The 50,546-nt window shown below is 55.3% G+C and carries 41 protein-coding genes, 2 tRNA genes and 1 pseudogene; 27 read left to right on the top strand and 17 right to left on the bottom strand.

The features are described 5' to 3' along the window. The 6 genes and pseudogenes from AC2FLZ_RS12365 to AC2FLZ_RS12390 form a co-directional block, all read right to left on the bottom strand. Positions 1-165: pseudogene (locus AC2FLZ_RS12365) on the bottom strand (S41 family peptidase); the annotation flags it as partial. 6 nt (positions 166-171) lie between these two features. Then, the gene (locus tag AC2FLZ_RS12370) at positions 172-1,302 is read right to left on the bottom strand and encodes a murein hydrolase activator EnvC family protein (RefSeq protein ID WP_480554919.1); all 1,131 of its coding nucleotides are present in this window, start codon (positions 1,300-1,302) and stop codon (positions 172-174) included. Continuing rightward, on the bottom strand, positions 1,299-2,816 hold the full coding sequence (gpmI, locus tag AC2FLZ_RS12375; RefSeq protein WP_480554918.1) for a 2,3-bisphosphoglycerate-independent phosphoglycerate mutase: 1,518 nt from the start codon (positions 2,814-2,816) through the stop codon (positions 1,299-1,301). Before gpmI ends, AC2FLZ_RS12370 begins: the two co-directional genes overlap by 4 nt. Before the next feature lie 103 nt (positions 2,817-2,919). Beyond that, complete coding sequence (locus AC2FLZ_RS12380; protein ID WP_496809403.1) at positions 2,920-4,590, bottom strand: sulfatase-like hydrolase/transferase; 1,671 nt, start codon at positions 4,588-4,590, stop codon at positions 2,920-2,922. A 73-nt stretch (positions 4,591-4,663) separates the two neighbouring features. After that, positions 4,664-4,900 carry a (Na+)-NQR maturation NqrM gene (nqrM, locus tag AC2FLZ_RS12385; protein ID WP_267366293.1) on the bottom strand — a complete coding sequence of 79 codons (237 nt, stop codon included), beginning with the start codon at positions 4,898-4,900 and terminating at the stop codon, positions 4,664-4,666. A 14-nt stretch (positions 4,901-4,914) separates the two neighbouring features. Then, positions 4,915-5,940, bottom strand: coding sequence for an FAD:protein FMN transferase (locus AC2FLZ_RS12390; protein ID WP_480554915.1), 1,026 nt, complete (start codon positions 5,938-5,940; stop codon positions 4,915-4,917). A gap of 374 nt (positions 5,941-6,314) precedes the next feature. Between AC2FLZ_RS12390 and AC2FLZ_RS12395 the strand changes: the two genes are divergently transcribed. After that, the gene (locus AC2FLZ_RS12395; RefSeq protein WP_480477180.1) at positions 6,315-6,839 is read left to right on the top strand and encodes a CBS domain-containing protein; all 525 of its coding nucleotides are present in this window, start codon (positions 6,315-6,317) and stop codon (positions 6,837-6,839) included. Between the two features lie 2 nt (positions 6,840-6,841). Here AC2FLZ_RS12395 and AC2FLZ_RS12400 read toward each other — a convergent pair whose 3' ends face one another. Next, entirely contained in the window at positions 6,842-7,606 is a 765-nt protein-coding gene (locus tag AC2FLZ_RS12400) for a metallophosphoesterase family protein (RefSeq protein ID WP_480519888.1), read from the bottom strand. A 181-nt stretch (positions 7,607-7,787) separates the two neighbouring features. Here AC2FLZ_RS12400 and AC2FLZ_RS12405 point away from each other — a divergent pair, with 181 nt between their 5' ends. Then, positions 7,788-8,801, top strand: a complete 1,014-nt coding sequence (locus AC2FLZ_RS12405) for an NAD-dependent epimerase/dehydratase family protein (RefSeq protein WP_480519886.1) — start codon at positions 7,788-7,790, stop codon at positions 8,799-8,801. Positions 8,802-8,855: 54 nt separating this feature from the next. Here the strand turns inward: AC2FLZ_RS12405 and nqrF are convergent, their stop codons facing one another. From nqrF to AC2FLZ_RS12435, 6 genes are read right to left on the bottom strand one after another with little or no spacing between them, the layout of a single operon-like run. Next, positions 8,856-10,079 (bottom strand): NADH:ubiquinone reductase (Na(+)-transporting) subunit F, encoded by a 1,224-nt coding sequence (gene nqrF, locus AC2FLZ_RS12410; RefSeq protein ID WP_480477174.1) that lies wholly within the window; start codon positions 10,077-10,079, stop codon positions 8,856-8,858. 13 nt (positions 10,080-10,092) lie between these two features. Beyond that, entirely contained in the window at positions 10,093-10,701 is a 609-nt protein-coding gene (gene nqrE, locus AC2FLZ_RS12415; protein WP_209507136.1) for an NADH:ubiquinone reductase (Na(+)-transporting) subunit E, read from the bottom strand. Then, the gene (locus AC2FLZ_RS12420) at positions 10,701-11,354 is read right to left on the bottom strand and encodes an NADH:ubiquinone reductase (Na(+)-transporting) subunit D (RefSeq protein ID WP_480477172.1); all 654 of its coding nucleotides are present in this window, start codon (positions 11,352-11,354) and stop codon (positions 10,701-10,703) included. The genes nqrE and AC2FLZ_RS12420 overlap by 1 nt, the downstream gene beginning before the upstream one ends. Beyond that, entirely contained in the window at positions 11,354-12,169 is an 816-nt protein-coding gene (locus tag AC2FLZ_RS12425) for a Na(+)-translocating NADH-quinone reductase subunit C (RefSeq protein ID WP_480519882.1), read from the bottom strand. The genes AC2FLZ_RS12420 and AC2FLZ_RS12425 overlap by 1 nt, the downstream gene beginning before the upstream one ends. After that, a complete protein-coding gene (locus AC2FLZ_RS12430) occupies positions 12,162-13,370 on the bottom strand; it encodes an NADH:ubiquinone reductase (Na(+)-transporting) subunit B (protein WP_480477168.1) in 1,209 nt (402 codons plus the stop codon). The genes AC2FLZ_RS12425 and AC2FLZ_RS12430 overlap by 8 nt, the downstream gene beginning before the upstream one ends. A gap of 5 nt (positions 13,371-13,375) precedes the next feature. Next, a complete protein-coding gene (locus AC2FLZ_RS12435; protein WP_480605687.1) occupies positions 13,376-14,719 on the bottom strand; it encodes a Na(+)-translocating NADH-quinone reductase subunit A in 1,344 nt (447 codons plus the stop codon). Between the two features lie 297 nt (positions 14,720-15,016). Between AC2FLZ_RS12435 and AC2FLZ_RS12440 the strand changes: the two genes are divergently transcribed. Both AC2FLZ_RS12440 and AC2FLZ_RS12445 read left to right on the top strand, forming a co-directional pair. Next, on the top strand, positions 15,017-16,132 hold the full coding sequence (locus AC2FLZ_RS12440) for a THUMP domain-containing class I SAM-dependent RNA methyltransferase (protein ID WP_480554908.1): 1,116 nt from the start codon (positions 15,017-15,019) through the stop codon (positions 16,130-16,132). A gap of 118 nt (positions 16,133-16,250) precedes the next feature. Beyond that, positions 16,251-16,327 (top strand) — tRNA-Pro (locus AC2FLZ_RS12445). Positions 16,328-16,686: 359 nt separating this feature from the next. Here AC2FLZ_RS12445 and AC2FLZ_RS12450 read toward each other — a convergent pair. Further along, a tRNA-Leu gene (locus AC2FLZ_RS12450) sits at positions 16,687-16,771 on the bottom strand. Between the two features lie 837 nt (positions 16,772-17,608). On the opposite strand from AC2FLZ_RS12450, the gene AC2FLZ_RS12455 reads away from it, so the two are divergent. From AC2FLZ_RS12455 to AC2FLZ_RS12515, 13 genes are all read left to right on the top strand, one after another. Further along, entirely contained in the window at positions 17,609-18,031 is a 423-nt protein-coding gene (locus tag AC2FLZ_RS12455; RefSeq protein ID WP_480477142.1) for a hypothetical protein, read from the top strand. A gap of 2 nt (positions 18,032-18,033) precedes the next feature. Next, the gene (locus AC2FLZ_RS12460; RefSeq protein WP_480519860.1) at positions 18,034-20,046 is read left to right on the top strand and encodes a dynamin family protein; all 2,013 of its coding nucleotides are present in this window, start codon (positions 18,034-18,036) and stop codon (positions 20,044-20,046) included. A gap of 8 nt (positions 20,047-20,054) precedes the next feature. Then, positions 20,055-21,797 carry a dynamin family protein gene (locus tag AC2FLZ_RS12465; protein ID WP_480554907.1) on the top strand — a complete coding sequence of 581 codons (1,743 nt, stop codon included), beginning with the start codon at positions 20,055-20,057 and terminating at the stop codon, positions 21,795-21,797. A 46-nt stretch (positions 21,798-21,843) separates the two neighbouring features. Next, positions 21,844-22,245, top strand: coding sequence for a hypothetical protein (locus AC2FLZ_RS12470; protein ID WP_496716070.1), 402 nt, complete (start codon positions 21,844-21,846; stop codon positions 22,243-22,245). Between the two features lie 23 nt (positions 22,246-22,268). After that, positions 22,269-23,135, top strand: coding sequence for a hypothetical protein (locus tag AC2FLZ_RS12475; protein ID WP_480554905.1), 867 nt, complete (start codon positions 22,269-22,271; stop codon positions 23,133-23,135). Positions 23,136-23,204: 69 nt separating this feature from the next. Continuing rightward, positions 23,205-25,247, top strand: coding sequence for a dynamin family protein (locus tag AC2FLZ_RS12480; RefSeq protein WP_480554904.1), 2,043 nt, complete (start codon positions 23,205-23,207; stop codon positions 25,245-25,247). Then, entirely contained in the window at positions 25,244-26,530 is a 1,287-nt protein-coding gene (locus AC2FLZ_RS12485) for a dynamin family protein (RefSeq protein ID WP_496716066.1), read from the top strand. The genes AC2FLZ_RS12480 and AC2FLZ_RS12485 overlap by 4 nt, the downstream gene beginning before the upstream one ends. Before the next feature lie 331 nt (positions 26,531-26,861). Next, a complete protein-coding gene (locus AC2FLZ_RS12490) occupies positions 26,862-29,033 on the top strand; it encodes a serine/threonine-protein kinase (protein ID WP_480554901.1) in 2,172 nt (723 codons plus the stop codon). A 201-nt stretch (positions 29,034-29,234) separates the two neighbouring features. After that, positions 29,235-30,251, top strand: coding sequence for an FHA domain-containing protein (locus AC2FLZ_RS12495; RefSeq protein WP_480554900.1), 1,017 nt, complete (start codon positions 29,235-29,237; stop codon positions 30,249-30,251). A 3-nt stretch (positions 30,252-30,254) separates the two neighbouring features. Further along, entirely contained in the window at positions 30,255-31,037 is a 783-nt protein-coding gene (locus tag AC2FLZ_RS12500; RefSeq protein WP_480477124.1) for a PP2C family protein-serine/threonine phosphatase, read from the top strand. A 21-nt stretch (positions 31,038-31,058) separates the two neighbouring features. After that, positions 31,059-32,321, top strand: a complete 1,263-nt coding sequence (locus AC2FLZ_RS12505) for a type 2 periplasmic-binding domain-containing protein (protein WP_480477122.1) — start codon at positions 31,059-31,061, stop codon at positions 32,319-32,321. A gap of 43 nt (positions 32,322-32,364) precedes the next feature. After that, a complete protein-coding gene (locus AC2FLZ_RS12510; protein ID WP_480494212.1) occupies positions 32,365-33,471 on the top strand; it encodes a peptidoglycan-binding protein LysM in 1,107 nt (368 codons plus the stop codon). 161 nt (positions 33,472-33,632) lie between these two features. Continuing rightward, positions 33,633-34,697 (top strand): glycosyltransferase family 2 protein, encoded by a 1,065-nt coding sequence (locus tag AC2FLZ_RS12515; protein ID WP_480896688.1) that lies wholly within the window; start codon positions 33,633-33,635, stop codon positions 34,695-34,697. Positions 34,698-35,087: 390 nt separating this feature from the next. Here AC2FLZ_RS12515 and AC2FLZ_RS12520 read toward each other — a convergent pair whose 3' ends face one another. From AC2FLZ_RS12520 to AC2FLZ_RS12530, 3 genes are all read right to left on the bottom strand, one after another. Further along, positions 35,088-37,301, bottom strand: a complete 2,214-nt coding sequence (locus AC2FLZ_RS12520; RefSeq protein ID WP_496716248.1) for an NADP-dependent isocitrate dehydrogenase — start codon at positions 37,299-37,301, stop codon at positions 35,088-35,090. 243 nt (positions 37,302-37,544) lie between these two features. Continuing rightward, positions 37,545-38,603, bottom strand: coding sequence for an ABC transporter ATP-binding protein (locus AC2FLZ_RS12525; RefSeq protein ID WP_480519838.1), 1,059 nt, complete (start codon positions 38,601-38,603; stop codon positions 37,545-37,547). Next, positions 38,600-39,406: an IclR family transcriptional regulator gene (locus AC2FLZ_RS12530; protein ID WP_496809400.1), complete on the bottom strand. Its 807-nt coding sequence runs from the start codon at positions 39,404-39,406 to the stop codon at positions 38,600-38,602. The genes AC2FLZ_RS12525 and AC2FLZ_RS12530 overlap by 4 nt, the downstream gene beginning before the upstream one ends. Before the next feature lie 140 nt (positions 39,407-39,546). On the opposite strand from AC2FLZ_RS12530, the gene AC2FLZ_RS12535 reads away from it, so the two are divergent. The 10 genes from AC2FLZ_RS12535 to AC2FLZ_RS12580 form a co-directional block, all read left to right on the top strand. Then, on the top strand, positions 39,547-40,806 hold the full coding sequence (locus tag AC2FLZ_RS12535; RefSeq protein ID WP_480554892.1) for an ABC transporter substrate-binding protein: 1,260 nt from the start codon (positions 39,547-39,549) through the stop codon (positions 40,804-40,806). A gap of 91 nt (positions 40,807-40,897) precedes the next feature. After that, positions 40,898-41,824, top strand: coding sequence for a carbohydrate ABC transporter permease (locus AC2FLZ_RS12540; RefSeq protein ID WP_480477110.1), 927 nt, complete (start codon positions 40,898-40,900; stop codon positions 41,822-41,824). A 1-nt stretch (position 41,825) separates the two neighbouring features. After that, positions 41,826-42,674, top strand: a complete 849-nt coding sequence (locus AC2FLZ_RS12545) for a carbohydrate ABC transporter permease (protein WP_480477108.1) — start codon at positions 41,826-41,828, stop codon at positions 42,672-42,674. Next, positions 42,671-44,011 (top strand): alpha-glucosidase/alpha-galactosidase, encoded by a 1,341-nt coding sequence (locus tag AC2FLZ_RS12550; protein ID WP_496882227.1) that lies wholly within the window; start codon positions 42,671-42,673, stop codon positions 44,009-44,011. The genes AC2FLZ_RS12545 and AC2FLZ_RS12550 overlap by 4 nt, the downstream gene beginning before the upstream one ends. A gap of 58 nt (positions 44,012-44,069) precedes the next feature. Continuing rightward, positions 44,070-45,776 (top strand): IlvD/Edd family dehydratase, encoded by a 1,707-nt coding sequence (locus AC2FLZ_RS12555; RefSeq protein ID WP_480519826.1) that lies wholly within the window; start codon positions 44,070-44,072, stop codon positions 45,774-45,776. Further along, positions 45,776-46,540, top strand: coding sequence for an SDR family NAD(P)-dependent oxidoreductase (locus AC2FLZ_RS12560; protein ID WP_480519824.1), 765 nt, complete (start codon positions 45,776-45,778; stop codon positions 46,538-46,540). The genes AC2FLZ_RS12555 and AC2FLZ_RS12560 overlap by 1 nt, the downstream gene beginning before the upstream one ends. 4 nt (positions 46,541-46,544) lie before the next feature. Further along, entirely contained in the window at positions 46,545-47,438 is an 894-nt protein-coding gene (locus tag AC2FLZ_RS12565) for a 2-dehydro-3-deoxygalactonokinase (RefSeq protein ID WP_496716413.1), read from the top strand. After that, a complete protein-coding gene (locus tag AC2FLZ_RS12570; RefSeq protein WP_480477098.1) occupies positions 47,435-48,040 on the top strand; it encodes a 2-dehydro-3-deoxy-6-phosphogalactonate aldolase in 606 nt (201 codons plus the stop codon). The genes AC2FLZ_RS12565 and AC2FLZ_RS12570 overlap by 4 nt, the downstream gene beginning before the upstream one ends. After that, positions 48,037-48,897, top strand: coding sequence for an SMP-30/gluconolactonase/LRE family protein (locus AC2FLZ_RS12575; RefSeq protein WP_496882228.1), 861 nt, complete (start codon positions 48,037-48,039; stop codon positions 48,895-48,897). The genes AC2FLZ_RS12570 and AC2FLZ_RS12575 overlap by 4 nt, the downstream gene beginning before the upstream one ends. Continuing rightward, positions 48,894-50,546 (top strand): beta-galactosidase (locus AC2FLZ_RS12580; protein WP_496882229.1); only part of this gene is annotated, 1,653 nt, incomplete at its 3' end. The genes AC2FLZ_RS12575 and AC2FLZ_RS12580, both read left to right, overlap by 4 nt.

Consider the following 50,546-nt stretch of genomic DNA (forward strand, 5'->3'; position numbering starts at 1 on the left):
ATACTGTGCACGGATACGTTCAAAAATGTCGCCGAACAAATCCAGCTGTTCATAGACGCTTGCCTTGTTCTCGGCCTCCTGCGCCAGCAGGGGTCCTGCGATCTGAGTTGTTGCAAGAATACCTGCCACAGTTCCAGCCAGACCGGCCACCACAAATTTCTTCATACGCGTTTATCCATCCTTGTCGGTCCGAAACCACGATTCCGGGTCCACGGGGCGATTATCTTCTCTTACCTCTATATAGAGCGTTTCTGAGCGGTCAGTTCCAGTGCCATCACTGCTTGTTGACAAAATTGCGCCGATTTCCGGCATTTCACCGGGCATCAGGCCAACCGGTGTGCCCTCCGGGATCACCTGACCTGGCTGGCCATAGACCTCCTGCAAACCGGAAAATACGAACAAAAGACCCGATTGAGGCTCAAGGATGATTAGGTTCCCCAGGTCCAGCAGCGGCCCGCGATAGCGAATTGTCGCCGCGGTGGGCGAGGTGACCAAGGCGCGCGGGCGTGTACCCACAATCAGGCCGGGGCGCGTGACACCGGCGGCGTCCGTTTCACCGGCCTTGTGCAGCAAGATTCCCTGTACCGGCATTGATATCCGGCCTTTCCTGTCCAAGACACTGGCATTGCTGTCGAGGATCTCTCCCTCCGAGATCTCGGACAGACCACTTGCAAAGCCATCCAGTGTTTCGGTCGACGAGATCAAAATGGCCGTACGCACCGGGTCTTCCACGAAACGGCGGGGCAAATCCGTGCGGTCGGCGATTGCCTCGCTCAGACGGGTACGGGCCTCCTGAACGCCCGTTAGACCCTCTGTCAAAGTTTCCGAGGCCTTTTTCTGCAAGACACGCAATGTCTGCACTTCATTCAGGTCCTGCGCCAGTTCCTGCGCGCTGGCGTTCAGGCCAGGGGTGACCTCGGACAGTATAATACCTGCACGGGCCGCCCCCAACGGGCCGGACGGATGTAACATCAAGACGGGTGGTTCGGTCGTTTCAATGGTTTGCAGAACACCAAGCAATCGCCGGATTTCCTTTTCGCGCGCCCTCAATTCGGCACTCAATTGCGCCTCGCGGGTTGCCGCTTGGCGCAATCCCACCCGCATCGCGCCCAACCCGGCCTCATAGGCATGGATCGTCTCCGTAAGAGCATGGACCCGGTCCCGGGCGCTTTCGGCCTCGGATAACGCGATGGACGCCTGTTCGAGCATCTGCGCTGCGTCCAAAGCGGCCTTGGAGGCGTCTGGCTGGGCCAGTGCCGGCAAGGCTAAAAACAGACACACTGCCAGAGCAGCCATTTTCATGACAGCAGGCTTTCCCCGGTCATTTCCGGCGGTTTCGGCAATCCCATCAGCTCAAGCAGGGTCGGGGCAAGATCGGACAAACGTCCTTGGCGCAATTTCGCACCTTCAGGCCCGCCAAACAGCGCCACGGGAACAGGATTGAGCGTATGGGCCGTGTGCGGGCCGCCGGTCACAGGATCGACCATGACTTCGCAATTACCGTGATCGGCCGTGATAATCATCGCTCCCTTGACCTTTTCAAGAGCCGCAATGACTTGCGCCAACCCCTGATCGACGGCTTCACACGCTTTGATCGCAGCATTCAAATCACCTGTATGACCAACCATATCGGGATTGGCATAATTTGTAACAATCAAGTCATACCCTCCTTCGATGGCTTCGATAAATTTCGCCGTAACCTCTGCGGCCGACATTTCGGGCTGTAGATCGTAGGTCGCCACTTTCGGCGAGCTCGGCATAAAGCGATCCTCGCCTAGTTCGGGCGTCTCCTTACCGCCATTCAGAAAGAACGTAACATGCGGGTACTTCTCGGTTTCAGCTAGTCTAAACTGCCGAAGCCCTTGCTTGGCGACCCATTCGCCCAGCGTATTCACAATCGAGCGCTTTGGAAAAACCGTGGTCATGTAAGCATTATGTCCATCGGAGTACTCGACCATGCCCAGCAGTGCTGAAAGCTTCGGGCGCGGTCCTGTCGCAAACTCGGAAAATCCTGGCTCTCCGATGGCGCGCAGAATTTCACGGGCACGGTCGGCGCGAAAGTTCAGGCAAAAGAAACCATCGCCATCGTTAATACCGTCATACCCCGTCAATACGGTTGGTGTGACGAACTCGTCAGATTCGGACTGGTTATAGGCGTGATCAACCGCGCCATGGGCACTGCTTGCTGTTCGGCCCTGCCCGTTGACCATTGCAGCATACGCTTCACTGACACGCTCCCAGCGATTGTCGCGATCCATGGCAAAGTACCGCCCGCTTACGGTGACGATGCGTGCGTTTTCGGGCAAGCGTTCTTCCAACTCAGCGATGTAAGTCAGAGCTGACCTTGGCGCGACATCACGCCCGTCCGTCACTGCATGTAGTGCAACCGGGACACCGGCATCCGTTATGGCAGTGGTTGCGGCAACGATATGGTTCAGATGACCATGCACCCCACCATCCGAGATCAACCCCATCAGATGCGCAGTGCCGCCAGCGGATTTGACGCTGGCGATGAAAGCTTGCAGCGCTTCGTTTTCGAAGAAAGTCCGGTCTTCAATGGAAAGATCAATCTGGCCCAGATCCATGGCGACCACACGCCCTGCACCGATATTGGTGTGCCCGACCTCTGAATTTCCCATCTGTCCGCTTGGCAGACCCACATCGGGGCCGTGGGTGATCAGGGTTGAATGCGGACACTCAGACAGGATCGCGTCAAACGTCGGCGTGTTTGCCAGATAGGGTGCGTTGGCTTTTGTGTCCTCGGACAGGCCCCAACCATCAAGAATGCACAGGACAACAGGTTTGGGGGTGGCCATTGATGTACTCCGTTTTCTGCTCTTGGGTCACCTTCTATCCTTTGGACTTCAACGGGTGAACCACCTTTGCAATGATGAACAATTTTAACCGACACAGAGTGTGTTAGTCTTTTAGATAGCACCGGAATGGGCGCGCCTTGCGATTGCGGTATTTGACGGTCAGGTCCAACGGCGCATCGTTTTCATCATAAACGCCCAGAACAACACCCCTGCCCCGACTTTTGGTTCGCATTTCAATCAATTGCTGCTCGGACCGGGTTGTGCGCTGTGACGCCCGCCGCGTCCAGGCGAACAGGTGCTCGTACATTTCAGCGATTACACCGGCATGTTCCGCGCTGTCACCCAGATCGTTCAACTCATCAGGGTCGTTTTCCAGATCGAACAGGATTGGCCGGTACCCACCTTCACAATGGATCAGTTTCCATTTCTTGCTTGCGGCCATGAACATCACCGCATCGCGGACCGACACGTCCAAAACATTTGCGATTGGTGAAGCCGAGTAGTCATATTCGCAGATCACCACATCGCGTGGCAATGCGTCCCTCTCCCCATAGAGAATAGGCAACAGGGAGTGACCTTCCAGAATATGCGTCGCCACTTCCCCGCCAGCCGCATCGACAAAGGTCGGTGCAAGGTCGATGGATTCCACAAGCGCATCGCTGACGGTACCGCGTGTCGCGTCCGCCTCGGGCGACGGGTCATAGATGATCAACGGCACCCTGGTGGAGGCGTTGTGGAAGAAGGTCTTTTCCCCCATCCAGTGATCGCCCAGAAAATCACCATGGTCTGATGTCAACACGATCATCGTGTTTTCCATCCGCCCGGTTCTCTCCATCCAGTCCAACAGGCGGCCCATCTGGTCATCTGCTTGCTTGATCAGCCCCATATAGGCTGGGATAACCGCCTCACGTACGTCCTGCCGCGAAAAGGTCTGGCCGATCTTTGTGTCCATGAAGGCTTTAAGCACGGGATGCGCATTCTGACGTTCCGCCTCGGATCGCACCACAGGCAGCACATGTTCCGGTCCATACATCGAGGCGTATGGGTCCGGTACGATGTACGGCCAATGCGGCTTGATAAAACTCAGATGACAGCACCACGGGCCATCATGCGTTTCCATGAACTCTATCCCGCGACCGGTCAGATAGGGCGTTTCGCTGTCTTCCTCGGCAATATTAGCGGCTTCGGGTGAATTCTTCAGAAACCAGCCTGACAGAACGTTGCCATTCGCATCCAGCCCGGAATTGGCAAAGTCATGCCAGGGATTGTCGCTCTCATACCCTTTGGCCTTTAGGAATTTGTTGTATTCCTTTGCCCCTTCCGGGTCATAATACCCATCCGGACCTTCGGGCAGCATACCGTCATCCCGTTCGTACACGTCGAACCCACATTCGGCGACGCGGGCCCCGATCAGGCTGTCAGGCTCCAAGCCCAACCTCGCCATCCCTTCGGCATCTGCACGCATATGAGTTTTGCCAACCAGCCAGCAATCCATCCCCGCCTTACGCAGGTGATCGCCCATTGTAATCTCACCGACTTTCAACGGAATTCCGTTCCACGACGCCCCGTGAGAATGCACATAGCGCCCGGTATAAGTGGACATGCGGGAGCTGCCGCAGATCGGTGATTGGATATAGGCGCGGTTGAAGCGCACGCCTTTGGCTGCCAGACGATCGATATTTGGGGTATGCAGATGCGGATGGCCGTAACAGCTCAGATAATCCCATCGCAGCTGGTCGAACATGATGAACAGGATGTTTCTTGCCTTGGCCAAGTTGACGCCCTTCCCCACAAGTCACGAGGACCTAGTTAGCCATTTCTATCCGCAGAGCGAAGCAAAACCTGCGTCAGGCCTGGCGGTCCATTTGCTCCAGCATCTTCTTGGCACGTTTGCATTGCAGCTTGTCGCGCAGTGGGCTGTCGGGGTCGATGTCTTTTTGGCAAACAACGCATTTATCCGCGCCCGAGATCGCGTTTAGACCACCGCAGCTGCCTTTGATGGTCTTGCCCATCAGCATGACACCCAATGACATGCCCACCATGACGAGAGCGAGAAGAATGAAGGCCAGAATAAAGGTACTCATCTCAGCTCCAACAGTCAGTTCGATCCCAGCGCGTCTTTGAACGCTGTGCTATGGGCAGTGATATAGGCATCTTCGCCGCCTGTCACATCCCGCGAGATGAAATACACTGCAAGTTTATGCTCCTCTGCCAGAGCTAGCCCTTTTTCCTGCCCCAAGGCCAGCATGGCTGTTGCCCAGGCATCGGCCATCATCGCGTTTTCGGCCAGCACGGTGACCGAAGTGGTGCGGTGCGTGATCGGACGGCCTGTTGTCGGATCGATGATATGCGAATATCGCACACCATCTTTTTCAAAGAAATTCCTGTAATCGCCCGAACTGGCCATGCCCCTGTCATCCAAAGAAATGATCAACTGGATGGTTTGCGAACCCGTTTCAGGTTTCTCGATACCAATGAGCCACGCTTCGCCCTTGTCATTCTTACCTTTGGCCACAAGATCGCCGCCAATTTCAACCAGATAGTTTTCGATGCCAGCGGCCTGCAAGGTTTCCGCAACAGCGTCAATTCCATAGCCTTTTGCAATCGCGGACAGGTTAATGCCTACACTGGCGTTTGACTTGGCAAGCGTACCAGCATCCGTATCGAGCGCTAGCAGGCGTTCTTGACCTACACCATTCAGCGCGGCGTTGATATCCGCATCTGATGGCACCGGGTCTTCGGGCTTGCGTGGGCCAAAACCCCAAAGTTCGATCAGAGGGCCGAGGGTTACGTCGAAAATGCCACCGGATTTCGAGTGCACTTCGTTCGCTGCCGAAAGAACCAGCGCGAGTTCGTTGGACACAGGCATCGGATCTGTGCTGGTCGATGCGGAAAAAACAGAAACTTCCGAGTTCGGATCCCAGTTGGACATCTTGGCATTCACTGCTGCCAACTTATCACTGACGGCCGCGGCCAGTGCGTCTTTGTCAAGGTCCTCGCCAATTGCGGTGATATTGTAGGTCGTGCCCATTGTCTCGCCGGACAGACGAACTTCTTCGGGTTCCTTGTCAAAAAGACAGCCTGAAAGAAGGGTGAAAAAGGCCAGTACGGGCAAAAGACGCATTGGGCGTTCTCCGGGACATTCTTTGCCCGGCATATGACAGCGGTCCCCGCCAGAGTCAAATTGGCATTACAGTTTCAATGGAAGGAAACCCAACAGCAGAAGACCAGTTCCAGCCGGAATTCCGAACAACCACGCGCGTTTCCGCCACCCGGGCTTCTGTTGCTTCCACGCCATACGAAAGTTGTGACCGCACACAACAGCCGCAAAGAAGATCAGCGCGGCAACCGGGGGCGTAAGATAGAGTTCATTCAAAGGCTTAAGCTCCCTCTGCTGACCTGCGTTTGGCCAACTCGTGCAATTGCACCCTATACAGGTCGTTTAGCTGCGCTAAAGTGAAAGGGAAAGACTTTGCAAGAACCATAAGGAGATTGCTCATGGCCCCAACTTCTTATCAGTCGCCGTCGCGCGGTGACAAGGCTGACAAGACAACCTACAGCCAATCAGCGGAATCAAACCTGTCGCATTCGCAGACGACCGTGGCCAAACTGCTTGAGGGTAAAGGGGATGCGGTGTTCTCGGTGCGACCTAATGATACCATCCATTCGGTGGTGAACACGCTCAAGGACAAGCGAATTGGTGCTGTTCTGGTGACCGATCAGAACGGGGCATTGAAAGGAATTTTGTCGGAACGCGACATCGTGAGGCGCATGGCCGATACGCCGGGACAGACCCTGCCACAGTCGGTCGAAGACCTGATGACCAGGGATGTAAAAGCCTGCATGCCCGAGGATACGCTGAATGACGTGCTGAAGACTATGACCGAGGGACGTTTCCGCCATATGCCGGTTCTGCGTGATGGCAATTTGTGCGGTGTCATCACTATCGGTGACGTAGTGCATTTCCGCCTGAGGGAATTGGAGTATGAAGCGCTTCGCATGAAGCAGATGATCGTAGGCTAGTTTCAACCGGTTGAAAGAAACCCGATGCTACCGCCGTCTATTTCAACGGCAGTTAATCTGCCCGAGGCAAAGGCACCGGTATCAATCGACACAACCCGGTTTTTAACCCGGGGTTGGTTTACAATTGTATGACCGTGTACAACCCATTGCGCGTCGCTGCGTGCAAGCCGTGGAAACATCGGATGACCCCATAGACAGATTTGGCGATCCTGGGATTGAATGGATTGCCGCGGATCAAGCGCCGCGTGGACAAAGGTGACGTTGCCGCTGGTCCAGGTCAGCGGCAGATTTGCAAGCCAGTCCAGCAAGCTGTCGCCCATCTTATGCCGCAGACGCTCTGCCAGTTCAGGCAGATGCTTGCCACCGTCCAACTCGTCGGGACATTCGAGACCGAAAGATGCCAAAGTTTCCGCTCCTCCGTTATGAAACCAAAGCCTGGCGTATCGTTCCGGGTCGTTTGCAAATTGCAGCAGCATCTCTTCGTGATTGCCAAGCAGGCATTGCACCCGCCCGTCTGACGCTTCACTCAGGTGATGCAAATGCCGCAGTACCTGCGCGCTGTATGCCCCCCGGTCGATGTAATCGCCCAGAAAAACCAGCGGGCTTTGATCGTCGAGTCGTGGCAAAACCGCCTGAAGCAGATCAAGACGACCGTGAATATCGCCGACAGCTGTCACTTTTTCTGCTGGTGCCACGTCGCATGGCATCGCATTGGAGCTTTCCCTCGCCGCGGATTGGAACCGCCGTCTGATCCAGTCTTTCATCATGGCATTTGATCCCTACCCGCCCCGCTCGGTGGTCGCAATCAACAACTGTTTGAATAGGCAAAGTGTTGACCACGAGCCTTAGATTGTCCGATATGCCCGCAGGATGTTCGCAAGCAGTTGATCTGATGATAGGATCAGCCTTCCAGCCAGCGATGAATTTGCAGTGAGTTCTGAGGGTTTTATGAAACGAGTATTGATTACAGGTTCTGCCGGGTTCATCGGATTCCATCTGGCCAAGTTGCTTTTGGCAGAAGGGTTTCAGGTACACGGCTACGACGGGATGACCGACTATTATGATGTGACCCTGAAACAGCGTCGACATCAGATACTGCTTCAAACCTCAGGATTTACGGCAACTGAAGACCGTTTGGAAAACTTTGATCGGCTTGTGCAGGTCGCTGAGGAGTTTCAGCCCGATGTCATCGTACATCTGGCCGCGCAGGCTGGCGTGCGGCACAGCCTTGAATATCCCCGCAGCTATATCGAGTCGAACGTTGTGGGCACGTTCAATGTGATGGAAATTGCGCGTCAGCATAAGGTGGAACATCTTTTGATGGCGTCGACCTCATCGATCTACGGTGCAAACGAAGACATGCCGTTCATCGAAACAGAAAAAGCCGACACCCAACTGACGATCTATTCCGCCACCAAAAAGGCGAATGAGGCGATGGGGCATTCCTATGCCCATCTGTGGGATTTGCCGACCACGATGTTTCGGTTTTTCACCGTTTACGGCACTTGGGGGCGCCCCGATCTGGCCTATTTCAAGTTCGTCGCTGCGATACTGGATGGCAGACCAATAGACATCTACAATCATGGCGATATGTATCGCGACTTCACGCATGTAGAAGACCTTGTGCGCGGGATCAGGTTGCTGATCGATGTTCCACCGGTTCGCCCGATCAGCCGCGCGGATATCGAAGACGGTGACAGCTTGTCGCCAGTTGCACCGTACCGCATCGTCAACATTGGCAACGGAGACAAGGTGCGTCTGATGGATTTCATAGAAGCCATCGAAGAGGCTGTTGGCCAGAAAGCGGTCAAAAACTTCATGCCAATGCAGATGGGCGATGTTCATGCCACCTGGGCTGACAATCGGCTGTTGCAGCAGCTGACGAATTATCGCCCGCAGACCGACTTGAAGGACGGCATTGCCCAATTCGTCGCCTGGTATCGGGACTATTACGGAAAATAGGTCGACCTGGTGCCGGAATGAAAAAACCGGCGCACTCAGCGCCGGTTTCATTATTTACCCGCCAAAATCGTCGAGCATGATATCTTCTCGATCCACGCCCAGATCCAGCAGCATGTTGATAACCGACTGGTTCATGATTGGCGGTCCACACATGTAGTATTCGCAATCCTCAGGTGCCGGGTGGTTCTTGAGGTATTCTTCGAACAGAACGTTGTGGATGAAGCCGGTATAGCCTTTCCATTCATCCTCGGGCTGGGCGTCTGACAGAGCGACGTGCCATTCGAAATTGTCGAACTCTTCCGCCAGCTGATCGAAGTCCTCGACAAAGAACATCTCTTTCTTGGATCGTGCGCCGTACCAAAAACTGATCTTGCGGTCACGGTTCTCAAGGCGTTTGAGCTGGTCAAAGATGTGGCTGCGCATCGGTGCCATGCCGGCGCCACCACCGATGAAGACCATTTCCTTCTTGGTTTCACGCGCGAAAAACTCGCCAAATGGACCCGAAATAGTAACTTTATCGCCCGGCTTCAGGTTGAAGATGTAGGACGACATCTGGCCCGGCGGAATTCCTTCTGAGCCCGGAGGCGGTGAAGCTACCCGGACGTTAAGCATGATCATGCCCTTTTCATCCGGATAGTTGGCCATCGAATAGGCGCGTTCGATCGGTTGTGTCACAACCGACTCATATTGCCACAGATTGAAGCGATCCCAATCCTCGCGGTATTCTTCCTGCACGTCGAAATCGGTGTATTTCAACTGATGAGCGGGCGCTTCGATCTGGATGTAGCCCCCGGCACGGAATTTCACGTCCTCTCCTTCGGGCAGGTCCAGAGTAAGGGCCTTGATAAAGGTCGCAACGTTGTCGTTCGAGCGAACGGTGCATTCCCATTTCTTGACGCCGAAGACCTCTTCTGGAACTTCGATTTCCATGTCCTGCTTGACCGCCACCTGACAGGACAGACGGTCGCCACAGGAGGCTTCGCGCTTTGTAATGTGACTTTCTTCGGTCGGCAGGATCGAACCGCCACCCGAATGCACTTTCACGCGGCACTGGGCACAGGTACCACCACCACCGCAGGCTGACGGAACAAACAGTTTTTCGGCCGCCAATGTTTGCAGCAGTTTGCCACCCGCCGGAACTGAGATAGTCTTTTCACCGTTGATGGTGATGTTGACGTTGCCGGTTGACACCAACTTTGACCGAGCAGCCATAATGATGGCCACCAGCGCCAGAACAATCAGGGTGAACAGGACAACGCCGAGCGAAAAGGTTTCCATTCTCTCGCCCCCCTTACAGTTTCACGCCTGAGAAGGACATAAAGGCCATCGCCATCAGCCCGGCGGTGATAAAGGTGATGCCCAGCCCCTGAAGCCCGTCCGGCACATCCGAGTATTTGAGCTTTTCGCGCACGCCCGCCATCGCGGTGATCGCCAACGCCCAACCGAAGCCGGATGAGATGCCATAGGTGGTCGCCTCGGCAAAGTTATAATCCCGTTCGACCATGAACAGCGAACCACCTAGAATGGCACAGTTCACAGTGATCAAAGGCAGGAAGATCCCCAGCGCGTTGTAGAGCGGCGGGAAATACTTATCGAGAATCATTTCGAGGATCTGAACCATCGCTGCGATCACGCCGATATAGGAAATCAGCCCGAGAAAGGTCAGATCCACATCCGGGAACCCGGCCCATGCCAATGCGCCCGGTTTCAGCAGGAAGGACAGCAACAGGTTGTTGGCGGGCACGGTGATGGCCTGCACCACCATGACCGATATTCCCAGGCCGATGGCAGTCGAAATCTTTTTCGACACGGCGATGAAGGTACACATGCCAAGGAAAAAGCTGAGCGCAAGGTTTTCGATAAAGACGGCCTTCACGGCCAGAGAGATAAGCCCTTCCATCAGTGCGCCTCTACCTGCTGGATTTTGTATTCACGTTCTTCGACCTGGTTCGGCTTCCACGTGCGGAAAGCCCAGATCAGCAGGCCGATCACGAAAAACGCCGAAGGTGGCAGCAGCAACAGGCCGTTGGGTACGTACCAACCGCCATTATTGACCGTTTGCAGGATTGTCACGCCAAACAGGCTGCCCGATCCAAACAACTCCCGGATAATGCCCACCAGCATCAGGATCAGGCCATAGCCCATGCCGTTGCCAAAACCGTCGATGAACGACGCTACCGGCGGGTTTTTCATGGCGAATGCCTCGGCTCGGCCCATAACGATACAGTTGGTGATAATCAGGCCGACAAACACCGACAGGGTCTTGGAAATCTGAAAGGCATAAGCCTTGAGGATCTGATCCACCAAAATCACTAGCGAGGCGATGATCACCATCTGCACGATGATTCGGATCGAACCGGGAATCTGATTGCGCAAAATCGAAATGAACATCGACGAAAACGCAGTCACAAAGGTCACCGCCAGCGCCATGACAAAGGCCACCTGCAACGACGAAGTCACCGCCAAAGCTGAACAGATGCCCAGCACCTGCAGGGTGATCGGGTTGTTGTCGACAAGGGGGTCGACCAACAGCTCTTTCTTGGTCTGCGACATCAGATCTCTCCTGCTTGCAGTTTGGCCAGGAACGGCGCGTAACCCGCATCGCCCATCCAGAATCTCACCAGGTTGTCGACACCGACAGTGGTCAGGGTCGCACCTGCCAGGGCGTCGATGTAATAGTCGGGCCCGGCCGCAGGCTGCGACTTGGCGACGGTGATCTGCAACACTCCCGCGTCGTCGCGCAGCTTCTTGCCGTTCCACAACGTCTTCCAGCGCGGGTTGTCCACCTCAGCACCCAAACCCGGTGTCTCACCATGCTGATAGAATTGCAGGCCGAAAATGTCGTTGCCGTTCTTTTCCAGCGCGATGAAGCCGTAGAGCGTAGACCACAACCCATAGCCATGCAGCGGCAGGATCACCTTGTCCAACGCTCCGCTGTCGTCGCGCAGCAGATAGATGACCCGATACTTTGCCTTGCGACCAATGCCTGCGGGATCGTCGTCAAGCGCGACGCTCAGGTCCGGATCGCCGGCAGCGGCCAAATCGTCAAAGGTGGCCGGCTCGAACTGATCGTCCACAAAATCGCCCGTTGCCAGGTCCAGCACATGCGGCTCGAATGCGGCAAATGCTTCGGTGACATTGACGCCGGGTTCATACACCCCCGCCACCTGCAGGATATTGACCTGCTTGTCCTTCAGCTTGTTGGCCTCCTGCACCGGGCGCAGGCTGACCGCGGCGGCCGACACGATCATCGAGGCAACGAGACAGACCGCAACAGCAATAAAGATCGTTTTGCCAACTGAATCTGGTGAGGCCGCCAGAAACCGGGCAATCGCGCCCTTGCGTTCAGGGGATTGCGTATCAGACATGGCGACGCGCCCTCCGTTTGATGTTGGCCTGAACGACAAAATAATCGATCAGCGGTGCAAAGACGTTGCCGAACAGTATGGCCAGCATCATACCTTCGGGAAAGGCTGGGTTGATCACACGTATTAACACAACCATGACACCAATCAGGGCGCCATAGACATAGCGACCGGCATTGGTGTGGCTGGCCGAGACCGGCTCGGTCACCATGAAAGCCAGACCAAAGGCGTAACCACCCAATACGACATGCCAGTACCAGGGCATAGCGAACATCGGGTTCGTCTCGGACCCGATCAGGTTCAGCAGCCAGGTGAACGCAATTGTGCCTGCCAGACATCCCACAATCAGCCGATAGTTGGCGATCTTGGTGATCAGCAGGAAGGCTAGACCGATGATGCAGGCCAGCGTCGAGGTTTCCCCTATACTGCCTTGGATGGTGCCATAAAACGCGCTCCACCAGGTGATACCGTCAGCGGCCAGCGCCTGATAGCCTTCGGCAGCCGACACAGCCAGAGCCGTCGCACCGGAAAACCCGTCGACCGGGGTCCACACGGCATCGCCCGACATCTGCGCGGGATAGGCAAAATACAAAAACGCCCGCCCCACCAAGGCAGGGTTGAGGAAGTTCTTACCAGTGCCGCCGAAAACCTCTTTGCCGATCACGACACCAAAAATAATTCCCAGGGCAACCTGCCACAGAGGCGTAGTTGCTGGCATGATCAGGGCGTAAAGCATCGAAGTGACAAGAAAGCCTTCATTCACCTCATGCCCGCGGACCGTTGCGAAAATGACCTCGAAAATACCGCCTGCCACCAACGTGACGACATAGATCGGCAGGAAGTACATGAGCCCGTGCATGACATTGGCAAAGATGCTGTCCGGACTAAGCGAAATGCCAAAAACCTGAAGAATTGCAATTCGCCAGCCGGTTGCCGACTCTGGGCCAAGCGCGGCAATGGCCGAATTTGCCTGATAACCGGTGTTCCACATTCCCCACAGGATGCAAGGAATAGTGGCAATCACGACATATGTCATGATCCGCTTCATATCTACATAAGACCGCGCATGAGGAGCAACGGTGGTTACGGTTTTCGGAGTGTAGATGAAGCTTTCCACCATCTCGTAGATCGGAAAAAGCTTCTCGTACTTGCCGCCCTTGGTAAAGTTCGGCTCGATCCGGTCAAAGAAGTTACGCAATCCCATTCGGATCAGCCCTCCTTTTCAATCTTGTTCAGGCAGTCGCGCAGTGCCAGCCCGTATTCGTATTTCGCCGGACAGGCAAAGCCCACAAGGCCCAGATCCTCTTCGTCCAGTTCAAGCGCACCCAGTGCCTGAGCCGTATCCGTATCCATCACCAGCAAGGCCCGAAGCAATTGTGTGGGCAGGTAATCCTGCGGCATCAACTCTTCGAACACGCCTGTTGGCACCATTGCACGGCGGCCACCGTTCAGGTTGGACGTAAAAGCATAGAGTTTCCTGGAAAAGGACGAGCCCAATACAGGCTGGACGGAATACTTGGAAGGCATTGGTCGGATCCAGCCCATCGGAATCTGATCGTGATCCTCTCGGATGATACAGATTTGACGGGCAAACCTCCCCAGATATGCGGTTGGTCCGTCGGCATGTTTACCCGACAGGATCGAACCCGAGATAATGCGGGGCGTTCCGTCCACATTTACCTCATCCCGTGTCAAGTCGTCCGTGGAGGCGCCCATCACGGTGCGGATCAAGCGCGGCTGACGCGCACCGGGTCCGGTCAAGGCGATCACAACACTCGGGTCCAGATGCCCGGTCTGCATTAAGCGACCAATCGCGATGACGTCTTGATAACCGATGGTCCAGACCTGCTTTTCCCCTGCAATCGGTTCGAGGAAGTGAATATGGGTTCCTGCCAGGCCCGATGGATGTGGACCGGAAAACGCTGCGGCCTCGACACCAGCAACATCCGCGCCGGGGATCGTGTCGCCTTGTTTCTGGCAAAGATAGGTCTTGCCTTCGGCCAGCTTGCTGACCGCTGCCATTCCAGCGGCAAAGGCTTCGGGTGCCTCGGCAATGATCGTGGCGGCATCAGCCGCCAAAGGGTCACTGTCCATAGCTGTCACGAAAATCGCGTTCGGTTTGGCACCGGGTTCCGGCATTTTCGAATAAGGTCGCGTGCGGAATGAGGTCCACAGTCCAGCGGCGCACAGTTTTGCAGTCACGCCTTCGGCGCTATGCGCATCGCCCACGCTCGAAAAAACCAAGCCCGTGTCATTGGCGTCGGACACTTCGATGACGACGCTCTGCAACACCCTGCGGGCACCCCGGTTGATGGCAACAATCTTGCCAGTCACCGGTGCGACCATCATCGCGTCAGGCGCATCTTTGTGACAAAAGAGCGGTGTACCCCGCTCGACACTATCACCTTCCTGCACCAGCATCTTAGGTTTCAGGCCAATGTAATCCCCACCCAGAACGCCAACGGTCGAGTATTCCGGACCCGGATGAATGGTTTGGTCGGGAGCGCCTTCTACCGGCAGGTCCAACCCTTTTTTCAGTTTGAAAGTTTGCATGCCGCTACGTTCTTCCAAGCCTCTTTCCTGCGCCAGCCTTGCTGACACCCTTACGGGGTCATGCAATAACGCGGTTTTTTCAGGTGCCCATCGCAAAAGCGTCAGATTGGGTCCAAATTCCGCAGGCGTAATTCTGATCACGGACCCTTTACGCGCGGATGCCCGTAAACGCAAACCTGTTACCGCCAAAAGTTAAGTTCAAACCGCAAAATCTTGGAGTTTTTCCATTAAGCTGGCTAAAAAAACTGCCCAAAATTGCGTGTCGCGCTCGCTGAGCTTCCAGTGTAAGCAACCGGAATGGAAAAAGACACAGACTTCGAAATCTTTCTTGTAGCCACTCCGGGTCTTGAAGCCCCCCTCGGTGCCGAGGCGCAATCCAACGGATTCGCTCAGGTCAAAACGATGCCTGGGGGTGTCACCTGCCGTGGCTCATGGACCGAGGTCTGGCGCGCCAACCTGACCTTGCGCGGCGCAAATAAGGTCCTGGTGCGTCTGGGCAGTTTTCCAGCCGTGCATCTGGCCCAATTGGACAAACGCGCGCGCAAATTTCCGTGGGGCGAGTTCCTGCGGCCCAATGTTCCGGTCAAAGTCGAGGCCACCAGCCGCAAATCCAGAATTTATCACGCCGGTGCTGCGCGGCAGAGAATTGAGCATGCGATATCAGAAACTCTGGGTGTTCCGATATCTTCCGACGCCGAAATCAGGATCTTGCTGAGAATCGAAAAAGACATCTGCACCATATCGGTCGACAGTTCGGGAGAGCTTTTGCACAAGCGCGGCCACAAAGAGGCAATTGCCAAAGCGCCAATGCGCGAAACGATGGCAGCCATGTTTCTACGAGACTGCGGGTTTAGCGGCACTGAACCGGTGTTGGACCCGATGTGCGGCTCGGGTACTTTCGTGATCGAAGCCGCCGAGATTGCCCTAGGGCTGCACCCCGGTCGGACCCGCAGCTTTGCGTTCGAAAATCTGGCGGGCTTCGACCCTGACCGCTGGCAAGACAAGCGCAGCGAGTCAAACGTCGCTGAATGTTCTCTTACATTCTGCGGCTCAGACCGCAACGCCGGAGCAATCGAAGCCGCGACAGCCAATGCAGAGAGAGCGCAGGTAAACGCCAATACTCGATTTCAACAGCTTTCCGTCAGTGACATCAAACCCCCTGCGGGACCCGCCGGGCTGGTCATTGTGAACCCTCCCTACGGGGCGCGAATTGGAGATGAAAAGCGTCTGCGCTCTGTCTACGGCGTCTTGGGTAAGTCTCTGATGACCCGGTTTCGCGGATGGCGTGTCGGGGTGGTCACCAGCGCCCCGGCCCTGGCTCGGGCGACCCGTCTGCCTTTTCTGGCACCCGGTCCGGTGGTAGACCACGGAGGCACCAAGATCCGTCTGTACAAAACGAATCCGCTGCCATGAGAGTCGCGTGGCCTGCCTAGCCCATCCGATACCGGTAAAAAGACGGAAGATTCAGAAGACCGCTTCTCAAAATCCTCTTGCGCATCGGAAAAGCCCCGTATAGATCACCCGCCACGGTCGGAGTGTAGCTCAGCCTGGTAGAGCACTGTCTTCGGGAGGCAGGGGCCGGAGGTTCGAATCCTCTCACTCCGACCAGTAAAACAAGGCGCCCGAGGGCGCCTTTTTTAGCAGATCGACCGCAACAATATCCGCAACGCTTCGTCTGCTGGATGTGCTTAGCTCTGTCGCAATCTACATCCAAAATATGCGGCAGCAGCAACTCGTATCTTCCAGTCTTGATCTCTGCGATATTCTTAACCTCTTCTGGACATATTGACCGATAAGGAAAGCCCGATTCACCAGTGGAAAAGATGCACACCTTTGAGGGCGCCAGAGGTGCGCGATTGGATCGAAGACAGGGAACCCAGCAGCGATTAAACATGGGGGCCAACTGGAGGTTAAAGCCTAATAGAGTTTATAAATACTTATATTTTCAGAACTTTAGTTGATCAAAATGGTGCGGGTGGAGGGACTTGAACCCCCACGCCTTGCGGCGCCAGAACCTAAATCTGGTGCGTCTACCAATTTCGCCACACCCGCAACTCAGCGCCGCAGCGCTGGAATGAAGCGGTCAATAACAAAGCTTGCTTCCGAGCGCGAGAGGTAAAATACACGTATCGCCAAGTTTGTAGATCCTCTGATGAGATATTGAGCAACCACAGTACCTCATGAAAATGTATAGCCCTAAGAGACTTGTCAGTGGAAAACTGATGGGAACATCAGTGGCCGTGAAACCCGATATCCTGAGGGACAAAGACCACGCAATTTTGGAAGAGCTGTTCATTCCTGCCGAAGTTTAGATTTCGGCCAAGTTAGCCTGCGAAATATCTCGTTTACGTTGACCAAAGGCCAAAAAGACAAGCTGACAGCCTGTTGCCAGATCACCAATAGCGAATATAGAAATCATCCTTCACTGCCCTCACATGCTCATAGTTGAATCCTTGGGACGAAGCGCGGGATTACCCACCCCAACACCCCAGGAAACGCATCTGCGACCCTTTCCAACTCAGAGAGAGACTTCAGGTTTCTGAAATAACAAGAATGGCTTACTCGGCTGTGGTGCCCTTCACGGCCACACAGATTATCGAATGACCTGTACCGTCAAGTGCAAGCAATTGTGTTCCGCCGGTCCCCGCTCGGTTTCACACTGTAGGTGCCGAGTGGCGCTTGCGTCATAGGCATTCCCGCGCAGGTTGAGGCATTCTCAAGAGCGCTCCACCACAAAGCTGCCACATTTCAAACGCCAAAAAATCTTATTCACGTCAAAATAAGACCGCCTTGAAGGGTCTTGTTGTTTAGCAGGAGTTAATGAGTCTTTTTTGCCACTTTGGCGCCGGTACGAGTTTCCTGCTCAACTCCAGTACAAGGTTAACTGCTGTGACCGATCTGAATTCCTCCGCTACTGCCGAGCAAGAGGCTGTCTTCTTTGCTCGTGAAAGCTTTCTTGGCGAACTCAAGATCCTGAACCGGGACCATCCGAACACGGGCTTTGGGATTTCGCTCCGAACCCATTCCGGAGACCACTACCTGCTGGCCAATGCGCGTATGCCATTGCCCGCGGTCAAATCCGAGGGTTTCCCGACCGGACGCCGCGTTGCGTGCCTTGAAAACGGCGATCGCTTCAGCTCGATCGAGGTGCTGGCTGACGCCAAGGCTTACGAAACCATCAGCCCGCGCGCCGAGGCTGACATTTTGGGCAACGCTTTGGACCTGATCGCACGTATCGACACCCTGACAGGAATTCCAACGGGCCGTCCTTCGCTTGAACCCCGCATCGCTGCTACGGGAACCGGAGGTTAAGCATGGCGCGCAATGATCACCTGTTGTCTGTAGGCAACGAAGCTCTGGCGCCGATGACTTCGGCAATGTCATCACTGACGGCGCAGATTGATCAATTGACTGAGGTGGCTGATGCGCGCTCCTCGGCACGTCTGGCAACACTCAAGACCCGGATGGAAAACTTCACCGCCAGCATCACCATGGTCGGTCAGGTAAAAGCGGGCAAATCATCGATTGTAAACATTCTCGCAGGGCGCCCATCTTTGCTTCCGTCGGATGTGAACCCGTGGACGTCGGTCGTCACAACCCTGAACATCAACACGCGCCCGCCGGGCGATACCAAGGCCAAGTTCACCTTCTTTGAGCAGGAAGAATGGGACAACCTGATGGTCGGGGGTGGCCGGTTGGGCGAGTTGGCCAACCGTGCCGGTGCAGATGACGAGATGGAGGACATTCGCCGTCAGATTGGCGAGATGAAAGCAAAGTCCGAAGAGCGTCTTGGAAAGCACTTTGACCTGATACTTGGCCAAAGCCACCAATACGACCACTTCGATGAAGAACTGATCCAAAGATATGTGTGCCTGGGCGATGAGGACGACCCGGATATCAATCCAAAAACCGGCCGGTTTGCAGATGTGACCAAGTCGGCCGAGTTGTACATGGATATCCCTCAGTACCCGATTGCGCTGAAACTCTGTGATACGCCGGGTGTCAACGATACCTTCATGGTGCGTGAACAGATTACCCTGCGCAGCCTGCGCGGGTCCGAGGTCTGTGTTGTGGTGCTTGCCGCAAGCCAAGCCCTGACCACCATGGACATGGCCTTGATGCGGATCATCGCCCAATTTGAGAACCGTCAGATCGTCTTGTTTGTGAACCGGATTGACGAGTTGTCAGACCCGGTTAACCAGGTCCCCGAAATCCGCGACCGGATTCTGGACACTCTGAAACAGAACAACATCGACGCAAAGACTAGTGTCGTGTTCGGCAGTGCCTTGTGGGCTGAGGCAGCGCTGACCGGGAACCCCGAGATTCTGAACGAGGAATCCCGCGAAGCACTCAATACTTTTTATCTCGCTGCTGGATTCGGTGATCAGGCACCCTCGCTTGACAAAATCTGGGCATTGTCCGGATTGCCTGACCTGCTGCTGGCGATAAACGAGCGTATTGCAGAAGGTGCCGGAGCGCGACTGATAGACCGGGTTCGCCATCGCGCCCGCAACATTGCCAGCCAGATTCGTGCCACCGCCGTGGCAAAGACTCTGTCAGAGGGTGAAGGCGTCGCGCGTGATCTTGATGGTGTTTCGCCGGAAGATGCGATTGCGAAGGTTTCTGCGGAATATGAAAAGAAAGCGGCCGAACTGACCAACGCATTACGCGACAAAGTACTGGAGCGCCTGAACTCGGCCGAGGCAAGTTTTGTGAAGCGCGCAACAGATTCCCTGATCGCGCATCTTGAGATGAATGGCGAGCAAGGCACCTGGCAATACGACCCGGCTGGCTTGAGGACGCTGCAAAAAGCTGCCTATTTCAGTTTTGCCCGCGCAATGCGTAAGGATGCCGGGGCGCTCTACTCAACTGCGGCTGCAGATGTCGAAGCGCTGTATCACAAAATTCTTGGCAACCATCTGGGCGAGTTCAGCATCGAAGCACCTATCGTGCCGCGTGTTCCACCACCATTGGGGATTGGCCGGACGATTGCCCTGGACTTGCAAAGTACCTGGTGGCGACGCTGGTGGCAAAAGCGCAAAGGCTTTGAGGCATACGCTGCCGATTACACACGCCTGATCGCGTCCGAGGCAAATTCGATCACCAAGGATATCGAGGAAAACCAGATAGCGGCAGTGTTGGAAAACGTCCGCGCTATTCTGGCGGACTTCATGCGGGAACAGAAGGAAACGCTGCTGAGCATCTCATCATCAGCGGACAAAAACTCCGGCCAGGCCTCGGCAGCGATGGCGGGCCTGCAACCTCAGAAATCGCGAGACGAAATTCTGGGTGACATCCTGAAAGACCTAAGCAACGAAGCGGCATAAGTAGAAAAATGGCAAAAGATTCACAAACACGCTTTGTTTCACCGAAAGCATGGGAACGTATTGAGCAGTGGTCCCGTCGCAAACCGGTTTTCGCTTTGATGGGTGAATTCAGCGCTGGCAAGTCCACACTGATGAACTTTTTACTGCGAACGCAAACCTTGCCGACGCAGGTTACCGCGACCCAGTTACCACCGGTCTGGTTTAGCTGGGGCAGTGAAACACCATACATCAAGCGGCATGACGGAAGCATCGAACCCATCGAACTGGATCAGCTTGAGACTGTTGGCGTCAACGACGCGCAGTTCGTTCGTATCTTCCTTGAGGCAGATATTCTGGAAGCCGTCGATCTGATTGACACCCCCGGAATTTCGGACCCCAAGATCTCGACAGATGTCTGGCAGCGGGCAGTCGGACAGGCAAACGGGGTCATTTGGTGCACCCACGCGACCCAAGCCTGGCGCGAAACCGAACGCGCGACATGGGTTTCGCTGCCGGACCGCTTGCAACACAACTCGCTGCTGTTGGTGACGCGGGCCGACGCACTAAACCTTAAGGATCGTCAAAAGGTTCTGCGCCGCGTCAATCGCGAAGCCGGACACCTCTTCAACCGGTCCATTCTGTTTTCCGCCCGCGATGCGATCAATGCCCGTGACAAGACGGGCGACGCCGAAATGTGGTCGCGCAGCGGTGGCGGCAAGATGATCGACAGTTTTCTGGAAATCACAGAACAGATCATGGACAATCGCGCCGATCAGCTGGCGCGGTATCAGATCGACAAAAGCCAGTCCGGCGCATTCAGGGTTCAACCGCTGCGCCCTGCCAGCAAACCAGACGACCGAGAGGCGCTGGCGGACGTCACCGAAGCTACTCCTCTGCGGCTGGTCAATCCTTTGGAAAACGAACAGCGACCAGGAGCCGACGATCATAATGTCGTAACAAGTTTCCCCATCCGGCCAGCCCGTGTAGAGCGACGCCTTGACGAAGGCGAACGGGTTCGGATCAACCCGGAAGACGCTGAACGGCTGCGGGCTGAAATGGTATCAGACCCCGAGCAGATGCTCGATGAAACCGATACCAGCGACGAGTTGCGTGCCTTCTTCAAGGATACTGCGAACGATCCGCTTGAATTGAAGAATGTCGCCGGTCTGGAAGAAGACGTGGATGAGTTCGACCTGTCCGGTGAATTCGACGATGCTGATGATGCGGACGATCTGCTGGATGAAGCTCCAGATGCTGAAACGGGCGACAAGTCCGTTGATGACGTGCTGACCTCCTTAAACACGACGTTGCGGGAAGCCTCGGTCGAAGCGGATGAAATTGAAGTTTTTACGCCGGAAGTTGAATCGCGTGATGATCGGGGTATCGAAGTCTCGGTATCCTCCATTGCGGCGCTGATGGCGGCTCAGCCAGAGAACAACGCCGAGGATTACGAACCTGAGCCTGAGACAAACGGTTTGATAGAAGTCGTGGCCTCAGTCGAGGAAGAAGCCCGCAATATCAGTCACGAACCGCGCATCAATCTTCCGGAATCCGCAATCGAGTCGCCCCTTAGCGCGTCGGATATGTGGCGGGAAATCACAAACAACGAAGAGCTGCCAAAGGACGCAGACGGGCTTCAGAACGTATTCAAGGCCTTTCTTGCCGAATTTGACCAGATCGCAGTTGAATATAGTGCGAAACATTCCAAACACGCCCTGCAAGCCATTCCAAAGTCAAAAGAAAACAGCAGTGCAGAGTGGCATGTTTTGTAAGGATGCCTTAATCAAGGCGCTGAGAAAAAGGACGATAAAGAGTTAAATGTCCATTCAGGATGCATTGAACACCGCGATTGAAACAATACCCGACTGCATCGCAGCCGGGTATATCGACATGGAGACCGGCATGCTTTTGGGCAGCAGTGTCTCTGATTCCGATTGCGCTGAATCGCTGGACACTTTGGCAATCGCAGTGGCCAATCTGTTTCAGGGGCGTGGTGTCGCTGCATTTGAAGCGCTCTTGCACGAGGCCGGAAACACTGATGAGGAAAACGCCGGGTTCGGGGAAATCGCGGTGTTTTCAAAAGACCGATTGAACATCTTTTTGCGGACCCAGGAATATCCTGATCATGTGGTCTGCTATATCTGCCGCAACAGCGCGAATGTGGGACTGGCACTCACGAAATCGCATCTCAGCCTCAAGCCGGTTGCGGCCGCAGTCTGAACGGGACCAGAGGGGGTCACGGTATGATGGACACAGACATTCTCGACATGCTCGAAGATATCGGGCGGTCTTCGGTTGCGCGCCTGTCTCCGACGGTGATTGTCCCCGGTGAAACTGCAACAGCCCGTCGCGCGGCTGTACTGCGTTTCATTCGCGGAACAATATTACCCCGGCGACTGGAGCTGACCGCGGCAAACGGAAGCTGCCTGAAGATCGAAGTGAACAGCTCCCGGATCACGGATGTGTTTCAAGTACCGTCCGGGCAGATTCCTGATTTCGAATCAGAAACACGTACCGCGCTGGTCGATAAACTGGCCCAACTGGTTTCTGACATTTCAGCCGCCCCTGCCCCACTGGAACTGATGTCTGGAAAGCCAGCCTCGACGCTGGAGGCTGATGATGTTGGTATCACCTTGAGTGAGATCGAGAATGCCTGCGCCGGAATTGAGCTTTCCTCTGAGCCCATCGTGTCTGTCGTTCCCGATGTTGAAAAATCTTCAGACAACAGCCCTGCCCCGGTAGCAGAGTCGGGCAACTCCTTGGCACAACAGTTTTTTGACGGGGCTGCACGCTTTGCCACAGGTCGTGTCCTTGTGGATAGTATGGAAAACACTGCGCTGGCTTTCGAAGGAACCTGCAAACCTTCCGAGGGAATGCACCTCAATCAAGAGATTTTGACACGTTTTGTTTCGGATCTTGCTGGTTGGAACAACGACACCCGGGACGAATTCGAAGGCCCACATCTGATCGTCATACGGCCATCGGGTGGTAAGGGTGCGGGCATGGCAGTTCTGAGCGATAACGAGCAGATTGCGGTGGCCATCCACGATGCCCGCAAACTTGGTGCGGTCATTAATCTGTGGACATCTTTGGGGGAGGTTGAGGAATGACTACCCCTAAAGCATTCAAATCTTCGACTAATTCAATGCGTTGTTTTTTTGTAGTCAGGGTAAAGAGTAATGAGTGAAACACATCGTCGCGAGCTTATTCGCATCGCAGAAGACATGAACGGGACGAGCAATGACGAAACACGTCAGTTCATATCGCGCATAATTGGTGATCTGGGGAAACTGAAACCGTCAGTTGCCTTTGTAGGACAAATCAAAGCAGGAAAGTCGCGCTTGATCAACGGCTTCACCGGTCAGGCAGAATACCTGCCGTCGGACGTGAACCCCTGGACGACCGTGATCACCGACATGCATTTCGGGCACCCGAACGGTCGAACCGAAGGAGCCGAGTTCCATTTCTTCGACAACTATCAGTGGCAATCACTGATCGCCGAAGGCGAAGAGTTGCGCAACATGTTCCCGGATGACGAGGACAGCTACAAGCGCGAGATGATCGAAGAGCAGGTCGAAGCCATGAAGACCCGGGCGCGTCGGCGACTGGGGGACAGTTATGAACAGCTGTTGGGTCAACATCACGATCTGGATCAACTGACATCCGATGATCTGGCGCGTTACGTGTGCGCTGGGGACGACCCCGCAGAAGATGGGACAGTTGACCCCGGCAGTGATCGCGGACTTTACAGCGACATCACGCGCAAGGCCGAGGTCTATTTTGACATCGGACATTTCCCATTCCCTCTGACAGTCACCGATACGCCCGGAGTAAATGACCCCCTGCTTATCCGTGAGGAGATTTCCCGCCAGTATCTCAAAGAATCCGATTTCTTTGTGGTGGTTCTTTCAGCGCATCAGGCGTTGTCGCGTGCGGACCTGAAACTGTTCCGGCTGATGCAGGCACTGGAACTTGGACAGATCGTTGTCTTCATCAACCGTGTCGATGAATTGGGCGGCGGGGCCGAAGATGCGGCAAAGGTGCGTCTGGATGTTGTAGACGGGCTGGAAAAAGCTTTGGGTACTTCGAATATCGATGTCCTGATGGGCAGCGCACAATGGGCGCATTATGCGCTGACCGGCGATGAAACCGGTGTGAATCACGATCATATTCTGGCGTGGTTGCGGGCGCACCCGGAACAGATGCAACAATACCTGAACGGTGTGGCAGAGATCAAACAAGGACCGGGGCCCATCAGCCGTGAGGCTGTCTTGCGGTTTGCCGCTATGATCGCGTCAGGCTTGCCCGACTTACGACGCCATGTCACTCAGGCGTTGACGGAGGGGCCGATAAACGAACAGTTGCGGATGGCGTGGCAGCATCTCGACAGCTTCGCGCGTGGCGAACTGGAGCGATCCCAGGTACATCTTCGTGCTCTGCAAGATGAAGGCAGCGCGGGTGCGCACAGCGCTGAGGACAGCGACAAGACGCTGGGCGATCTGCGCAAACTGATTGCGGACAAAACGCAGGACATTGTCAGGGACATGGACGACGTTCTGTCAAACCTGCGTGGAGTCATGGATGACACGGTGTCCGAGTCTGTCTTTGTTGTGGTGCGCGGGCCTGAAGGACAATCCCCATTGCTTGCCAAGGGCGGCGCGACCGAGTTGAATTTCTCACCACTGCGCGAACACATGCGCGAGCTGGTGCAAGGCGCGTCGCAAGTGGTTCGCCAACGCATGCTAAGCGAACTTTACGCGATCGACATGCAATGCAACGCCGCTTTGCGGGCACTGCCGGGGTGGCAGGAGCCGGTAGACAATCGCATGAACACAAGTGCGGTACGTTGGTTCCGCCCGGACACCACTGCGCTAACCCGTGGCATTACGGTTGAGCTGCGTGTAAACTGGTTGTCGCGTCTGATATCACGCAACAGCGTTGTGACGCGGGCCGAGCGCATGATCGTGCAGGAATTCGAGTTGATTGGCGATGACCTGATCGACACAACACGCGAAAATCTGCTGGACCGGTTGAAAACCGTCCTGGATCATTACTTGGCTCTTTTGGCAGGCCATCTTGAGCACCGTTCCGGGGCGGGTGAGTTGAATGCTCAGGCGAAAGCACAAGCTGCGTTCGAACGGGCGCGCCGTATTACCGACGAGTTGGAAAGTGTCTTTGGAACAAACAACGTGGACGAACGACAGGCAGAGGCTGCGGAATGATTGAGTTTCCCGGAACCGAACAGGAAGTGCGGCAGCTGGAGCGCTTTCTGACAGCGACAGAAAAATTGTCGTCGGACCCGAAATTGGAGGATATGCGCACGCGGGCCCTCGCCCACGCCGAGCGCCTGTCCAACGCGGTCAACATCGGTTTCGCCGGGGAGTTCGGAGCAGGCAAGTCAAGCCTTGCGAACATGCTGGCAGGGGCGGATATCCTTCCAACCGGGCCGCAGCATCTGAAGCTGCCACTTGTCATCGTTGCCTACGCGGATACGCCCGAGACGACTGTCGGCTGGTGGAACAGGGAACCCAAGACATACTCTGGCATCGCGCTGGAAAAGGCCGCTGCGGATGAGCCGGATTTTATTTCGGTTGGATTGAACACACCTGCTCTCAAAGAGATATCGCTGTTCGATCTTCCCGGCTCTGGCGCATTGGATGATACATACAAACAGACACTGGACCTGCTGAAATTCGTCGACTGTGCCATCTGGTGCACCAATGGCACAAGCGCATGGCGCGAAACCGAACGGCATTTGTGGGCGCAGGTGCCGCCCGAGCTAAGAGCCAACAGCCTGCTGGCGGTCACACATGCTGATCTGCCCCCGGTGCAGGCCGCTCTGGATCGGGTACTGGCCCGATTGAACAAAGAGAAAGAGGGACTGTTTCGCGCTGTGGTCCCAATTGGCACGCCCGTCGCGGTGCGCGCCATGGCTCAAGAGCCGGAACCAGATTTCGATCTTTGGGAAAACTGTGGTGGCCAGGAACTCGCGGAAAAGGTCCTTGATGCGGCGTCTGACCGGCGGCGCAGTGACCTTGGCGCTGCCCGGAAGGATCTGAAGCACGAGTTTCTGCCATTCCTGGAAACATTGAAAGGGCCAGAGCCGGAACCGACCGTCAACGATGCTGCGTCAATGCAGTCAACGCTGGGGTCTGCCCTTCCGCCACTGAACAACCCCATTCTTGAAGACTGGCTGGCAGCTATTGCCAGCATTTATGAAGATCTGCGTGACACCGCTGCCATCGAACCCGCGGCCTTTTTGCAAAGCTGCCAGGAAATCGTCGAAGATTTCGCGGAACGGTTGGACCAAGGTGGCGAAATCGATCCGGATGCTGACTGGGTTCCGGCCGAGTTTGAAAAAGCGACTGACTTGTTATTGTTGCTTCAGTTTGAAAGCGGCGATGCGCCTTTGAAAGACGCAATCAACATACTTGTGCAGCTTGGTGATAACCTTGCCTGGGCTGGCAGTACCGTTGCCGCAGCACAATCCAAAACCGGGACCTAGCACTTTCCATCAGGATTGAAGCGATTCGAAGGGCCGAAGAATCGGCCCTTTATTGTTTCGAATTCGTAGACCAACAGACCTGTTTGGGGTCATCAGTTTTCGTTTTCCCCACCCCTTTAGCCAATATGTAGTATTTGCATGTAGTAGACATACTATATATGCCATATTCAAAAAAACGATCCTTAGTGAAGCCATCAGGCGGCCCCATTAAAGTCAAATTTGAAACGTCTAACCGTTCTTAAGTGTCCTGCGGTTGTTTTTTGGTTGTGAGTTCGTGGGCTGCCGGCCCTGTTAAATAAAGCCGCAAAATGAGTAGAACGGGCGGATTGAAATGAGCCACAACCAGGCTGTCGGTGCAACGCACGACGAACCAAAGATTGAAGGACTGCAACCGGGCGCAAAGCTGTTGCGCGGTCAGTACGAGATTATCCGGTATCTCAGCAATGGCGGATTTGGGATCACCTATCTTGCGCGCGACAGCCTTGAGCGCGATGTCGTGATCAAGGAATGCTTCCCCGGTGCATTGTGCCGTCGCAACGGGGACCAGGTTGAGCCGAACGACCCGTCTTACAAAGACGATCTGCGCGCCATTATCGACCTGTTTATTCAGGAAGCCCGCAATCATGCACGTCTGGTGCACCCGAATATTGTCGACGTGCATCAAGTGTTCGAAGACAACGATACCGCCTATATCGCGATGGATCTGATCCGCGGTTGCGACCTGCTGGACTATGTTGAAAATCCGGAAAACGTCGGCGGCCCTGACTTTATAGTACAGGTAACGGAAAAGATGCTGTCCGCGGTGTCGTTCATCCACCAAAGCGGGATGCTGCACCGTGACATTTCTCCCGACAACATCCTGATTGACGAGAACGGAAACCCGGTTCTGATCGATTTCGGTGCCGCGCGTGAGCAAGCCGCAAACAAGTCGGCCGCATTGTTGACCCTACGCGTCATAAAAGACGGGTATTCGCCGCATGAGTTTTACGTCCGTGGTGCTGAACAAGGGCCCAGCAGTGACCTCTATGTTTTGGCTGCAACCCTTTACCATGCGATCAGTGGCGAACGCCCGGTCGACGGTCAAAGCCGCCTGAATGCGTTCAACAACGGGCAGGACGACCCTTATGCACCCTTGGCGGGCCGCTTTGACGGATACCCCGATGGATTCCTCGAAGCAATCGACAAGGCAATGGAAGTGCACGCAACGGACCGTTTGCAGACAGCCTTGGATTGGCTGCGCATGTTCCGCGGACCTGGCGTGATGTTCGATACATTCGCCTATCGCCCGGTTTCTGTGATTGTCGGCATGGATCGCATGGACAAGGAAGAAGAAAAGGCGCGGATCAAGGCCGAAAGCGAAAATGCCGAAGCGGTTGTGACGGCTCTGCTCGCCGGGAACTCGGACATTGTTCGCGAAAACGAAAAAAAGAATGAACCCGAGATGGCAAAGATTTCTGCAAAAGCGGAAACACCGGTCGCAGTTGATACCGTGGTTCAGAGCGGATCCGGTGGCAGCGGCAAGATGATCGCTGGTGCAGCAGTGCTTGTGGCAGCGTTGGCTGCAGGCGGTTTCTTTGTGATGTCCGGCGACAAAGGTGAAGAACAAGCTGAGGTTACGGCGACGCTACCTGAAGCAACCACACAAACTGCCGAAGCAGAACCGCCCGCGGTGGAAGAACCCGTGGCGGAAACACCTGAACCCGAAGTCGCGGTCGCTTCAGAGCAACAACCTGAACCAGAAGAGCCTGTCGAGCAGGCGCAAGTTGAACCTGCGGAACCAACCGCCACAGAAATAGCGTCCGAATCTACCGAGACGGCCGGTGTTCAGGAGCAGCCTGCAGAACAAGAGATTGCGGTGGCTGTTGCCGAACCAGATGCTGACGTTGCTTCCGGCACTCCAGCCGAACAACAGGTATCTTTTCACCATTGGGATGTTGAAATCCCCTTCCAGACGTCCCGCCGCCGCACCGCAACAGGTGCAACTATTGCGGTTACCGGTGTGGACGCCAATCAGGACATGAGCGTTATCGGCGAATGGGTGGAAACCGGAGTTGTGATCTTTACTCTGAACGGCAACCCGGTTCGTCAGGACATCTCTTTCGCAGCGCAAGTCCTGGACAAGCTGAGCGTCGACCCAGATGGCTTTACACGGGTTGCAGCCCGCTACCGGCCGCTTGGAAAGACCCGCGCGCAGAATGGCCTGCTGGCATTGCCTGTGCTGCGCTCGGTAGGATTGGAGAACGGTTACTCGTTCACAGTCAGCAACTCGGGAAGTGAAGGGTGGCAAACAAAAGTGAGCTCGGTTCCGGCCGAGGCGACGGGTAGCCTGCGAAAAGGCGATGTTCTGTTGAGCGAAAGCCAGACCGGCATGACATTGGATGAGTCCGAAAGCATTGATGGCATGCTGGCTGCGCTGGTTTCCGACAGTCAGCCAGAGGCAAAGCTGACCGTGTTGCGCAACGGTGCTGAAGTAGCTGCGACCATGCAGCTAGCGCAGGAGTGATCTGACCGGTTCATTTTTGATCTGCCAGTGTGTGTTTACTGAGGGCGGCGTTCAGTTTGCCGCCCGGCGGGAACCGGCCCGCCGCAGAGAGTACCAGTTTCCATGTTTTCAATTGAGTGTCTCTGCGTTGTTCCACGCAGGGTTAGGTAGCAGCCCCATGGCACAAAAGGTCCGTGCCAACAATTCGAAGGTGTCGACACCATGTTCAAATACAAAAGCCCTCTGAGCCGGCTTCTCGAAGGTGCCGGCAAATCCAAAGAAGATGATGTAGCTGAAAATGCTCATGCAGCAGACAGCGCTGTGCCTGAAACGGTAAAGCAGGAGCCTATCGCGGACTTCAACGCGCTGCGCGCCGCACTGGCCGGTGGAAACATGACGTCTGACTCTTACGAAGAAACAGACGAGCTTATCCCTGAAGAGAAGATGCCGGAATTCGACGAAGTTGCGGCTGAAAACGCGGAAGAACCGGTTGAAGTGTCCATCTTCGTTGAAGATGCAATTGACGAGGACGACCAAGATACCAAGAACTTGATGGCCGACCCCGACGATGACGAAATCTCGGACGATCATATCATCACTTTGCATGTAGCCGACGAACCTGCCGAAACACCGGATGAAGATACGCTGCCTCTGGATGTAGTGGAAATGAGCGCGCCGGAAGCGGTGGAAGCTGAGGTTGCAGCCCCATCCGTGCAAGAACCGGCTTTGGAAGAAGAGGTTGCCGTACAGACTCAACCCACGCCTGCCGCCCCGGCCGAAGACCGTCGCTCGCGGGTCAAAACAACGTTCCTTGGGTTTGAGCGTGCGGACACGCATGTTCAGGAATTGATTGAAACATCAGAACCCGTCTCAAAAACCGAAGCCGCTCAGGAAACATTCCCGGTTGGTTGGCTGGTGGTGACGGCAGGTCCCGGACGGGGCGCCAGCATCACCCTGACCGAAGGCTTGATGCAAATCGGTCGAAACGATGACCAGGCGATCCAACTGGATTTCGGCGACACGGGTATTTCACGTTCGAACCACGCCGTTATTGCTTATGACCCCGAAGATCGAAAATGCTATCTGGGGCATGGCGGAAAAGCCAACCTTGTTCGCCTGAATGGTAAACCCGTTCTAAGCACAATCGCGCTCTCCAGCGGTGATCTGATCCGCATCAGTGAAACCTCAATCCGATTTATGGCCTTCTGCGATGAAGGTTTTGATTGGCGGGATTCCTGATAGATGCTGGCGACTCCGGCATATGATGTTGCACTGATCCTGAACCAGGGTCAGCGGGAAACGCAGGAAGACGCGATTGCTGCGCGCATGTTCGATGCATCGGACGCGGGCTATATTGCGATCGCTGACGGTATGGGTGGCCACGAGGCGGGCGAAGTGGCTTCAGAAATGGTGATTACCGCCTGGCGGAACGCGCTGGATAGCGAGCTAGAAGCCGATACCTTAAACGAAGGAGCCGCAATTGACGCGCTGCCGTTGGCAGCCATGCAAGCCAATGCAGCGATATCCGACCATAACGAGGCACAGGGCCAGGGTTTCAACATGGGCTCCACCTTGTTGGGTGTCCTCTTTCTGGGTCAGCGTGTGTTCAGGATATCGATCGGAGACAGCCCCCTTTACCTGTTCCGCGAAGGCAGGTTGACACAGGTGAACGAAGACCACTCGATGGCCCCCGTGATCGACGCAAAACTGGCCGCGGGTGAGCTTTCGGAAGCTGAAGCACGGGGATTGGACAGAAACCAACTGACGTCGGTGATCATGGGGGGTGCCATTCCAAAAGTGGATTGCCCAGAAGACCCGCTGATCGTGTCACCCGCTGATATTCTGATCCTTGGCAGTGACGGGCTTCAGTATCTCAGCGACGCTGAGATTCAGGAAATTCTGCGTGAACACCAGCAAGATCTGGCACAGGAAATCGCCGAAGCCTTGCAACTGGCTGTCCAGGCCAAGGACGATCCCGATCAAGACAATCTGTCGATCGCAGTCGCGAAACTTACCAGAAAATAACCAGGCAAAGCAACAGGACCCATGAGAAAACACCTTATCATATCAAGCCTTGCCCTTGCCGCCGCCACCGGCGCGGCGTCAGCGCAAGAGGCATGTTCAAGCTACGAGATTCAGCGCGGCGACAGCCTGCGGGAATTGGCAATCCGAGTTTACGCGACCGAAGATTTTCGGCCAATCTACGATGCGAACCGGGATGTTATCGGCACAAACCCCAATATCATTCGTATTGGTGACGTTTTAAATCTGCCATGTCTGGAAGATGTCGGGCGCGCACCTGAGCTGCCAGACACGGAAGCCGGACGCCTGGCAGCGGAAATGGCCTCGGAACTGGTAAAAGCTGCCGAAGAACGCGCGGAAAAAGCCGTGGCCGAAGCGGAAGCGCGCGTTGCAGCGGCAGAAGCTGAGGCAAAGAAGGCGAGTGAAGATGCGGTCGTGGCTGCACGTGCCGCAGCAAAAGAAGAGATTGAGGCAGCCCGCTCGGAAGCCGCCGCACTGATCAGAAATGCTAACGCTGAAACGCGCCCTGAAATTCGTGATCGTCAGTTGCTGTTGATCACCGGCGGCAATTACGCTCCGTTTACAGACGAAGCGCTGCCCAACCGGGGGCTTTATACGCAACTGGTTGAGACAGCGATGCTGCGGGCCGCGCCAGAACAAGCGTATAAAATTCAGTTCGTGAACGATTGGTCGTCGCATCTGGATCTGTTGATGCCAACACTTGCTTTTGATGGCACTTTCCCCTGGTCGCGCCCAAATTGCGAAGATGCAGAAGCGCTGTCCGAAAGCGACCGCAACCGGTGTGAGACCTACAATTTCTCGAACCCGTTCTACGAGGTCGTGGATACATTCTTTGCTCGCGACGGATCGGGGTACGAACAAACGTTGACATATGCAGACTTTGCCGGAACAACGATCTGCCGCCCGGAAGGCTGGTCGCTGTCTCATATGGACGCGGTGAGCCTTTACGAACCCGTCATCAAGTTGCTGCGGCCCACGTCGCCCGACGACTGCTTTCACGCTGTGATGAACGGAACCGCCGATATCGTGGCAATCGAGGCGCATCTGGCCGAGGAAGCCATCGCGCGGCTTGGCTATAAACACCGGATTATCGAAAACCCCAACCTGGCGGCGATCAAGTCGCTTAATGTCATGACCCATAAAGATAATCCTGATGGGGAAGCGATCTTGGAGACGCTGAATCAGGGTCTGGCAATCATGCAGCAGTCTGGCGAATGGCGCGACATCGTTTCGACCGCCCTGCGCCATCAAATGGAAAATGGATAAGGCCATGTTTGGCCTGACAAACAAAAGTCTGGAGGAAGTGGAAATGTTTAACGAGAAGATTAAGAAACTAGTGCTGTCGGCAACCGCCATCACAGCTCTGAGCGCGGGTGCTGCCGCTGCACAGGAAGCGTGTACAAACTATACAGTGCAAGACGGCGACACGTTGGCAACCATCGCCATCGCCGCCTATGGCACCTCGAACTACCAGCCGATCTTCAACGCGAACAGGAACGCTATCACAAACCCAGGGTCTCTTAATCCTGGGCTGGTGCTGGCCCTACCCTGTGAAGACGGCAGCCTGCCGAACGGCCAAAGCGCGCAGGAAATCATCGCTGCTGAAGAAAAGCGCGCAGCCAGCGTCAAGCGCTCGAATGTCTATGCGCCGCCGATCAAGATGGTGGCGGGTAACGGATGGGAACCGTTCACAACCGAATCTCTGAACGGCGGGGGCATCATGACCCGCCTGGCAACGACCAGCCTTCAGCGGGCCGGAAACAGCCGTGAGTATTCAGTCAGCTTTGTCGACGACTGGAGTTCGCATCTGGATACACTGTTGCCGCTTGGTGCCTTCGATATTTCAATTGCATGGACCGTTCCGGATTGTACCAATCGTACATACGAATGGTCCCCGGAAACCGAAGCTCGCTGCACTCAATTCGTAGCTTCCGTCCCGGTTTACGATATCGTCGGTGGCTTCTTCACACTGCCGGAAAGCGAATACGCAAGCGCGACCAGCTTCAAGGACCTAGAAGGTTCGACTATTTGCCGTATGGCAGGCTGGAGCATGGTTGTTCTGGAAGAACAGGGACTGAACCGCGAGAACACGACTGTGGTTCAACCGAGCTCGGCCCGTGATTGCCTTGACGCTGTATTGACCGGAACCGCAGATGTTGCGGCATTCGAAGTTGATCTGTTCGCATCGACAATGAAAGACATGGGTTTGACTTCGGCTGACATCGTTGAGAACCCCTATGTGTCTACACTGTCGTCGATGAGCTTCCTTGCGCATCGCACCAACCCGTTCGCGCGCGAATACATCGCGATGATGAACAAGGGTCTGATCGAAATGCGTCAATCCGGTGAATGGTACGCGATCATCTCGGATACGCTGCGTGAGCAAAACGCAAAGTTGAACGCGGCTTCGAACTGATCCCTTGGTTCAGCTGAAACTTTGGGGCCGGTACTTGAACCGGCCCATTTTTTTTGAATTATCAGGGCGTTTCAATCGGATGCCAAAATTCGGCCATTTATCTGCTTCAGAAATGCCTCATGCGCGCAGCATCTTGGGAATGAAGTGCAATTTTCCTTCAAATGACACACCCGAGCGAGCTTGAGTTACGTATGATACAGGCTGCCTTGAAATTAAGAAACGGATCTCTGACACGGGCGTCATTGCCGGGGCTGGAGGTTGCTGTTATCTTACCGTGTTACAATGAGGCGATTGCCATTGGTGAAACTGTCAAGCAGTTCCGCGCCGCCCTGCCGGAGGCGGTAATCTACGTATTCGACAACAATTCCACGGACGGCTCAGCCAGAATGGCGCAAGACGCTGGCGCGCTGGTCTATTCTGAAACATATCAGGGTAAAGGCAACGTTGTCCGTAGGATGTTTGCTGACGTAGATGCGGATGTCTACGTTATGGCAGACGGGGATGCGACCTACGACAGTATGGCAGCACCTGACATGATTAATCTGCTGGTCTCGCAAAACCTTGATATGGTTAATGGCGCGCGTGTTAACGAGGACATTCAAGCCTATCGTAGGGGTCATAAGTTTGGAAACGCCTTGTTCAGCGGACTGGTGAAATTCTTCTTTAACAGCAAAATCAACGACCTGCTGTCCGGTTATCGTGTTTTCAGCAGACGCTTTGTCAAAAGCTTTCCAGCGGTTTCCAACGGTTTCGAAATTGAAACTGAACTTACAGTGCACGCGATGCAGATGCGTATGCCGATTGGAGAAGTAGAGACAAAATATGTCTCACGGCTTCCGGATTCGAACTCCAAACTGGCCACATATTCAGATGGGTGGCGAATTCTCAAAATGATTGGCCTTTTGATCAAAGACGAAAAGCCAATCGCGTTCTTCCTGTCTTTGGCATTGTTGATATTCTTACCTTCGCTGTTCGTGTTCGTATCGGTTTTCCGCGAGTTTTTGGAAACTGGCTTAGTTGACCGAATTCCGTCCTTGGTTGTCGCGGTATCCGGTTTTGTCGGAACCATGCTGTCAATCGTGTGCGCGCTGATCCTGGAATCTCTGGCACTTGCCCGGCGTGAGGCGCGTCGCCTGTCTTATCTGCGACACAAAGGTGTTGCAGCGTACGGAACGAAAAGAACACAGACGCCGATTGCCAACCCAGAACCCCGGCGCGTTGGCTAAGACCCAGTCTCCAGTATTTTTGTGAGCACTCGATATAGTGTTCGTGTTCAACCATGGTTGAACTGCTTGGCTGCCCAGCAAATTCTGAGAACCAAAATGAAATGACCAGCACCCCAAATGCTGGTCATTCTCTGAGTGAGTGATAAGGCCCTGAGGCATCACCAGTGAAATTCTGTGTTATCCAAGGTTTAAAACAGTCAGAGCTGCCGTGCTATTAGGGGAATCCCGTAAGTACAAACAAATTCATTATAAAGCATTGTAAATGCATAATACTTTTCTCAGCCCACTTTCCGTGACAGTGTCGACGATACAAAAAAGGGACCGCACAACTGTGCCGGTCCCTTTCCGTGTTTTGAACAGGCAAAGGATCACCTGTTTTGCCGTTAGCGATTAGCCGATGATTGCGTTCAACGTTGTGCTGGGCCGCATAACCGCTGCCGTTTTGGCCGGATCGGTGTGATAGTAACCGCCCAAATCCGCAGCTTGACCTTGCGCTGCGGCCAACTCCGACAGGATTTGCCCTTCGTTGACGGCCAGATCCTTGGCCAGCGATGCAAACTCGGCAGCCAGTTCCGTATCTTCGGACTGGGCGGCCAAAGCCTCAGCCCAGTAGCGTGCAAACCAATAGTGGCTGTCGCGATTGTCCGGCTGATCAACTTTGCGGCTGGGTGAGCGGTTGTTGTCCAGAATACCCTGCGTCGCCGCTTCGGCCGCTGCACCCAGAATGCCCGCTTTTTCGTTGCCTTTGCTATCGGCAAGGAAGTTCAGAGATTCACCCAATGCACAGAACTCACCCATCGAATCCCAGCGCAGATGGTTTTCCTCGACCAACTGCTGCACGTGTTTGGGCGCCGAACCACCAGCTCCAGTTTCGAACAAACCGCCACCGTTCATCAGTTTGACGATGGAGAGCATCTTGGCCGAGGTACCCAGTTCCAGGATTGGAAACAGGTCAGTCAGATAATCCCGCAGCACGTTGCCGGTGATGGCAATCGAGTCATTACCTGCTGTGATCGTCTCCAACGACTGACGAGTCGCTTCGCGTGGGGCCATGATCAGGAACTTGTCGGCCACGCCAGCGGCCTCAAGCGCCGGTTTGACATATTTGATAAGCTCTGCGTCATGGGCCCGGTTTGCGTCCAACCAGAAAATCGCCTCGGAACCGGTCAGACGCTGACGGTCCATGGCCAACTGAATCCAGTTCTCAATTGGCGCCTTTTTGACGGTGCAGGCGCGCCAGATATCGCCGGCCTCGACACCGTGGCTGTGCAACGTTTCACCATTGGGCAGAACGATGCGGATTGTACCATCCGCCGGTGCCTCGAAAGTTGTCGGGTGCGAACCGTATTCCTCGGCTTTCTGAGCCATCAGGCCCACGTTCGCCACGGCTCCGGCAGTGGACGGGTTCAACGCGCCATTGGCTTTGAAGAACTTAATGGCCTCATCATAGACGGTCGCGTAGCAGCGATCAGGGATCACACAGTTGGTGTCACCTTTGGCACCCGTCTCATCCCAGCCCTTACCCCCGGCGCGGATCACTGCAGGCATTGAGGCATCAATGATTACATCCGATGGGACATGCAGGTTCGTGATTCCGCGGTCCGAATCCACCATATACATGGACGGGCGGTCCGCCTTGATCGCGTCGATGGCCGTCATGATGTCGGCGTGACCCTGTACGCGCTCCAGCAATGCACCCAGGCCTGAATTTGGGTTCACACCCAACGCATCCAGTTCCGCGCTGAATTTTTCAAACACGGGGGCCAGCCACGCTTTGACCGCATAGCCAAAGATGATCGGGTCTGAAACCTTCATCATCGTGGCTTTCATATGCAGCGAGAACATGGTCCCGTCTTTCTTGGTGTCCTCAATGGCATCTGCAAGGAACGTAGACAGTGCCTTGACCGACATGAAAGTCGCGTCGGCGATGGTCCCTTCTTCCAGCGACCAGCCGTCTTTCAGAACGGTGACGTCACCATCCTTGCCTTCAAATTCGATTGTCGCATCGCCTGCTTGTGCTGCGGTGATGGTGGCCGAAATCTCGTTTGCATAGAAATCATTGGCCGGCATGGACGACACTTTGGTCTTGCTGTCCGACGCCCATTCGCCCATCGAATGCGGGTTGTTCTGGGCATAGTTTTTCACGGCACGCGCCGCACGGCGGTCACTGTTCCCTTCGCGCAGAACCGGGTTAACAGCGGAACCTTTGATCGCGTCATAACGAGCGCGGATCGTCTTTTCCTCATCCGTTGCAGGCTCTGCCGGGTAAGTCGGAATGTCGTAACCCTGCGATTGCAGTTCTTCGATGGCCGCAACCAACTGTGGAACCGAGGCAGAGATATTCGGCAGCTTGATGACATTGGCATCAGGTGTCTTCACCAGCTCGCCCAAATCAGCCAGATCGTCGCTTACCCGCTGATCGTCAGTAAGGTTCTCGGGGAATGCTGCCAGAATGCGTCCCGCAAGGGAAATATCTTTGGTGCCAACGCGAACGCCCGCAGCAGATGCGAACTTGCGGATGATGGGCAGGAACGAGGCGCTGGCCAGTTCTGGCGCTTCGTCTACAATGGTATACAATATGTCGAAGTTCGATTTATCTGCCATATTCTTTTACCTTTTTTAAGCCTTTCGGGGCGTGCTATCCAAGAGTTGCAACCACAATTGCGTGGCGCGAGAGGGGCGAAATCACGATACAGCCCCTGGGTGACTCTGTTTTGACAGGGCTTCCCTTAAATCACGTTTGACTAGGAATCAATCACATCTGCCCGCGCGTTTTGCCACGGGTCAGATTATGTGTCGTGAAACTCTTGGGACTGGGAGGACTGCCCTTGGGCTGGAAGGTCGTGATTAACGAAACCGTTGCCCGGTCTCTGGATCAAAAAACATCACACGCTCTGGCTGTAGGGCGATGCCGATCCGGTCCCCGGTTCTGCTTCGCTGATCGTCCCGTTCCTCAACGATCAGCTTATCACCATTTGGTGTCCGTAAATAGGAATAGGACACGCCGCCCAAAGCTTCGGTCAGATCCACGGTGCAAGTATCGGCCGAACGGTCAATCTGAATATGTTCGGGCCGCATGCCCAATGTCACTTTCGTCCGACCCGAGGGGATAGTTGCAGAAACGGGCAACGGCTTGCCTAGCGCGGGATGGGAGACATGGCCATCCCCATAGTCACATTCCAGAAAGTTCATTGCTGGCGAACCGATGAAACCTGCGACAAACCGGTTGTCGGGATCGCGGTACAAATCCATCGGAGCCCCGACCTGTTCGATACGACCATCCCGCAGCACGACGATCTTGTCGGCCATGGTCATGGCTTCGACCTGATCATGGGTTACGTAAATCATAGTCGCACCGATTTCCTGATGAAGGCGCGCGATCTCAACACGCATTTCCACGCGCAACTCGGCGTCCAGATTGGACAAGGGTTCGTCAAACAGGAAAACGTCGGGGCCCCGAACGATGGCACGGCCAATAGCAACCCGCTGCCGTTGCCCACCAGACAGAGCCTTGGGTTTGCGTTTGAGATACTGGTCAAGTTTCAGAATGTTCGAGGCTTCCTGCACTTTTCTGGTGATCTCGGCCTTTGGGACACCGTTCATGCGCAGCCCAAAGCCCATATTTTCCGCCACGGTCATATGCGGATAAAGCGCATAGGTCTGGAAGACCATCGCCACACCGCGTTTGGCCGGGTCCATATGGGTTACGTCCCGCGCTCCTATGTGGATCTTGCCTTCCGACGTTTCTTCCAAACCTGCGATCATCCGTAGCAATGTGGATTTGCCACATCCCGAAGGGCCAACGAAAACACAGAACTCACCATCTTCGATCTGCAAGTCGATGCCGTGAATGACTTGCGTCTGGCCGTACCGCTTTATTGCTTGGTTCAGGGTTACACCTGTCATGTCGCTTGCATCCTGTCATTGCCGAGGTCTGGTCGCGTTTCAGGGAAACGCCATGCCTGCGCCTCGGTGCTGATTTGTTCAGCCACCCGCCGCACACGAGGCACCCATGCCTCGAGTTGTTCAAAATCCATTCGCTGGGTCGAGCCGGTTACTGAGATCGCGCCCAGGACACGGCCGTTTGTTGTAAGAACAGGGCAGGCGACGCAAATAATTCCGGGTTCATGCTCTTCGTCATCAACGGCAAAACCCTTGCTGCGAATTCGATCAAGATCCGTGCGCAGGTCATTGTCGGACGTCAGGGTCTTGTCGGTAAAGCGATGAAAACTCTGCTGCGAAATTGCCCGGTCAAGGTCACTTTCATTCAGAAAGGCAAGCATCGCCTTGCCGACACCCGTGCAATAGGCCGGGCCCACCTTACCCGCCTGAGAATACATCTCGATCGGTTGCGCTGCGTTGCGTTTGTCTACGTATAGAACCTGACCAGCATCGAGCTGCGCCAAATGCACAGTCTCTCCAGTTTCCTGGCTTAGAATATCGAGGAACGGACGTGCGATAGGGGCCAGTGAGCTTTGGGTCCAGGCTGCATGCGCAAGCCGTACCAAACGCATACCCGGCGCGTAGGTTTGGCGCTCGGGGTCGTAACATAGCATTCCCTGATTGGTTAATGATTGCAAAAACCGATACAATGTTGCTTTCGGAAAATCGCTGCCGTCCAGCAACTCCGAAAATCGCACAGGGCGCTGAAATGCGGCGACCTGATCCAGCACGTCACATGCTTTGCCAATAGTTCCGTCACCTGACACGGGCGTCCGTTCTCCTCCGCTTGCCCATCGCAGTTCGCACGAGGGTCTTGACAAGACTAACCGAGTCGATGTGTAGTTTTCAATATATAAAACATAGTTTCATTATTTGGAACTTTTGTGGAAACAACAGGGAGGAAACCATGTATTCCACTTTCAAGCGCACAACCGCTGCGCTGGCACTTGGCGTTGCTATGGCGGCACCGGTGGCTGCTGACCTAACTGGAGAGCTTCGGATATTCCTGGACACGTCAAACCCGGCCCCGCGCGCAACGATGGAAGCGATGATCGAGCGGTTTGCAGCGCAGCACCCCGGCCTAGAGATCGAAACCACGGTTATCGACCGCGAAGCGTATAAGACCCAGATCCGCAACTTTCTGACGGCTGACACACCTGACGTGGCCACTTGGTACGCCGCCAACCGTATGAAACCATATGTCGAGGCCGGTCTGTTCGAAGACGTCTCGGATCTTTGGGCGGAACCTGAAATTGCTGAAAACCTGGCATCAACCAAAGGCGCGATGACCATCGATGGCAAACAATGGGGCGTCCCCTACACTTACTACCAGTGGGGCGTTTACTATCGTAAAGATATCTTTGACGAATTGGGCCTCAGCGAACCGACTACCTGGGAAGAAGAGCTGGCAAATTGCCAGAAGATCGTCGATTCAGGCCGTGCTTGCTATACCATCGGGACCAAGTTCCTGTGGACCGCTGGCGGTTGGTTTGACTACCTGAACATGCGCACCAACGGGTTCGACTTCCACAATCAACTGGCCAACGGCGAAATCAGCTGGGAAGATGACCGGGTCAAGCAGACCTTTGCAAACTGGAAGCAGTTGATCGACATGGGGGCTTTCATTGACAACCATCAGACCTATAGCTGGCAGGAGGCTTTGCCGTTCATGGTTAACGGAGAAGCCGCTGCGTATCTGATGGGAAATTTTGCAGTCGCGCCTTTGCGTGAAGCAGGGCTTACCGATGATCAGCTGGATTTCTACCAATTCGTTTCAATCAACCCTGATGTCGAATTGGCTGAAGACGCGCCGACCGATACGTTCCACATCCCGGCGAATGCATCGAACAAAGAAGCCGCACGAGAGTTCCTGCGCTTTGTTGTCTCGTCGGATGAACAGACCGAGATCAACAACGGATCGAACCTCGGTCAGTTGCCGGTGAACGCGCAATCCTCAGTAGACGATGACAAATTCCTGCAGCAGGGCTTTTCGATGCTCTCGACCAACAGCCCCGGCGGAGTGGCTCAGTTCTGGGACCGCGACGCACCGGCTGAAATGGCCAAAGTGTCAATGGAAGGTTTCCAGGAATTCATGGTTAAACCAGACAATGCTGACCGTATTCTGGCCAAGCTGGAACGCGCGCGAGAGCGTATCTACGACAACTAATCAGGCTTGGGCCGGGCTCGAGCCCGGCCTACCTCGCCACAGAATGTAAGGTGGTTTCAACCCGCCTTACCCAAACAAACCCAGGACACCCATGACCACTGCCGCCGACGCCCCTGATCAGGAGAACTGGTTCCACAGAAACCAACAACGCATCGCCCCGTGGCTATTCCTTGCTCCGGGCCTGCTGTTCTTCATGGTCTATGTGATCATTCCGGTCTTCCAGTCCTTCAACCTTTCACTGTACGAGTGGGATGGGTTGGGTGCCGCCGAATATGTCGGCATGCGCAATTATGAAGATTTGTATTGGGAATGGGTTGACCGGGACGCATTCTATATCTCGCTCAAGAACAACCTGATCTGGCTGATCCTGTATCTTCTGGCCATTCCGGCGGGCCTTTTCATTGCTTTGTTTCTGAACCAGACGGTCTGGGGTATCCGCCTTTACAAATCGCTGTTTTTCTTTCCATTTGTCATCTCTCAGGTTGTTGTTGGCCTTGTATTCACGTGGTTTTATGACCCGACATTTGGTCTTCTGAATGAGTTTCTCGGCTTTTTCGGAATGGGTCCATTGAACGTGCTGGGCGACGAGCGTTTGGTCACCTACGGCATCATCGTCGCAGGCCTTTGGCCACAAACCGCCTATTGCATGATCCTCTACCTCACCGGTCTGAATGCCGTCGACCCCGAACAGATCGAAGCCGGACGCCTGGACGGTGCCAAAGGCTTGAGAATGCTGTGGCACATCATTCTGCCACAGTTGCGCCCGGCCACTTTCATTGCATTCGTCGTGACAATCATCGGGGCGCTGCGCAGTTTCGACCTGATTTCGATCATGACACAGGGCGGGCCATTCGGATCTTCCCGAGTGCTGGCCTATTACATGTTCGAGGTCGCACTATCTGAGTACGGTTTCCGCATGGGGTATGGCGCGGCTATCGCTGTGGTGCTGTTCCTGATCATGCTCGGCTTCATCGCCTATTTCCTCTGGTCGATGTATCGCGAAGAACGGGGGCACTGAGATGTTTCCCAAACCCATCGAAAAACAATCTCGCGCCGCGCAGATCACCTATCAGGCGATGCTGCCACTTGCCTTGTTGCTGTGGCTGGGCCCCCTACTCGCGGTGGCTCTGTTTTCGGTCAAACCAGCGGCGGATTTCACCAACGCCAACTATTGGGGCCTGCCATCCAGTTTCGAGGGCGCGGTCAACTACGGGCTGGTATTCTTCAACTCTGACATGCCGCGATACTTGCTGAACTCTTTCATGATCACCATTCCTACGGTGATCGGTGCCGTTGCCCTCAGTTCCATGACCGGCTTTGCTTTGGGCATCTACAAATTCAAATCGAACCTGTGGATCTTCTTCATGTTCGTTGCCGGCAACTTCGTGCCATTCCAGATCCTGATGGTGCCTGTGCGCGACCTGACACTTGATATGGGCCTCTACAACACAAAAACCGGCCTCGTCTTGTTCCACATCGCCTTCCAGACCGGCTTTTGCACATTGTTCATGCGCAACTTTATCCGGGCCCTGCCCTTTGAATTAATCGAGGCCGCGCGGGTCGAGGGTATCAGCGAATGGCGCATCTTCTGGTATGTGGTCTTGCCGTTGATGAAACCCGCAATTGCCGCACTCAGCGTGCTGATCTTCACTTTCATCTGGAACGACTATTTCTGGGCGGTCGTCCTGACTCAGGGCGCGGAAAGCCAGCCTGTCACAGCAGGCATAACCAGTTTCAACGCCCAGTTCCGCGCCGCCTACCAACTGATGAGCGCGGGCTCGATCGTAGCAGCGCTGCCGCCGGTTGCCATGTTCTTCCTGATGCAAAAGCACTTTATCGCGGGCCTGACCCTCGGAGCTGTAAAATGACAAAGATAACTTTCATCGGAGCAGGTTCGACAATTTTCATGAAGAACATTGTGGGGGATGCTCTGCTGACCCCCGCTTTGGCGGACAGTCACTTTGCGCTGATGGATATCGACCCCGTACGCCTGACAGAAAGCGAAGCTGTAGCCCGCGCCATGATCCGTTCGGTCCGGTCAAACGCGACAATATCCACACATACAGACCGACGCGCCGCACTCGATGGTGCCGATTTCGTTATTACCGCCTTTCAGATTGGCGGGTACCAGCCCTGTACCGTCACAGATTTTGAAATCCCCAAGCAATACGGGCTGCGCCAGACCATCGCGGATACGCTGGGCGTCGGCGGCATCATGCGGGGGTTACGCACTGTGCCGGTCTTGTGGGACGTGGCGCATGACATGATGCAGCTATGCCCTGATGCGACATTGCTACAATACGTCAATCCGATGGCCATCAACACCTGGGCACTGGCCGAGAAATATCCATCATTGAAGCAGGTCGGCCTGTGCCACTCGGTTCAGAACACGGTGGCGGAACTGGCACATGATTTGGACCTGTCAAAAGACGACATTCGCTACAAGGTCGCGGGCGTCAATCACGTCGCCTTCTTCCTGCGGCTTGAGCATCAGGGCCATGATCTTTACCCCGCCCTTCGGCAAGGTTATGTCAGCGGCAGAATGCCCAAGGCCCCGCTGCTGATGCCGCGTTGCCCCAACAAGGTGCGCTACGAAGTGATGGACCACCTTGGCTATTTCTGCACCGAAAGTTCTGAGCATTTGGCAGAATACGTGCCATGGTTCATCAAAGACGGGCGGGCGGACCTGATCGAGAAGTTCTCAATCCCACTCGATGAATACCCGACCCGCTGTGTGGAACAGATGAGCAACTGGAAAGAGCAGGCCAAAACCCTGACCGACGGGCGCGACATTGCCGTCACTCGCAGCCATGAGTTTGCGGCAGACATAATGAACGCAATCATCTCTGACACCCCCTACGTGGCATATGGCAATCTGCCAAACACCGGCCAGATACCTCAGCTGCCGATGGGGGCTGCTGTCGAAACACCGTGTCTGGTTGATGCAAATGGCATTCAACCTTCTGTCATCGCAGACATCCCACCGCAGCTGATCGCCCTGATGCGTAGCCAGATCAACGTTCAGGAACTCACAGTCAGGGCATTGGTCGACCAGAACCCCGAGCATATCTTTCATGCAGCCATGATGGACCCGCACACCGCCGCCGAGCTGGACCTGCGCCAAATTCGAAATCTGGTGAACGACCTTCTGTCTGCCCATGCCGACTGGCTGCCAGATTGGAGCCGCCCATCTCGCGCTGCTTGAATTTCACCTTTTTACAAATACTCAAATCCACCCAGACCTAAAAAAGCATCACAGAACAATGTCAAAACGCCGCTCACAGCACTGGTACGGGAAACTCGACAAGGATGGGTTCATCCATCGATCCTGGATGAAAAATCAGGGTTTTCCTGATCACGCCTTCGATGGGCGGCCAATTATCGGAATTTGCAACACGTGGTCGGAGCTAACCCCTTGCAATTCCGGCCTCCGCGATCTGGCCGAAGGGGTAAAGCGCGGTGTGTGGGAGGCCGGGGGCTTTCCCGTCGAATTCCCGGTCATGTCGCTGGGCGAGACCCAGATGAAACCCACAGCCATGCTGTTTCGCAACCTTCTGGCCATGGATGTCGAAGAGTCGATCCGCGCATATGGCATTGACGGTGTGGTTCTGCTGGGCGGGTGCGACAAGACCACGCCGGGCCAACTCATGGGCGCGGCCTCGGTCGACCTGCCGTCGATCGTTGTCAGCTCCGGCCCTATGCTGAATGGAAAATATCGCGGTCAGGATATTGGCTCAGGAACCGATGTGTGGAAGTTCTCCGAGGCCGTGCGTGCCGGAGAGATGACCCTTCAGGATTTTATGAACGCGGAATCCGGGATGTCCCGCAGTGCCGGGGTTTGCATGACCATGGGGACGGCCAGCACCATGGCGTCTCTGGTCGAAGCGATGGGCATGAGCCTGCCCACCAATGCCGCCCTGCCCGCCGTTGACGCCCGCCGCATGGCCCTCGCCCATTTGACAGGCAAGCGGATTGTCGAAATGGTCGACGAAGACCTGAAACCATCCGACATTCTGACCAGAGAAGCCTTCGAGAATGCAATCCTCGCCAATGCGGCCGTTGGGGGATCGACCAATGCCGTTGTTCATCTACTGGCGCTCGCAGGTCGCGTGGGCGTTGACCTGACGCTCAAGGACTTTGAAATCGGATCAGAGATTCCCCTTCTGGTGAACTGCATGCCCTCAGGCAAATACCTGATGGAAGATTTCTGTTACGCGGGCGGTGTGCCGGCTGTGCTGAGCGAACTCAAACCTTTCCTGCGCCCGGCCAGAACGGTTCTGAACAAGGACATCTCGGCCCACTACGAAGGTGCTGAATGTTTCAACCGCGACGTCATTCGCCCTTTCAACGATCCGGTGAAGCCCGCTGCTGGCCTTCGTGTTTTACGCGGCAATCTTGCGCCCAACGGGGCCATCGTCAAACCTTCTGCCGCAACAGATGCCCTTCTTGAAACCGAGGGTGAGGCGTTTGTTTTCGAAAATATCGAAGACCTGAAAGCCAATATCGACCGGGTTGATCTGCCCGTCACATCCAAGAGCATTCTGGTGCTCAAGGGATGTGGACCCAAGGGTTATCCCGGGATGCCCGAGGTGGGAAACATGCCGATTCCGGCGAGATTGGTGAAGGAAGGCGTTCGCGACATGATCCGTATCTCGGATGCCCGCATGTCCGGTACAGCCTATGGCACCGTCATCCTGCATGTCAGCCCCGAGGCACAGGCGGGCGGCACACTGGCGCTGGTGAAAACCGGCGACCGCATCCGCGTCTCGGCCAGCGCTGGAAAGCTTGAGCTGTTGGTGGACGAAAAAGAACTGGACGCGCGCCGAGCCCAATGGAAACCAGATAAGCCACATTATTCCCGCGGGTATGCCAAACTTTATGTCGATCACGTGTTGCAGGCCGATCAGGGGGCCGACCTGGATTTCCTCGTCGGCAAAGACACCCGCCTTGTGACCAGAGAGAGCCACTGATGACCCAACCAGCGACATTTCATGACCTGAACGGGTCATCCGTCTATATTACCGGCGGAGGCTCGGGCGTGGGCGCAGCATTAACGGATGGGTTTTTGGCTCAGGGGGCCAATGTGGCTTTTATCGGCAGATCGGACGCCAGCGGTTTTGTCGAAGAGATGCGCGACAAACACGGCCGCGCACCTCTGTTCATGCAGGGCGATATGACCGACACTCAGCTTCTTCACACGACAATGGCCAAAGCCGCCGAAGCCCACGGCCCCCTAGACGTTTTGGTTAACAACGCGGCCAATGACCAGCGCCATACACTTGAGGAAACCACGACCGAGTTCTGGGACTGGATGATCGACGTAAACCTGAAAGCCTACTATTTCGCCTGTCAGGAAGCGGCCCGGCAAATGAAGGAAGGCGGCGTTATCATTAACTTCAGCTCGATCAGCTACATGATGGGCAATGCAGGCTATCCGATCTATACGACGTCAAATGCGGGCATTACAGGGATGACGCGGTCTTTGGCCCGCGAACTGGGGCCAAAGAACATACGTGTGAATGCGCTGGCTCCCGGTTGGGTTTTGACGCAAAAACAGCTGGATAAGTGGGCCACGCCCGAAGATTTGGCCGCGCATTTGGATCGACAATGCCTGAAAGAACATTTGACGCCCGAAGACATGGTTGCACCGACATTGTTCCTGGCATCCAACGCCAGCCGGGCGATGACCGGTCAGTGTATGGCGGTTGATGGCGGCGTCGTAGTTTCAGGGTGAAGCAATGAATACCGACTGGATCGCCGTTGATTGGGGCACATCTCACCTGCGGGTCTGGGCCATGCAGGGGGCAACGGTGCTGGACTGCGCGCAGTCCGACAAAGGTATGGCACGTATCGGAGCCGACGGGTTCCAGACCGCCCTGTTGGAACTTGTTGAAAACTGGCTGAAGGATGGCCCCATAGATGTGATCGCCTGCGGTATGGTCGGTGCACGCCAAGGCTGGGTCGAAGCACCTTATTCTACCGTTCCGTCGCAACCCTTGCCGCAAGTACCGGTCCGTGTTCCCAGCACAGACTCGCGCATCCGGGCCTTCGTCATACCCGGATTAAAGCAACTGAGCCCACCAGATGTGATGCGGGGCGAAGAAACACAGATCGCAGGGTTTTTGGGTGCTCGCCAGAACTGGGATGGTGTCCTCTGTCTTCCAGGAACCCATACGAAATGGGTTCAGGTCAGCGCAGGTGAAATCGTGAGCTTTCGGACGCTCATGACCGGAGAGCTTTTTGATTTGTTAAGTGCGCAATCTGTTCTGCGGCATTCTATAGGTGAAGGATGGGATGAAGATGCCTTTGCCGAGGCTGTGGCGGATACATTGTCCAAGCCCGAACAATTGGCTGCACGCCTGTTCGGCTTGCGGGCTGCGGACCTGCTGCACAATCAGGACAAAGACATCGCGCGCGCGCGGCTGTCGGGACTGCTTATCGGTGCTGAATTGGCCGCCACCCGTCCATATTGGCTGGGTCAACAACTGGCTATCATTGGTGCAGATGCCGTATCGCGGGTCTATGCGGCAGCGCTAAGACAACAGGGCGCTTTCTTTGAGACTGCAAACGCCACCGAAGCAACGCTGGCCGGGCTGGCGCTGGCGCGCAATATGACAAGGCAAATCGCATGAGCCGCCCCATCATCGCCATTCTGCGCGGTCTGCAACCACAGGAAGCCGAGGCCGTTGGCAGAGTTATCATCGATGCAGGGATCGACCGGATCGAAGTTCCACTCAATTCGCCTGACCCGCTCGACAGCATTTCCATTCTGGCCGAAGCTTTCAAAGATCACGCCCTGATAGGCGCTGGTACTGTATTGACGGTTGATCAGGTGGACGCAGTTCGGAATGCCGGCGGCAGGCTGATTGTGTCACCCAACTATGATGCTGACGTGATCAAACGGTCTGTAGCGTTGGGGATGCAAAGCTGGCCGGGCGTTTACACGCCGACCGAAGCCTTTGCCGCTCTCGAAGCCGGGGCCACAGGATTAAAGCTGTTTCCTGGCGTCATGGCAGGCCCTGTTGGGCTCGCAGCACTTCGACCCGTTTTACCCAAGGAAACACGTATCTTTGCTGTCGGTGGTGCCGGGCCTGAAAACTTCGAGCAATGGATCAAAGCCGGTGCGGATGGATTCGGGATTGGATCAGCGCTGTACAAACCCGGCATGGACGCAGTCGAAATCGCAGCACGCGCGAAGCAGATCGTAACAGCCTTTGACAAGGCGGCAAGATGAGCACGATTTTTGACGACCGCCCCTGCGCGTTGGGCGAAGGTCCGCTTTGGCACCCTGCTCGGCAACAGCTATTCTGGTTCGACATTCTCAACAAACGACTGATGACGCGCGAAAGTGAAAATCAGATAAGCTGGGAATTCGATGAACATGTCTCCGCCGCAGGCTGGGTGGATCGCGACACACTGCTTTTGGCTTCGGAAACGGGTCTTTGGCAGTTTGAATTGACGTCCGGGCATCGAGCGCTGGTTACGCCGCTCGAGGCAGACAACCCAATCACCCGCTCGAATGACGGTCGCGCTGATCCTTGGGGTGGTTTCTGGATCGGTACGATGGGCAAACAGGCTGAAGCCGGGGCCGGATCAATCTATCGGTTCTGGAAAGGTACACTCAGATGTCTCGTGCCGGATGTGACGATTTCCAATGCAATCTGTTTTGCCCCGGATCGATCCGTGGCCTATTTCTGTGACACGAAAACGAGGCAGGTCAAGCGCTGGAGCTTGAATGCAGTAAGCGGATGGCCCGAAGGGGAAAGCACCGTATTTCTGGACTTTCGTAAAGAAGGCCTGAACCCGGATGGTGCGGTGGTTGATGCTGACGGGAACATCTGGATCGCGCAATGGGGGATTGGACGTGTTGCGGCCTACACGCCCGAAGGTCATTTCCTGAAGGCCACTTCTTTCGAAGCGTCACATACGTCCTGCCCAGCCTTTGGTGGCGACAGCTTAGGCACGCTGTTCTGCACCTCTGCAAGGCAGGGGTTGAGCAACGCGGATATTGAATCCCAACCCACCAATGGCATGACGTTTGCAATGCCAAACGCGGGACGAGGGCAGGCAGAACACAGGATCATTTTATGAAGCCGGAACTTGGTGTGTGTTACTACCCTGAACACTGGCCCGAAGCGATGTGGGCGGAAGACGCCGCGCGCATGGTGGACACCGGCATCTCGTGGGTACGCATTGGAGAGTTCGCGTGGAACCGGCTGGAGCCTTACCCCGGAACCCTGCAATTTGAATGGCTGGATCGCGCGGTTAAAACACTTGGCGAGGCGGGAGTGAAAGTCGTGCTTGGCACACCGACAGCAACGCCACCGCGTTGGATGCTGGACAAACATCCGGACATGCTGGCTGTGGATACGTATGGAAACACGCGCAAATTCGGATCACGGCGGCATTACTGCTTTAGCCACCAGGGCTATGTCGATGAATGTGGCCGCATCGCACGGGTCTTGGGAGAGCGCTATGGTCATAACCCGTATGTGGCGGCTTGGCAGATCGACAATGAGTATGGGTGTCACGACACAACAGTCAGCTACAGCACCCCGGCACTGAATGCATTCAGGCGCTGGCTGGCTGTTCGATACGGCTCAATTGAACAACTGAACAAGGCCTGGGGAAACGTGTTCTGGTCGATGGAGTACCGCAACTTCGATGAGATTGAACTACCCAATCAAACTGTGACCGAGCCAAACCCCGCTCATGTACTGGCATTCCGTCGGTTCAGCTCAGATCAGGTTGTGGCATTCAACAAAGCTCAGGTCGATGTATTGCGAGCTTTGACCGATGCGCCGCTGTTGCATAACTACATGGGTCGTATTCTGGATTTCGACCATTTCGAGGTTGGCGCAGATCTGGATATTGCGACTTGGGACAGTTATCCGATCGGATTTCTATCGGACCGATTGGAAGATGACGAAGCCCACAAGACCGCCTTTCTTCAGCAAGGCGATCCGGACATGCAGGCGTTTCACCATGATCTTTACCGGGCAGTGGGCCGTGGCCGATGGTGGGTGATGGAACAACAACCCGGTCCGGTGAATTGGGCACCCTATAACCCGGCACCCATGCCCGGAATGGTGCGGTTGTGGTCGCTTGAGGCTGTCGCCCACGGTGCTGAGGTTGTGAGCTATTTTCGATGGCGGCAAGCCCCCTTTGCGCAGGAACAGATGCACGCAGGTTTGCTGACACCGGACAATCGCCCCGCCCCTGCATTACACGAGGCCCGTCAGACAGCGGAAGAGCTATCCACATTGGGCGAGGTGCATCAGGTGCAATCCAAGGTTGCGATACTGTTTGATTACCCCTCGGACTGGGCCTGGACATCGCTACCGCAAGGAGCAGGCTTTGACTATTTCCGGTTGGTCTTCTCAGCTTATCGTGCATTGCGCCGCGTGGGGCTGTCGATTGATTTTGTTTCGCCCAATGACCTGTCCACGCACTATGCGCTGATCCTTGCCCCCGGACTGGCAACGATTGACCCGGATTTGGAGCGTAGGTTAGCGGACAACTCGGATCTTGCAATCCTCGGCCCACGCAGCGGCGCAATTACCCGTGATTTCCAGATCGCCGCCGCCGGTCGACCTGGCCTGAAAGGGTTGGACTGCAACGTCGATTTGGTCGAAACACTGCCCCCTGCTGTCAACCGGGCTGTCCGTGGCGGCGGCGCGGCACAGCATTGGATCGATCGCCTTTCAGGATCTGCTGAAGAAATTCTGAGTTTTGAAGAT

This window comes from Ruegeria sp. YKSF131 (genome assembly GCF_059612645.1).

Bases quoted from the DNA above. Each gene is read 5' to 3' on its own strand.
- AC2FLZ_RS12370 (WP_480554919.1), bottom strand. From the start codon at position 1,302: ATGAAAATGGCTGCTCTGGCAGTGTGTCTGTTTTTAGCCTTGCCGGCA.
- gpmI (WP_480554918.1), bottom strand. From the start codon at position 2,816: ATGGCCACCCCCAAACCTGTTGTCCTGTGCATTCTTGATGGTTGGGGC.
- nqrM (WP_267366293.1), bottom strand. From the start codon at position 4,900: ATGAGTACCTTTATTCTGGCCTTCATTCTTCTCGCTCTCGTCATGGTG.
- AC2FLZ_RS12390 (WP_480554915.1), bottom strand. From the start codon at position 5,940: ATGCGTCTTTTGCCCGTACTGGCCTTTTTCACCCTTCTTTCAGGCTGT.
- AC2FLZ_RS12395 (WP_480477180.1), top strand. From the start codon at position 6,315: ATGGCCCCAACTTCTTATCAGTCGCCGTCGCGCGGTGACAAGGCTGAC.
- AC2FLZ_RS12400 (WP_480519888.1), bottom strand. From the start codon at position 7,606: ATGATGAAAGACTGGATCAGACGGCGGTTCCAATCCGCGGCGAGGGAA.
- AC2FLZ_RS12405 (WP_480519886.1), top strand. From the start codon at position 7,788: ATGAAACGAGTATTGATTACAGGTTCTGCCGGGTTCATCGGATTCCAT.
- nqrF (WP_480477174.1), bottom strand. From the start codon at position 10,079: ATGGAAACCTTTTCGCTCGGCGTTGTCCTGTTCACCCTGATTGTTCTG.
- nqrE (WP_209507136.1), bottom strand. From the start codon at position 10,701: ATGGAAGGGCTTATCTCTCTGGCCGTGAAGGCCGTCTTTATCGAAAAC.
- AC2FLZ_RS12420 (WP_480477172.1), bottom strand. From the start codon at position 11,354: ATGTCGCAGACCAAGAAAGAGCTGTTGGTCGACCCCCTTGTCGACAAC.
- AC2FLZ_RS12425 (WP_480519882.1), bottom strand. From the start codon at position 12,169: ATGTCTGATACGCAATCCCCTGAACGCAAGGGCGCGATTGCCCGGTTT.
- AC2FLZ_RS12430 (WP_480477168.1), bottom strand. From the start codon at position 13,370: ATGGGATTGCGTAACTTCTTTGACCGGATCGAGCCGAACTTTACCAAG.
- AC2FLZ_RS12435 (WP_480605687.1), bottom strand. From the start codon at position 14,719: ATGCAAACTTTCAAACTGAAAAAAGGGTTGGACCTGCCGGTAGAAGGC.
- AC2FLZ_RS12440 (WP_480554908.1), top strand. From the start codon at position 15,017: ATGGAAAAAGACACAGACTTCGAAATCTTTCTTGTAGCCACTCCGGGT.
- AC2FLZ_RS12460 (WP_480519860.1), top strand. From the start codon at position 18,034: ATGGCGCGCAATGATCACCTGTTGTCTGTAGGCAACGAAGCTCTGGCG.
- AC2FLZ_RS12465 (WP_480554907.1), top strand. From the start codon at position 20,055: ATGGCAAAAGATTCACAAACACGCTTTGTTTCACCGAAAGCATGGGAA.
- AC2FLZ_RS12470 (WP_496716070.1), top strand. From the start codon at position 21,844: ATGTCCATTCAGGATGCATTGAACACCGCGATTGAAACAATACCCGAC.
- AC2FLZ_RS12475 (WP_480554905.1), top strand. From the start codon at position 22,269: ATGATGGACACAGACATTCTCGACATGCTCGAAGATATCGGGCGGTCT.
- AC2FLZ_RS12480 (WP_480554904.1), top strand. From the start codon at position 23,205: ATGAGTGAAACACATCGTCGCGAGCTTATTCGCATCGCAGAAGACATG.
- AC2FLZ_RS12485 (WP_496716066.1), top strand. From the start codon at position 25,244: ATGATTGAGTTTCCCGGAACCGAACAGGAAGTGCGGCAGCTGGAGCGC.
- AC2FLZ_RS12490 (WP_480554901.1), top strand. From the start codon at position 26,862: ATGAGCCACAACCAGGCTGTCGGTGCAACGCACGACGAACCAAAGATT.
- AC2FLZ_RS12495 (WP_480554900.1), top strand. From the start codon at position 29,235: ATGTTCAAATACAAAAGCCCTCTGAGCCGGCTTCTCGAAGGTGCCGGC.
- AC2FLZ_RS12500 (WP_480477124.1), top strand. From the start codon at position 30,255: ATGCTGGCGACTCCGGCATATGATGTTGCACTGATCCTGAACCAGGGT.
- AC2FLZ_RS12505 (WP_480477122.1), top strand. From the start codon at position 31,059: ATGAGAAAACACCTTATCATATCAAGCCTTGCCCTTGCCGCCGCCACC.
- AC2FLZ_RS12510 (WP_480494212.1), top strand. From the start codon at position 32,365: ATGTTTAACGAGAAGATTAAGAAACTAGTGCTGTCGGCAACCGCCATC.
- AC2FLZ_RS12515 (WP_480896688.1), top strand. From the start codon at position 33,633: ATGACACACCCGAGCGAGCTTGAGTTACGTATGATACAGGCTGCCTTG.
- AC2FLZ_RS12520 (WP_496716248.1), bottom strand. From the start codon at position 37,301: ATGGCAGATAAATCGAACTTCGACATATTGTATACCATTGTAGACGAA.
- AC2FLZ_RS12525 (WP_480519838.1), bottom strand. From the start codon at position 38,603: ATGACAGGTGTAACCCTGAACCAAGCAATAAAGCGGTACGGCCAGACG.
- AC2FLZ_RS12535 (WP_480554892.1), top strand. From the start codon at position 39,547: ATGTATTCCACTTTCAAGCGCACAACCGCTGCGCTGGCACTTGGCGTT.
- AC2FLZ_RS12540 (WP_480477110.1), top strand. From the start codon at position 40,898: ATGACCACTGCCGCCGACGCCCCTGATCAGGAGAACTGGTTCCACAGA.
- AC2FLZ_RS12545 (WP_480477108.1), top strand. From the start codon at position 41,826: ATGTTTCCCAAACCCATCGAAAAACAATCTCGCGCCGCGCAGATCACC.
- AC2FLZ_RS12550 (WP_496882227.1), top strand. From the start codon at position 42,671: ATGACAAAGATAACTTTCATCGGAGCAGGTTCGACAATTTTCATGAAG.
- AC2FLZ_RS12555 (WP_480519826.1), top strand. From the start codon at position 44,070: ATGTCAAAACGCCGCTCACAGCACTGGTACGGGAAACTCGACAAGGAT.
- AC2FLZ_RS12560 (WP_480519824.1), top strand. From the start codon at position 45,776: ATGACCCAACCAGCGACATTTCATGACCTGAACGGGTCATCCGTCTAT.
- AC2FLZ_RS12565 (WP_496716413.1), top strand. From the start codon at position 46,545: ATGAATACCGACTGGATCGCCGTTGATTGGGGCACATCTCACCTGCGG.
- AC2FLZ_RS12570 (WP_480477098.1), top strand. From the start codon at position 47,435: ATGAGCCGCCCCATCATCGCCATTCTGCGCGGTCTGCAACCACAGGAA.
- AC2FLZ_RS12575 (WP_496882228.1), top strand. From the start codon at position 48,037: ATGAGCACGATTTTTGACGACCGCCCCTGCGCGTTGGGCGAAGGTCCG.